Below are 56,056 nucleotides of genomic sequence, written 5' to 3'. Positions count from 1 at the left end.
CTAGTATGCGCCCGCCGATTCCGGCGCCCCGACCCGAGAGAGCATCGCCATGAGCCCGACCCGCGCCGATCCGAAATACAAGCGCGTGCTGGTCAAGGTGTCGGGCGAGGTGCTGATGGGGGACAAGGGCTACGGTCTGGACATCAAGACCGTGGACGCCATCGCCGCCGAGATCGCCGAGGTGGCGCGGACCGGGGTGCAGCTGTGCCTGGTGATCGGCGGCGGCAACATCTTCCGCGGCCTGTCGGGCGCGGCCAGCGGCATGGAGCGCGCCAGCGCCGACTACATGGGCATGCTGGCCACGGTGATGAACGCCCTGGCCATGCAGAACGCCCTCGAGCGGCTGGACGTGGACACCCGCGTGCAGTCGGCGATCCAGATGGACACCATCTGCGAACCCTATATCCGCCGCCGGGCCCTGCGCCATCTGGAGAAGGGGCGGGTGGTGATCTTCGCCGCGGGGGTGGGCGCGCCGTTCTTCACCACGGACTCGGGGGCCGCCCTGCGCGCCGCCGAGATGGGCTGTGACGCCCTGCTGAAGGGCACCAGCGTGGACGGGGTCTATACGGCCGATCCCAAGAAGGATTCTTCGGCCACGCGCTATGACACCCTGACCTATCACGACGTGCTGGCCAGGGACCTGCGGGTCATGGACGCCTCGGCCATCGCCCTGATGCGCGACAACGGCATCCCCATCGTGGTCTTCTCGATCCGCGAACACGGCGCCCTGAAGGCTGTGCTCGAGGGCAGGGGAGTCTATACGGTCATCAGCGACAACCCGGCGAACGGGGCCTGAGGTCAAAGGAAACACGGACAAGAGCATGAGCAAACCCGATCTCGCATCCTATCGAAACCGCATGGACAAGGCGGTCGCCGCCCTGAAGGAAGAGTTCAGCGGCCTGCGCACCGGCCGGGCCAACTCCGGCCTGCTGGATCCGGTGCAGGTGGAGGCCTACGGCTCGGTGTCGCCGCTGAACGCGGTGGCGGCCATCAGCGTGCCGGAACCGCGCATGATCACGGTCAATGTCTGGGACAAGGGCATGGTGGTCTCGGTCGAGAAGGCCATCCGCGCCGCCGGCCTGGGCCTGAACCCCATCGTCGACGGCCAGACCCTGCGCATCCCGATCCCGCCCCTGACCGAGGAGCGGCGCAAGGACCTGGTCAAGCTGGCGGGCAAGTACGCCGAGCAGCAGAAGATCGCCGTGCGCAACGTGCGCCGCGACGCCAACGACGACCTGAAGAAGGCCGAGAAGGCGGGCGACGTCAGCCAGGACGAGCAGAAGAAGATGGAGGCCGAGGTCCAGAAGGACACGGACGCCGCCATCAAGCGCATCGACGAGACGCTGAAGACCAAGGAAGCGGAGATCATGCAGGTCTGAGGCGGTTTGACCGCCCGGCCCGGCACACAGGGAATGGCTGACGACATGCGCGCGATGGATGCGCCCACCGACGGCCCTTCCGATCCGGGGCCCCGGCACGTGGCGATCATCATGGACGGCAACGGCCGCTGGGCCGCCGCCAGGGGACTGCCGCGCGCGGCTGGCCACAAGGAAGGCGTGGCCGCCCTGAAGCGCACCGTGCGCGGCTGCGCCGGGCTGGGCGTGCGCTGCCTGACCGTGTTCGGGTTCTCGACCGAGAACTGGCGCCGTCCGGCCGACGAGGTCTCGGACCTGATGGGGCTGGTGCGGTCCTATGTGGCCAGCGACCTGACGGGGCTGGCGAAGGAGGGCGTGCGCATCCGGGTGCTGGGCCGCCGGGAGGGCCTGCCGCCCGACATCGCCGCCATCGTCCGGAAGGCCGAGCGGGACACCGCGCACAATGACCGCTTCCTGCTGCAGGTGGCGTTCAACTACGGCGGCCAGGCCGACATCGTGGACGCGGCGCGGCGGCATGCCGAGCGGGTGCTGGCGGGCGAGGCTCCGGTGGACATCAGCGAGGCGGATTTCGGGGAGCTGCTGTCGACCGCCGGGGCACCGCCGCTGGATCTGATCGTGCGGACCTCGGGCGAGGTGCGGCTGTCGAACTTCCTGCTGTGGGAGGCGGCCTACGCCGAACTGGTTTTTCAGGACATCCTGTGGCCCGACTATGGGCCTGAGGCGTTGAAGGCGGCGATTGACGAGTATCAGGCGCGGGAGCGCCGCTTCGGCGGACGTCCCGCCCAGACGGCGATTACCGCCCAGACGGCGAAGGCGAACTGATGGCGTTTCGGGCGAAAGACATCGGATTGCGGGCGGCCTCGGCCCTGGTGCTGGCGCCCGCCGCCATTCTGGCCACCTGGGGCGGGGGCTGGTGGTTCGCCGCCCTGATCGCCGCCGCCTGCGTCCTGCTGGCCCGCGAGTGGGCCCTGATGAGCGCGCGCGGCGCGCAGCGGCTGGTGTGGGGCGCGGTGGCCGCCGCCCTGGTGGCGGTGGTGCTGATCGCCCATGTGGGCCATGTGCCGGCGGCCCTGATCACCCTGGTGTTCGGCGCGGGACTGGCGGGCGCGTTCGCGCGGCGGCTGGGCCAGCAGGGGCTGGATGCCGCTTACGGGGTTCTGTACCTGGGCTGGCCCGCGATCCTGTTCATCTGGCTGAGGGGACAGCCCGAGGGGCTGGGCTGGACCGTGCTGCTGTTCATGACGGCCTGGTCGGCGGACGTGCTGGCCTATCTGGTCGGCACCCTGCTGAAGGGGCCGCGGCTGTGGCCCCGGTTTTCACCCAACAAGACCTGGTCCGGCTTCATCGGCGGCCTGATCGGCGGCCTGGCCGCGGGCGCGCTGGTGACGGCGTCACCGTGGCCGGATCTGGGGACGCTGAGCGTGGCCTGGGGCGCGGTGCTGGGTCTGGCGGGCGCCATCGCCACCATGGCGGGCGACCTGTGGGAGTCGGCGTTGAAGCGGCGTTACGGCGTCAAGGACGCGGGCGACCTGATCCCCGGCCACGGCGGCCTGATGGACCGGGTCGACGGACTGATGTTCGCGGTGGTGGTGATCGCCGCGGGATTTGTCCTGCTGCAATGGATAGGCGTGGCCTGATGATCCGTCGCCGCGTGACCATCCTGGGCGCCACCGGATCGGTGGGGCGTTCGACCCTGGACCTGATGGATCAGGCCGAGCAGGCGGGCAGCGGCGCGTTCGAGGTGGAGGTCCTGACCGGGGCGGGCAACATCGCCCTGCTGGCGGAACAGGCGCGACGCTGGCGGCCCCGGCTGGTGGTGACGGCCGAGGCGGAGCGGCTGGATGACCTGAAAGCGGCCGTGGCCGGGCTGGATGTGGCCGTGACGGCCGGGCCCGAGGCGGTGGTGGAGGCGGCGACGCGGCCCGTGGACTGGGTCATGGCGGCCATCGTGGGCGCGGCCGGGCTGCGCTCCGCCTGGGCGGCGGCGGGGACCGGGGCGACCCTGGCCCTGGCCAACAAGGAGAGCCTGGTCAGCTGCGGACCGGCCCTGATGTCGCGGGTGCGACAGGCGGGCGGGCGGCTGATCCCCGTGGATTCCGAGCATTCGGCCATTTTTCAGGTGTTTCCCGCCGATGCGCCCGAGCGGGTGGCGCGGGTGGTGCTGACGGCCTCGGGCGGGCCGTTCCGGTCGCTGTCCCGCGCGGAGATGGCGCGGGTGACGCCGGAACAGGCCGTGGCCCATCCCAACTGGAGCATGGGGGCCAAGATCTCGGTGGACAGCGCCACCATGGCCAACAAGGGCCTGGAGATGATCGAGGCGGCCTATCTGTTCGGGCTGGAGGCGGGGCGCATCGACGTGGTGGTGCATCCGGAATCCATCATCCACAGCCTGGTGGAGATGATCGACGGCTCGACCCTGGCGCAGATGGGGCCGCCGGACATGAAGACGCCCATCGCCTGCGCCCTGGCCTGGCCGGACCGAATCGCCTGGCCCGCGCCGCGGCTGGATCTGGCGGCGCTGGGGGCGCTGACCTTCGAGGCGCCCGATGAGACGCGGTTTCCGGCCCTGGCGCTGGCGCGGCAGGCGCTGGAGGCGGGCGGGGCGGCGCCGGCGGTGTTCAACGCCGCAAACGAGGTGGGCGCGCGCGCTTTCCTTGACCGCAAGCTGGGCTTTCTCAATATTGCCGCAGTCGTGGCCGAAACCATGGAGCGACTGGCGCGAGCCGACGAGGCCGCCGACGCTCCGGATGCATGCGATGCCGCTCTGCGCATCGACGCCCTGGCGCGACGGACGGCCCAGCGGATCGTGGCCGATCACGCCCAGGCGGCGTGACCAAGTGTGCGTAAAGAGGGGGAGTCGTCGAATCCCTCGACGGCTTTAGGGAGACGCTTCGCTTCATGTTGGATTTCATCGGCCAGGCGCTGATCTATGTCGTGCCGTTCCTGCTGGTGCTGACGCTGGTGGTGACCATCCACGAGCTGGGGCACTTCTGGGTGGCGCGGGCCTTCGGCGTGAAGGTGGACCGGTTCTCCATCGGCTTCGGCAAGGGCGTGCTCAGCCGCACCGACAAGCACGGCATCGAGTGGCGGCTGGGCTGGATCCCCCTGGGCGGCTATGTGAAATTCTCGGGCGATATAGATGCGTCCAGCGTGCCGGACGCGCGGGGGCTGGACGCCATGCGCGACGAGATCACGGCGACCCGCGGGGCCGGGGCCGAGAAAGACTACTTCCATTTCAAGCCGGTGTGGCAGCGGGCCCTGATCGTGGCGGCGGGTCCGTTCGCCAATTTCGTGCTGGCCATCACCATCTTCGCGTTTCTGTTCAGTCTGATCGGCGTGGAGGTGCGGCCGCCCCGCATCGCGGGCGTGGCGCCGGAGAGCGCGGCCGAGGCGGCGGGCTTCCAGACCGGCGACCTGATCCTGCGCATCAACGGCCGGGCGGTGGAGGATGACGCCACGGTGCGCCGCATGGTGGCGCTGAGCGCCGACGATTCGATGGATTTCGTGGTGCTGCGCGGCGAGACCGAGGTGGCGCTGACGGCCACGCCAGAGCGAATCGAGCGGTCGGACCCCATCGCCGGTCCGGTGCGGATGGGCGTTCTGGGCGTCGAACTGCAGCCCCTGGCCGGCGAACGGCGTCATGTGCGCTATCCGCCCCACGAGGCCGTCTGGCAGGGGGTCAAGGAGACGGGTTCCGTGCTCGAGACGACCGTGACCTATCTGGGGCGCATCATCACGGGGCGGGAATCAGGGGACCAGCTCAGCGGGCCCCTGGGCATCGCCAAGGCCTCGGGCGCCCTGACCAACGCCGCGGCCGACGTCGAGGCGTCCGCCGGAATTCGCCTTGCGAACGTATCCCTGACCCTAATCAGCTTCGCCGCCATACTTTCGATCGGAATTGGCTTTCTAAACCTGTTGCCGATACCGGTTCTGGACGGCGGGCACCTGCTGTTCTACGGCTACGAGGCCGTGGCCCGGCGTCCGCTGGGCGCCGGTGTCCAGGAGATGGGGTATCGCATTGGTCTTGTATTGCTGGTCGGATTAATGTTGTTCGCCACCTGGAACGACCTGCGCAAGCTCAGTCTCTTTCAATTCCTCGGCGGGCTCTCTTCATGAGCAATCGCCGCTCGCCGATGGTTTTCTCCATGATTCAACGACGCCCTGAAGCTTTCCGCACCCATGGCCGCGCCAGCGTTCTGGCGTTGATCATCGCCGCGGGGCTGGGGGGACCGGCCCTGGCGCAGGACGCCGCCGCGCAGCCGGCGCCCGCCGCCGACGAAGTCCAGCTGCCGCAAGCGGAGCAGCCCCCGGTCGTCCAGCAAGCCCAGAGCGGCGTGGCCAACCGGATCCTGGTCCAGGGCAATCAGCGGATCGACCAGACCACGATCCTGTCCTACCTGCCGATCCAGCCGGGCGACACGGTGGAGCCGGTGGTGCTGGATGTGGCGGTCCGCACCCTTTACCGCACCAACCTGTTCGCCGACGTGCAGATGGCGCTCGACGGCACGGACCTGATCATCCAGGTGGTCGAGAACCCCGTGATCAACCAGGTGGTGTTCGAGGGCAACAGCGCCGTCAGTGAGGAGAAGCTGCGTGAGGAGGTCACCATCCGGCCCCGCGGCATCTACACCCCCGCCCGGGTGCAGGAGGACGTGCAGAGCATCGTCGAGCTGTACCGTCTGTCGGGCCGCATCTCGGCCACGGTGACCCCCAAGCTGATCCAGCTGGAGCAGAACCGCGTCGATCTGGTGTTCGAGATCGACGAGGGCGTGTCCACGGGCGTGCGCGGCATCAATTTCCTGGGCAACCGTGCGTTCTCGGACAGCGACCTGCGCGGCGTGATGATCACCAAGACCTCGCGCTGGTGGCGGCTGTTCTCCAGCAACGACAACTACGACCCCAACCGCCTGGACTATGACCAGGAGCAGCTGCGCAGCTTCTACACCAACCGGGGCTATTACGATTTCCGCGTGGTGTCGGCGATCGCCGAACTGTCGCCCAGCCAGGATGACTTCCTGGTCACCCTGACGGTGGACGAGGGCGAGCAGTACAATTTCGGCGACATCACCGTCGAAACCCAGAGCGAACGCCTGAACGCGGAGTTCCTGCGCCGTCTGCTGCCCCTGCAGGAAGGCGATCTGTACGAAAGCGACCGCATCGAGCAATCGGTGGACGCCCTGACCTTCGCGGCGGGGTCGGCCGGCTACGCCTTCGTGGACATCCGTCCCACCTATCAGGCCAATCCCGAGACCCGCACGGTGGACGTGACCTTCAACGTCCGCGAGGGCGAGCGGGTCTATGTCGAGCGCATCGACGTGGTGGGCAACACCCGCACCATCGACCCGGTCATCCGGCGCGAGCTGCTGCTGGTGGAAGGCGACGCCTTCAACCGGACCCTGGTGGAGCGTTCGCGCAACAATCTGCGCGCCCTGGGCTTCTTCGAGGACGTCGAGATCACCGAGGTGCGCGGCAGCGAGCCGGACCGCAGCGTGGTGACGGTCCAGGTGACCGAACAGCCCACCGGCGAACTGTCGGTCGGCGCCGGCTTCAGCTCGGTGGACTCCTTCATCATCAATCTGGGCATCACGGAGCGGAACTTCCGCGGCCGGGGACAGAATGTGGTGGCGCGCCTCGAATGGGGTTCGATCCGTCAGCAGATCGACTTCCGCTTCACCGAGCCCAAATTCCTGGGCCGTGACGTGCGCGCCGGCTGGGACCTGTATCACTCGCGCTACGACTACAGCGAGTTCTCGTCCTACAGCTACGCCTCGACCGGCGGGGGCTTCCGGCTTTCCTGGCCCATCAACGGCTACACCCTGCTGTCGACCCGCTACTCCCTGCGGGCCGACGATGTGACCGTGCCGGGCAATTTCTGCACCGGCGGTGCGGGCTCGCGGGCCCTGTGCGAACAGATCGGGGAGTCCATCAACTCGTCGATCGGCTACACCCTGCTGGTGGATCGCCGCAACGACCCGATCCGCCCCACGCGCGGCTGGACCGGCACCCTGCGTCAGGACTTCGCCGGCGTCGGCGGCGATGTGAACTATGTGCGCAGCGAACTGGACGCGGCCTGGTATCACGGCTTCAGCCCCGAGTGGGTCGTGACCGTGCAGGGCTCGACCGGTTATGTGGCGGGCTGGAGCGGCGACGCCATCCGGATCAACGACCGCTTCTTCAAGGGCGGCAACAGCTTCCGGGGCTTCGAGACCGCGGGCATCGGACCGCGCGACCTGGCCCAGGGGACCAGCAGCCGGGGCAACGCCCTGGGCGGCAATTTCTACGCCATCGGCACGGTCGAGCTGACGGTTCCCAACTATCTGCCGGAGGAATACGGCATCCGCACCTCCCTGTTCGTGGACGTCGGCACGCTGGGGATCCTGGATGACCGCTACAAGTTGCTCGCCGACGGCACCCTCGATACGCAGATCGTCGATGAGTTGGCGCTGCGCGCTTCGGCGGGTCTCAGTGTCCACTGGCGCTCGCCCATGGGGCCGATCCGCCTCGATTTCAGCCAGGTCCTCGCCGAAGAGGACTACGACGTTACGGAAACTTTCCGTTTCTCAACCTCGACCCAGTTCTAAAGGTTCAAAATGAAACGTCTTCTTCTCACCGCCGTCGCGGGCGTCATCGCGCTCTCGGCCCAGGCCGCCGCCGCCCAGACCCAGCTTCAGAACCCGGGTCCCGCCATTCCGGGCATGTGCGTCTATCACAACGAACGCCTGCTGGCGCAGTCGTCGGCCGGTCAGTCCCTGGCCCAGGGCATGCAGCGCCTGATCCAGGAAGTTCAGGGTGAACTGGCGCCTTACGGCACCTCCATCCAGAGCGACGCCACGGCCATCCAGCAACTGCCGGAAGACCAGCAGGGTCCGCGCGTCCAGGCCCTGCAACAGCGCATCCAGGAAGCCCAGCAGCTGGAGCAGACCCGCGACACCGAGCTGCGCTACACCCGCGCCCAGCAGATCAACGCCATCGCCACCGCCGTGGACCCGATCATCGTCGCCGTCTATCAGGAGCGCGGCTGCGGCATGCTGGTGGATCGGGAAAGCGTCTATGTGATGAACCCGGCCATGGACATCACCGACACGGTGATCGAGCGCCTGAACAGCGCCCTGCCGTCGCTGAGCTTCACGCGCCAGTCGCCGCCGCCGCAACAGCAGCAGCAGTAAGTCGCGGGGCGGGTTGATCCGGCATGCCCGACGCCCGCTTTTTCACGACCACTGACCCGCTTAGCGTCGCGGACATCGCCGCCCTGACCGGGGCGGAGGTGGTTCGCGGCGCCGATGCGGTCATCAAGACCGTCGCGCCCCTGTCCCATGCGGACCGGGGCGCGATCGCGTTTCTGGGGGACCGACGTCATCTGGCCGCCCTGGACTCCACCGGCGCGGGGGCCGTGTTCGTCCCCGCCGCCATGGCTGAGCGGGCGCCGGGCGGCGTCGCTGTCCTGACGACCCGTTTTCCCCAGGCGGCGTGGGCCATGACCGCCACGCGGCTGCATCCGGCCATCGAGGCGGACGACACGGCGGGCGTCCACCCGACGGCCGAGCTGGAGGACGGCGTCCGGCTGGGCGCGGGGGTGGTGATCGGCGCGGGGGCCCGGGTGGGCCGGGCAAGCGTGATCGGCGCCAACACCGTGATCGGGCCGGGGGTCGCCATCGGCCGGGCCTGCCGCATCGGCGCCAATGTCTCCGTCGCCTTCGCCCTGATCGGGGACCGGGTGCGCATCGCCTCGGGCGGCGTGATCGGGGAGGCGGGATTCGGCGCGGCGGCCTCCGCCAAAGGGCCGGTGGACATTCCCCAGCTGGGCCGGGTGGTCATTCAGGACGACGTCTCGATCGGCGCGGGGACCTGCATCGATCGCGGCGCCTATGGGGACACGGTGATCGGGGAGGGGAGCAAGCTCGATAATCTGGTCCACATCGCGCACAATGTGGTCCTCGGCCGGTTCTGCCTGATCGCCGCCCAGGTGGGGATTTCCGGCTCTGTGGTCATCGGCGACGGGGTCATGTTCGGCGGCCAGGCGGGCGTGGGAGACCATCAGACCATCGGCGCCGGCGCCCGGATCGCCGGAGCAGCGGCCGTACTTTCGGATGTTCCGCCGGGCGAGACCTGGTCGGGGTATCCCGCCAGACCGCTGCGCCGGTTCTTGCGTGAAACCGTCTGGCTGGCCAAACAAGCGAAGGCGCGCAGCAAGGGAACGAGTGATGAGTGAGGCGGCAACAGGCGAGGCGATCGACTATGCGGAGGTTCTGCGGCGGATCCCGCACCGGTATCCCTTCCTGCTGGTGGACCGGGCCGAGGATTACCGGGCCAATGAATCCATCGTAGGGATCAAGAACGTCACCGCCAACGAGCCGTTCTTCCAGGGCCATTTCCCCAACAATCCGGTGATGCCCGGGGTGCTGATCGTCGAGGCCATGGGCCAGTCGGGGGCCCTGCTGATGTCCAAGACGCTGGACGCCGATGTGTCGGGCAGGACCATCATGTTCATGGCCGTGGACGGAGCGCGGTTCCGCCGACCCGTGCGGCCGGGGGACGTGCTGCGCCTGCATGTGCATGTGACGAAGCACCGGGGCGACCTGTTCAAGTTCCGGGGCGAGGCCTTCGTGGACGGCAAGATGGCGGCGGAATGCGAATTCGCGGCCATGGTCGTCGACAACCCGAAATCCGAGACCCCCGCAACATGACCATTCACCCCACCGCGACGGTCGACGCCTCGGTGACCATGGCCGACGACGTGGTGATCGGGCCGTGGTGCGTGGTGGGGCCGGGCGTGGCCCTGGCCGAGGGGGTGGAGCTGCGCGGCCATGCCGTGGTCGAGCGGGACACCATCGTCGGCCCGCGCACGGTGATCCATCCCTTCGCGGTGGTCGGGGGCGATCCCCAGCACATGGGCTACAAGGGCGAGACGGTGCGCCTGGAGATCGGCGCCGACAACGTCATCCGCGAGCACGCGACCCTGAACCGGGGCACGCCCCAGGGACATGGCGTGACGCGCATCGGATCCAACAACATGCTGATGACCGGCGCGCACGTGGGGCACGACTGCGTGGTCGGGGACAATGTGGTCATGGCCAACAACGCCACCCTGGGCGGGCACACGGTCGTGGGCGACAAGGTGTTCCTGGGCGGGCTGTGCGCCGTGCACCAGAACGGCCGGGTGGGCGAGGGCGCCATGGTGGGCGGGCTGTCGGCGGTGACGCGGGATGTGATCCCGTTCGGCTCGGTGTGGGGCAATCACGCCCGGCTGCACGGTCTGAATCTGGTGGGGCTGAAACGGCGCGGATACGGCAAGGCGGACCTGCGGCGATTACTGGGCGCCTATCGCGAGATGTTCGAGGGCGAGGGCGCGTTCGCGGACCGGCTTGACGCGGCTGCGGACGAATACGCGGACCTGCCGGAGATCATGCGGATCATCGCCTTCATCCGCGAGGATTCGAAACGGCCGCTGTGCCTGCCGGAACGATGAGAAAGCTGGGCATCGTGGCCGGGGGCGGCGACCTGCCCCAGGCGGTGGCGCGGCGGTGCCAGGCGGAGGGCCGGCCGTTTTTCATTGTTCGGATCAAGGGCTTCGCCGACAGCGCTCTTGGGCGATATGAAGGTGCGGACTCCCGGATCGGTGAGTTCGGGCGGACCATCAAGCTGTTGAAGGCCGCGGGCTGCGAGGCCGTCTGTTTCGCGGGCGTCGTTCAGCGTCCTGACTTTCGCGACATGAAGCCGGACCTGAAGGGCGCCGCTGTGTTGCCCGGCATGATCGCTGCGGCCACGAAGGGCGACGACGCCCTGTTGCGCTATGTGCTGGGCGTGTTCGAGGCGGAAGGGTTCGCCATCGAGGGCGCCGATCAGGTGCTGGGGGGCGAGACGGCCCCGGTCGGCGCGCTGGGTCGTCATGCGCCGGATGAAGCGGCGCTGGCGGATCTGCGCAAGGCGCTGGAGGTGGCGCGGGCCACGGGCGAGCTGGACATCGGGCAGGGCGCGGTGGTCTGCGACGGCCTTGTGCTGGCGGTGGAGGCGCAGGAGGGCACCGACGCCATGCTGGCGCGGGTGGCCGGCCTGCCCGAGACGCTCCGCGGGCGGCCGGACGCGCGGCGCGGGGCCCTGGCCAAGGCGCCCAAGCCCATTCAGGACGAACGTGTGGACATGCCGGTGATCGGGGTGCGCACCATCGAGGGCGCGGCGGCGGCGGGGCTGGCCGGAGTGGCGGGCATGGCGGGCAAGCTGATCCTGATCGACCGCGAGGCGATCATTGAAGCCGCCGACCGGCTGGGCCTGTTCGTGTGGGGGGAGGATCACCGATGAGCCGGCCCCTGAAGATCATGCTGGTGGCCGCCGAGGCGTCGGGCGACGGGCTGGGCGCCGGTCTGGCGCGGGCTCTGAAGGACCGGCTGGGCGTGGCGGTGACCTTTGTGGGCGTGGGCGGGCCGCGGATGGCGGCGGAGGGAGTGGAGAGCCCCTTCGACATCGGCGAGCTGTCCATTCTGGGCTTTATCGAGGGCATCCGCGCCTATGGCCGGGTCAAGCGCCGGGTGGCCGTGACGGCGGCCCTGGCGGCGCGCGAGGCGCCCGACGCCGTGGTGCTGATCGACAGCTGGGGCTTCACCATCCGGGTGGCCAAGGCGATCCGGGCGGCGTCGCCCGACACGCCCCTGATCAAATATGTGGGGCCGCAGGTGTGGGCCTCGCGGCCGGGGCGGGCGAAGACCCTGGCGCGGGCGGTGGATCATCTGCTGGCGCTGTACGGGTTCGATGCGCCGTGGTTCGAGCGCGAAGGCTTGCCGGTCACGGTGGTGGGATCAGCGGCCCTGCATGTGGACATGGCGCGCGCCGACGGGGCGGCCTTCCGGGCGCGGCGGGGGATTGCGCTGGACGCGCCGCTGCTGCTGGTGCTGCCGGGCAGCCGGCCCGGCGAGATCGCGCGCATGACGCCGGTCTATGAGGCGACGGTGAAGCGGTTGAAGGGCGAGATCCCGGGGCTTGAGGTGGGCGTGGCGGCGGCGGGCACAGTGGCCACGGACGTGACGTCGCGGGTGGCCGCCTGGCCGTTCCGGGCGCATCTGGTGGACGAGACCGAGAAATACGACGCCATGGCCGCCGCCGACGCGGCCCTGGCCACCAGCGGCACGGTGTCCACCGAGGTGGCGCTGGCGCGCGCGCCCATGGTCATCGCCTATCGCATGGACGGTCTCAGCTGGGCCGTGATCAAGCGCATCGCCACCACGAAGTACGTCACTCTGCTCAATGTGGCGGCGGATGAGGCCATCGCACCGGAGTTTCTTCAGGACGACGCCACGCCCGAGAAGCTGGCCGCCGCCGTGGGGCGGTTGCTGACCGACCGCGAGGCCGCCGCCGATCAGGCGCGGCGCCAGACCGAGGCGCTGGACCTGATGGGCCGGGGCGGACCGGACCCGTCAGAACTGGCGGCGGACGCGGTGCTGCGGGTGATCGTGGAGAAGGCGGGGGGTCAGGACGCCGGCGCCTCCAGCCCGCGCTCGCGGTAGGAGGGCAGGACCGGGGCGTCCTCCGGCGGCGGGGCGGCCTCAAGTCGGGCGATGTGGCGCTCCATCTCCGCGATCTCGCGCACCTGGGCCTCAATGATCTCGTCGGCCAGGCGCCGCACCTCGGGGTCCTGAATATTCGCGCGCTCGCTGGTCATGATGGCGATGGAGTGGTGCGGGATCATGGCCTTCATGTAGCTGACGTCGCCCACCGTCGCCTGGCTGCGCACGAGGGTCAGGGAGACCGCGAACACGGCGACCGCGCCGACCACGATGGCGATGTTGACGCGGGTGTTCTTGTACATGCCCCACATGAAGCCGAGCATGACCACGGCCATGGTCGCGCCCATGACCAGCGCCATCCATGCCCGCGTCTGGCTGAAGGCCACGTGCTCGATGGCGTATGTGTTCAGATACATCAGGCCGAACATGATCACCGTCGAGGTGGCGATCATGGCGGCGAACCGGCGATAGCTCATGGCGTCCTCCTTTGGGGAGGGAACACGTGAGGGCGGGCGGGGTTCTACGAAAAACGCCGGGGCGACGGGCCCCGGCGTTCTGTGTTTCAGCGATGTCGGCGGGATCAGCCGCGCTGGTCGATGGTGATGTAGTCCCGCTCGGTGGGGCCCGTGTAGAGCTGGCGGGGGCGGCCGATCTTCTGCGACGGGTCCTCCATCATCTCCTGCCACTGGGCGATCCAGCCGACGGTGCGGGCCAGGGCGAACAGGACGGTGAACATGGTGGTGGGGAAGCCCATGGCCGACAGGGTGATGCCGGAATAGAAGTCCACGTTCGGGAACAGCTTGCGCTCGGCGAAGTAGTCGTCCTTGAGCGCCACGGCCTCCAATTCCTTGGCGACCTGGAACAGCGGGTCGTTCTCGCGGCCGGTGGCGGCCAGCACTTCGTAGGCCGACTGCTGCATGACCTTCGCGCGAGGGTCGTAGTTCTTGTACACGCGGTGGCCGAAGCCCATCAGCTTGTACTTTTTGTCCTTCACGCCGGCGATGAACTCCGGGATCTTGTCCGGGGTGCCGATCTCCTGGAGCATGTTCAGCGCCTCCTCGTTGGCGCCGCCGTGCGACGGGCCCCAGAGGCAGGCGATGCCCGCGGCGATGCAGGCGAACGGATTGGCGCCCGACGAGCCGGCCAGACGGACGGTGGAGGTGGAGGCGTTCTGCTCATGGTCGGCGTGCAGGATGAAGATGCGGTCCATGGCCCGCACCAGCGCCGGGTCGACCTGATAATCCTCGGCCGGAACGGCGAAGCACATGCGCAGGAAGTTCTCGGCGTAGCTGAGGTCGTTGCGCGGCGACACGAAGGGCTGGCCGATGTGGTACTTGTAGGCCCGCGCGGCGATGGTCGGCATCTTGGCGATCAGACGAATGGCCGAGATGTTGCGCTGGACCGGATCATGGATGTCCAGGCTGTCGTGATAGAAGGCTGACAGGGCGCCGACGGTGCCGACCATGATGGCCATGGGGTGCGCGTCGCGGCGGAAGCCCTCGAAGAAGCGGTCGAACTGCGAATGCAGCATGGTGTGCCGGGTGACGCTGTCTTCGAACGCCTCGTACTGCGCCGCCGTGGGCAGTTCACCGCGCAGCAGCAGATGGCAGACCTCGACGAAGTTCGACTTTTCCGCCAGCTGGTCGATGGGATAGCCGCGGTGCAGCAGCACGCCTTCGTCACCGTCGATGTAGGTCAGGCTGGATTCACAGGACGCCGTGGAGGTGAAGCCCGGGTCGTAGGTGAAGGCGCCCGTGGCGCCGTACAGCTTTCTGATGTCCACCACATTCGGCCCGGTGGAGCCGCCCAGAACCGGCAGTTCGACGGACTTGTCGCCGATGGTCATGGTCGCCGTGCCGGCGGGTTTGGCTTGTTCGGTCATAGGCACCCCTTGGTTTTTTGGACGCCCTCGCGGGGAGGCGACGGCGCGGGTCGTTTGTTGTGCGCGTTCACTTAAGGCCTGAAAGCGCATCCTCCAAGCGTCCGAGGCTTTCTTCTCGCCCCAGAGACGACAAAGTTCGGGCCAGATCAGGCGAACTTGACCCTGCGGTAAGAGCGCCACGCAGGGGCGGGCCGATCTTGCCGAAGCCGACGCCCTCGTCCTCGGCGAAGGCCTTGAGTTCGGACTCAAGGGCGAAGACGTCCCAGCTCTGGAACAGGCGCAGGCGCTCCAGCAGGCGGCCCATGCGCTCGCCGGTCTCGCCCTCGAGCATGGCTTTCGCCTTGTCGTTGAGCTCAAGCGGGCGACGCTGGAGCACGAAGGCGCTCTGGGCGGCCAGTTCGATGATGGTTTTGGCCCGGTCCTTCACGAAGGGCATGGCCTGGACCAGACGCTGTTCGTCGCCCTCGGCCAGGACGTGGCCGTTCCTGAGGTGCTGGTCCAGTACCAGCTTGGCCAGGCGCTCGTCGTCGGCCAGGCGGATCCAGTGGGCGTTGACGTGGGCCAGCTTGTCGAAGTCCAGGCGGGCGGGGGCCTTGTTGACCGCGTCGAGGTCGAACCAGGCGATGGCCTGTTCGTCGCTGAACAGTTCGTCGTCGCCGTGGCTCCAGCCCAGCCGGGCCAGATAGTTGCGCATGGCCTCGGGCAGATAGCCCATCTCGGCGTACTCGTGCACGGCCTGGGCGCCGTGACGCTTGGACAGCTTGGCGCCGTCGGGGCCGTGGATCAGGGAGATGTGGGCGAACACCGGGCGGGGCCAGCCGAGGGCGTCATATATCAATGATTGACGAGCGGCGTTGTTCAGGTGGTCGTCGCCGCGAATGACGTGGGTGACGCCCATGTCGTGGTCGTCGGCCACCACGGCCAGATTGTACGTCGGCGCGCCGTCCGAGCGCAGCAGCACCAGATCGTCCAGCGAGGACGATTCCCAGCGCACCCGGCCCTGCACGGCGTCGTCCACGAACACCGCCGTATCGGCGGGGCGGCGGAAGCGCACGGTGTGGGGTTTGGACAGGTCATCCACTGTGGGTTCGCGGTCGCGCCAGGGGGATTCGAAGGCGCGGCCCTCGGCCTTGGCCTGATCGCGCAGGGCGCCGGTCTCCTCGGCGGTCAGGTAGTCGCGGTAGGCGTGGCCGCTTTCCAGCAGCAGGTCGACCACCTCGCGGTGACGGTCGGCGCGGGCGTGCTGGAACACCGGCTCCTCGTCGGCGAACAGCTCCAGCCAGGCCATGCCGTCGAAGATGGCCTTCACCGCGTCGTCGGTGGAGCGCTCGCGGTCGGTGTCCTCGACGCGCACCAGGAATTTGCCGCCATGATGACGGGCGAACAGCCAGTTGAATAACGCTGTTCTCGCCCCGCCGATATGCAGGTAGCCTGTGGGCGAAGGGGCGAAGCGGGTGACGACGGGTGAGGGTTCAGTCATGTCCGGGGCGGTGTCCGATGGGGCCGCCCTTATAACGCCGGAAGCGGCCAAGCCCATACGCGCGCGCATCATTGATTGGCTGGCAGGGAGCGTTTCGGCCCAGCGCGACCGCTGGCGGTTGTGGGCGCCGGTGGCCTTCGGCGGAGGATGCGCGGTCTATTTCGGGCTGCCGGGCGAGCCGCCGATGTGGCCTCTGGCGCTGTTTGCTGTGGTGGCTTCTGCGGTGTGGGTCGTGGCGCGGCGGCGGGGCGCGGGACGGGCGATGACCGTGCCCCTGATGCTGATCGCCTGTCTGGCGCTGGGGCTGGCGGCGGCCAAGTCGCGGACCGAGCGGGTGGCGGCGCCCATCGCTCCGGCGCTGGCCGAACCGACGGTGATCGAGGGCTGGGTGGTGGATGTGGACAGCCCGGGGACGCGGGGATCGCGGGTGGTGCTGGCGCCCGTGCGCATCCGGGGGCTGACGCCGGAAGAGACGCCGCTGCGGCTGCGCGCGACCTTGCGGGGGGCGGCGCCCGCGCCGGGGACGCCGGTGCGGATATTCGCCATCGTCAATCCGCCGCCGCCGCCCGCCAGCCCGGGCAGCTATGACTTCGGCAGGAACGCCTTTTTCCTCGGCATGGGCGGGGTGGCGTTCGGGCTGGGCGAGACCCGGGCGGCGAGCCTGCCGGAGCCGCCCCAGGGCCTGCAGCGGCTCATGTGGCTGAACGGGGTGCGCTTCGAGCTGGCCTCGCGAATCGTGGACCGGCTGGGCGAGCGGACGGGCGGCATCGCGGCGGCCATGACCACGGGGCATGAGGCGTGGCTGATCCAGGAAGACATGGACGCCATGCGGGACTCGGGGCTGTTCCACATCCTGTCCATCTCGGGCCTGCACATGGCCATCGTGGGCGGGTTCGTGTTCTTCGGGGTGCGGCTGCTGGTGGCGGCGTGGCCGTGGCTGGCGCTGCGGGTGTCGGGCAAGAAGGTGGCGGCGTGGGCCGGTCTGGCGGCGGTGGGGGCCTATCTGCTGATCTCGGGCGGGCCGCCCCCGGCCGAGCGGGCGGCGACCACGGCGGCCATCGCCTTTCTGGCCATCCTGCTGGACCGGCGGGCCATCAGCATGAACGCCCTGGCGGTGGCGGCCTTCGTGGTGCTGATCTTCCGGCCCGAGTCCATCGTGCAGCCGGGGTTCCAGATGTCGTTCGCGGCCACGGCCGCCCTGGTGGCGCTGGCCGAGAACTGGCCGGTGCGGACGCGGGAGATCTCGGTGCCGTGGATCATCGTCACGGCGCAGCGGTTCGGGGGGTGGCTGTTCGCCGCCTGCGCCGCCAGCCTGGTGGCGGGCATGGCCACGGGGCCGTTCGCCATGCAGCATTTCAACCGCACCGCCGTGTTCGGCCTGATCGCCAATGTCTCGACCGCCCCGATCTCGAGCTTTGTGATGATGCCCGCCCTGGCGCTGGGCGCGGCGCTGGAGCCGCTGGGGCTGGGCGGGCCGTTCCTGGCGGTGGCGGGGTGGGGCGTGGACCTGATGCTGGCCATCGGCCACTGGACCGCGAACCTGCCCGGGGCGGTGCGGACCATCCCCAGCGCGCCGGACATCGCCCTGCCCATCGCCTTTCTGGGCGTGCTGTGGCTGTGCCTGTGGAAGGGGCGAGGGCGCTGGGTCGGGGTTCCCTTCGCTCTGGCGGTGCTGCTCTGGCCGCGCCCGCCGGCGCCGGACCTGTGGATCGGGGACGGCGCCACCACGGCGGGCGTCCGGATGGAGCGGCAGGCGATCCAGCTGCGGCCCGGGGTGCGGCAGTTTCCCATTGATCTGTGGTCCCAGCGGCGGGGGCTGGCCCTCGTGGCGCCGGGCGAGGACTGGACCGCCGACCGGTTCTCGCGCCGCCCTGCGGAGACAGGACCGCTGGCCCTGTGGTGGGGCACGCGGGCGCCGGACGCGGAGCAGATGGCGGTGCTTTGCACATCGGCCGAGGTGGTGGCGGTGCGGGCCGGGCTGGACCGCCTGCCGGACGCCTGCGACGACCGGCTGGTGCTGGACGACCAGGATTTCCGGCGCGGCGGGGCGGTGGAGCTGTGGCGTGAAGAGGGGGTCTGGCGCGGGGTGTGGACGCTGGACGTGCGCGGCGACCGGCCGTGGTCGCCCCGGGCCTGACCCTCTCCCGTCGGGAGAGGGCTGCACGCAGCGGGATGCGAAGCAGACCGCTTCTTCGCGCGCAGGGTGAGGGTTCAGCGGTTCCGGGCGCCCGACCCTCATCCCCCGCGCAAGGACCTCCGCGCTGACGCGCTCCGGTGCGCGGGTTCCCCCTTCTCCCATCGGGAGAAGGTTATGCCTTGCGCAGGCTCATGATGGCGGACTCGATGGTGGAGCCGAGGAACACCGCCGCGATCACCACGGCCAGGCCGAAACTGACGCCCGGAAACAGCGGGGGCAGGGCGGCGGCGAGGATGATCAGGCCCGGATAGATGGCGGCCCAGACCGCTGAACTGGGCGCTTCAGCGATCACCAGCGGACCCTTCTTCATCTTCATGAAGCGGGGCACGAAGGGCTGAAGAACAAGGAAAACCACCGTCACCACCGCCGCCGTGGCCACATAGCGCCAGGGCGGATCGGCAGGGCCGAAGATGGTGGCGCTCATGACCAGCAGGGCCACAGCGAACAGGGTGGTTATGGCCAGGAGGACGTTGGGATCGATACGCTTCAAGATTTCACCTTCACATAGGCGCCGGGCGCCGGCTCGATGGGCTTCAGGGCGCCCTTTTTCGGATCGCGGGCGTCAACCCAGTCGCCGGACCGCTCATGCAGCCATGCGGCCCAGTGCGGCCACCAGGAGCCCGGGTGCTGCTCGGCGCCCGCCTGCCATTCCGCAAGGGTGTCGGGCAGGTCCGGATTGGTCCAGTGCTGGTACTTCACCGCCGCCGGGTGGTTGACCACGCCCGCGATGTGGCCGGAGCCGGCCAGGGTGTAGGTCACCGGCCCGCCGAACAGCTTCGTCGAGCGATAGACCGAGTTCATGGGCGCGATGTGGTCCTCGCGGCTGGCCTGGGCGTAGATGGGCGTCCTGACCTTCGACAGGTCCACGCGGACGCCGCCGATCTCGAAGTCGCCCCGGGCCAGGGCGTTCTGGCCGTACATCTTGCGCAGATAGGCCATGTGCAGGGCCTTGGGCATGCGGGTCTGGTCGGCGTTCCAGAACAGCAGGTCAAAGGACGGCGGATCCTTGCCCATCAGATAGTTGGAAACGAAGAACGACCAGATCAGGTCGTTGGCCCGGAGCGCGTTGAAGGTGTCGGCCATGGCGCTGCCCGGCAGGACGCCGCCGGCCTCGTCCATCATGCCCTCGATCTCGGCCAGCCAGTGGTCGTCCGTGAACAGCAGGAGGTCGCCGGCCTCCTCGAAATCATGCTGGGCGGCGAAGAAGGTGCAGGCGTTGATCCGCTCGTCGCCCTTCGCCGCCATATGGGCCATGGCCGCGCCCATCAGGGTGCCGCCGATGCAGTAGCCGACGGTGTTGAGCCGATCCGTGCCGCACTGCTCCATGACCCTGGAGGTGGCGCGGTAGATGCCCTTTTCCAGATAGTCGTCGAAGCCGAAGGCGGCCTTGTCGGCGTCGGGATTGACCCACGAACAGACGAAGACGGTGAAGCCTTGCTCCGACAGCCAGCGGATCATCGAGTTCGCGGGCTGCAGGTCCAGGATGTAGAATTTGTTGATCCACGGCGGGAAGATCAGCAGCGGAATGGCGCGCTGTTTGTCGGTGGCGGCGTCGTACTGGATCAGCTCGAACAGTTCGTCACGCCAGACCACCTGGCCGGGGCTGGTGGCCACGTTCTCGCCCACGCGGAACTTGCCGTAGTCCGCCTGGCTGATGGCCAGCTTGCCGCCGCCACGCTCAAGGTCGGCGGCGAAGTTCTGCATGCCCTTCACCAGGCTCTCGCCGCTGGTCTCGGCCAGAGCTTTGAGCGCCGCGGGGTTGGAGGCCAGAAAATTGGACGGGGAGAAGGCGTCTGTCAGCAGCTTTGTGAAGAACTCGGCCCGGCGGCGGGTGCGCGGGTCCACATCGTCTGCGCTGGAGATCAGAGTGTTCATCCAGTCGGCGGTGACCAGGTAGGACTGGCGCATCACATCGAACATGGGATTCTCGGCCCAGGCCGGGTCCTTGAACCGCTTGTCGGGGGCGGCGGTGACCGGGACGTCCTCGCCCGCCGCGCGCCGGGCGGTGTCGGTCCACAGGGTCATGTAGCGGCCGAACAGATCGGCCTGGGCCTGGAACAGACGTTCGGGACGGGAGGCCAGGCTGGTCATGACCGAGGTCATGGCGGGGCCGACATTGAGCGGATCGGCCGACAGGGCCGCAGGGCGGTCGGCCCGGCTGAGGGCCGCCTCGGCCAAGGCTGACTGGGCCGTCATGGCCGCCCGGGCGATGTTCAGGGACAGGGTCTCGATCATGCGGCGTTGTTCGGCGCCGATGGCGAAGGGGGCGAAGGCGTCCGGCTGGGACGGGGGCGGGGTAGCCGCAGCGGCGGCGGCCTCAGGCTCCGGCGCAGGCTTTGCGGTCTTCGGTTTTGCGGTCTTCGGCTTGGCCGCTGCGCGCGGCGCGGCCTTCTTCGGCGCGGCCTTTTTGGCGGTGCGTGTCGCGGGCTTTTTCGGCGGCGTGGCCATGAACGGCTCCTGCTGGATCGATGCAAGGCGGCGTCGCCCTTCCTCGTCGCCCCATGATGGCATATGACCGGGCTCAAGATGAACGCATCGGCGATGAAAAATGCAGCCCGGGCCGCCGTGATGGGCGGATTGCTTCTGAGCGGGGCGTGCGCAGCGCCGTTCCAGACCGCGATGGATCCGCAGGCGCCGTTGTCCGATCGCATCCAGCATCTGGTGGACGCCAACCGCGAGTATCCGCGCTGGGCTGATTTTCCGGCCGCGCCGACCGACGTGCCGGCGCCCGGCGTGATCGCCACGCGGGTTGCCGGGCTGGACCAGACCGGACAGGCGGTCAGCCAGAGCGCCGCCGCCATAGACTGGACCTTTGTCGATGATCCCGACGCCTGGGCCGCCTCGGTGCGCGGCCGGGTCGCGGGCGCGCGCATGAGCCTCGCGACGGCCCGTACAGCGGCCGAGATCGAAGCCTTCGCCCAGTCCCTGCGCGAACGCGCCGAACCGCCGCCGCCCATTGATCCGCGGCAATAGGATCGGTTCACGCCTGCGACCGAATCCGACGACCCTGCGGGCCAGACTGGCATGGATGATGAGGTACAAGGGCGCATGGCGGACGGCGGCGTGGCGACAGCGGTGAATTTCCTGGGCGTGTCGTGCTCCCTGTCCGGCCGCGCCTGGCTTCAGCGCCCGGCCGAGGCGGAGACGGTGCGCGCCCACATGCAGGGGCTGGGCCTGGCCGAGCCGCTGGCCCGGGCGCTGGCGGCGCGGGGCGTGACGGCGGACCAGGGCGAGGATTTTCTGAGCCCGACCCTGCGGGCGCTGTTTCCCGATCCGTCCAGCTTTCTCGACATGGACAAGGCCGCCGAGGTCATTCTGGACGCCCTGACGGCGGGCCGGAGCATCCATGTGTTCGCCGACTATGACGTGGACGGGGCCTCCAGCGCGGCGCTGCTGGTGCGGTGGTTCCGGGCCATGGGGGCGGACCTGCCCATCTATGTGCCCGACCGCCTGACCGAGGGGTATGGCCCCAGCCCGAAGGCGTTCGAGACGCTGAAGGCGAGCGGGGCGGACCTGGTCATCACCGTGGACTGCGGGGCGGCGGCGGTGGAGGCGGTGGCCCACGCCGCGGCCATCGGCCTGAAAGTGGTGGTGGTGGATCACCACCTGATGCGCGAACAGCCCCCCGCCTGCGAGGCGGTGGTCAATCCCAACCGGCCGGGCTGCAACTCGGGCCAGGGCAATCTGGCGGCGGCGGGGGTGGTGTTCGTGCTGCTGGCCGCCCTGAACCGGGCGGCGCGGGCGCGGGGCCTGTTCGCCGCGCGGGCCGAGCCGGACCTGCGCCAGTGGCTGGATCTGGCGGCGCTGGGGGCCATCTGTGACGTCACGGCGCTGAACGGCTTCAACCGGGCGCTGGCGGCGCTGGGGCTGAAGGTCATGTCGGACTGGCGCAATCCGGGGCTGGCGGCGCTTCTGGCCGTGGCGGGCATGGAGCCGGGGCCGGCCAAGGCCAGCCATGCCGGATTCATCCTCGGGCCGCGAATCAATGCGGGCGGGCGCATCGGCCGGGCCGATCTGGGCGCGCGCCTGCTGTCCACGGACGATCCGGCCGAGGCCGCGCGCATCGCCGCCGAGCTGGACGCCCTGAACACGTCCCGCCGCGAGGTGGAGCGCGAGGTGACCGAGGCGGCGGTGCGCCAGGTCGAGAGCCGGGGCCCCGACGCGCTGGACCGCGCCATCATCGTGGTGGAGGGCGAGGGGTGGCATCCGGGCGTGGTGGGCATTGTGGCCGGGCGGCTGCGCGAACGCTGGCGCAAGCCGGTGATCGTGATCGGGGTCGATCCCGCCACGGGCGTGGGCAAGGGCTCTGGCCGGTCGCAGCCGGGGGTGAACCTGGGCCGGGCGGTGCAGGCTGCGTGGGAAGCGGGGCACCTGATGGCGGGCGGCGGCCACGCCATGGCCGCGGGCCTGACCGTGGCGGGGGACCGCATCGAGGCCGCGCGCGCCTTTCTGGAAGAGGCGCTGGCCGACCAGCAGGCGGCGGCCGAGGTTCTGGACGTGGTGGATGTCGATGCGATTCTCGATTGTCGCGCGGCCAGCCGGAGTCTGTTCGAGGATTTCGAGCGCCTGGCGCCGTTTGGCCCGTCCAATCCCGAGCCGCTGTTCGCCCTGGACCGGGTCACGGCGCGCGAGCCCGTGGCCATGACCGGCGGCCATGTGCGCTGCCGGCTGACGGCGGCGGACGGCGCCTCGGTCAAGGCCATCGCCTGGCGTTGCGCTGACCTGCCGCTGGGGCGGGCGCTGCTGTCGGGCGCGACGGGGCTCAGCGTGGTCGGTCGGCTGAAGGCGGATGACTGGAACGGCCGCCGGGGTGTGCAGTTCGAGGTCGAGGACGCCCACGACCCGCGTCGCGAAACCAGCGATTTTTAGTCCGACCCCGCTTGCAACGCCGGAAACAGGCCGCTATATCGCCGGCTCTCGCGCAGCGGTCCCTTCGTCTATCGGTTAGGACGTCAGGTTTTCAACCTGAAAAGAGGGGTTCGATTCCCCTAGGGACTGCCACGCGGGGTTTCCCCGAAATCCTGGTTTCTTTGCCCGCGAGCCGCGGCGAATCATGACGCGTGGCGCGGATTTTTTCTCGCGTTTTGCGCGAAATTTTGCTTTCTGGCTCTCCCGCGTTCACCGAACCGTGTTAAGCATAATCCGTCTGCAAGGGGTTTGTCGCAGGCGGGGGACTTATGTCAGCGTACGAATTGGATGAGGACGTCACGGCCGAAACGGTCCGCATGTCCGGTCACGTCAAATGGTTCGACCCCGCCAAGGGGTATGGCTTCATCGTGCCTGAGGATTCTTCCCTCACAGGCATGAAGGATGTGCTGCTGCATGTCTCCAGCCTGCGCGACCACGGCTGCGAGACCGCCGCCGAGGGCGCCGCCATCACCTGCGACGCCGTGCGCCGCCCAAAGGGCTGGCAGGCCACCCAGATACTGGATCTGGCGGAGCCCGATCCGAACCAGGCTTCGGGCTATGACGGCCTGCGGCGGTCCAGCAGCAATCTGGACGCCTTCACTCGCCGCCCCACGCGCCCGCCGGTGCAGGCGGACGGTCCCATGGAGCCCGCGACGGTGAAATGGTTCAACCGCGCCAAGGGCTATGGTTTCGTGGTGCGGGACGGCGACCAGGACGACATTTTCATCCACATCGAGACCTTGCGCCGCTGCGGCCTGGATGACCTGCTGCCGGGTCATACCGTGCGGGTGCGTTTCGCCCGGGGTCCCAAGGGACTGGTGGTCGCCGAGATCGAACCCGGGGAATAGACCGCATTTCCGGTTTATTTCCGCGCGCGGCTGAGGCGTAATGCCGCCCGTTGATCGCGCCATCCGGGATACGCCCATGCACCGCCGCCTGTTGCTGACCGCCGCCCTGGCCCTGGCCCTGTCGGGAGCCGCCTGCGCCCAGTCCACGCCCATGGACGAGGCGGGCAATCCGCTGGAGGCCCTGACCGTGGTCACCGACAGCGGCGAACACGCCTTCTGGGTCGAGATCGCCGACACCGAGGAAGAGCGCGCCCGGGGCCTGATGTTCCGCGAACCCCTGGCCGACGACCGGGGCATGCTGTTCCAGTTTCCGGATATGGCCGAGCGCGGCTTCTGGATGGAGAACACGCCCAGCTCGCTGGACATCGTCTATATCGACGATCAGGGACGCATCGTCTCCATCGCCCGACACACCACGCCGTATTCACGCCAGAACCTGCCGTCCTACGGCGCCGCCAAGGGGGTGCTGGAGGTCCGCGCCGGCCGCACGGAGGAGATCGGCGCCGAACCGGGCGACGTGGTCCGCCATCCCTTCTTCAACAACGCCGACTGAGGTTCGCAGACAGCCGCGCAGACGGGCGATTGCGGCCGGCGCCCGGCCATGCCTATAAGCCCCGCCTGATCGGAGCGTAGCGCAGCCTGGTAGCGCATCTGCTTTGGGAGCAGAGGGTCGCAGGTTCGAATCCTGCCGCTCCGACCAGGGGCTCCTGTCCGGGAAGGCTCTTTCCAGACCTTCGGAACGCCCGTTATGCGGTGCGGGCCATGTCCTCGACAGGGCGGGCCCAGGAGACCGGGGGGAGGGCCTCGACCGCGGGTTTGGCGAGCAGATAACCCTGCATCAGCGAGACGCCGAGATCCTGCAGGGCGTTGTGCTCATCAAAGGTCTCGATCCCTTCGCAGACGGGGTCGATGCCGAGATCGCGCAGCATATTCAGGGTGTTGGCGACAATGGCGCGCTTGACCCGGTCTGTGTCGATGCCGCGAATGAGCGCCATGTCCAGTTTGACGATGTCGGGCTGGAATTTGCAGAGCAGCCCCAGCCCGGCAAAGCCGGCGCCGAAGTCGTCGATCGCCGTCTTGAACCCCATGGCCCGATAGGAGCGGAGGATGTTGAGGATATGGTCGGTGTCCATCGACTCATCCTCGGTGAACTCGAAGATGATCCGGCTCACCGGAAAGCTGGTGCGCATGGCGGCGGCCAGGGTCGCCCGGATGCAGGCCCGCGGCTCATACACGGCGTTGGGCAGGAAGTTGATGGACAGGCTCGCGCCGTCGGCCGCCAAGTCTAGCTTCGAGGCCCACTCGATGGCGGTCGTCCGGCAGAGCTGATCGAAGGCGTAGCGATTTTCGGCCGACACCTGCGCCAGCACGCTGCCCGCCCCGCCGCCGTCCTGGCCGCGAACCAGGGCCTCATAGGCGAACACGGTCCCGGTCCGCACATCGACAATGGGCTGGAACGCCATGGTGATCGGCAGCTCAAACCCGGCGCCGTCCCTGCAAGCCACACAACTCATCACAGAACTCCCTTTGAGCCCCATAATCATCTGAACGGGTTAAAAAATGCCGGATGCGTGCGCTGGAGGCGGTGTCCGTCAGGCCATCCAACCCATGTGCTCGGCCAGGATGAAGGCGCCGATGCCGATGAGGGCGAGGCCGCCCAGGAGTTCGGCGTGCTTGCCGATGCGGGCGCCGACGCGGGCGCCGATGAGCATGCCCAGGGTGGTCAGGGTGAAGGTGGTCAGGCCGATGCTGAGCGCGATGATCCAGATGTTCACCCCGATGAAGGCCAGGCCCACGCCGACGGCGGCCGCGTCGATGCTTGTGCCCACGGCGGTGGCGATCAGGGGCATCAACCCCCGGCGGACGGGGGGCTGCTCCTCGCGTTGGGGCCGAACCCCGTGCCAGACCATGTGCGCCCCGACGCCCGCCAGCAGCACGAAGGCGATCCAGTGGTCGATCTGCTGCACCACCCCGGCGGCGATCAGGCCCAGGCTCCAGCCGATCACCGGCGTGGCCGCTTCGATCGACCCGAAGATCAGCCCGGCGCGCAGGGCCTGGGCCAGCGACGGGCGGTGCGCCGCGCCGCGCCCCACGGACGCGGCGAAGGCGTCGGTGGACATGCTGAGCGACAGGATGGCGACGGCGCCGGGGGTCATGAGCTCACTCCGCCGGACGACGAGACGCGCATCCCACGCCGCCGGCGAGACGGTGGGACGCGCTGGTCTCGCCAGGCGGATGACCTCCGCTGACCGCGCCACGCGCCGAAGCGCGAATATGTTGACGTGGTCCCGGCCTTCAAGGCGGCCGGCGGCTACTCCCCAACGGGAGCGCCTGACTAGCGGCTGAGTCACGCGCGTTCAAGCGGCGGGACGCCGCATGGGGTGTTGCCTTCACGCGATTCGTCCGGTCCTTAAGAAACCCATGAACCCCATCGACTACGCCTTCCTCGCGGTCGCGGTGCTGCTGTTGTCCACGGTGCTGGCGGGCAGCCTGTCCAGCCGGTTCGGCCTGCCGGCCATGATCGGGTTCCTGGCCCTGGGCATGATCGCGGGGTCGGACGGGCCGTTCGGGATCGTGTTCTCCGACTACGCCTTCGCCCAGGTCATCGGGGTGGCGTGTCTGGTGTTCATCCTGTTTTCCGGCGGGCTGGACACGGACTGGAAGCTGGTGCGGCCGTCGGCGGGCCCGGCGCTGATGCTGTCCACCGTGGGGGTCATGATCAGCGCGGGAATCGTCAGCCTGGCTGCGGTCTACCTGCTGGGGTTCACGGTGACCCAGGGGTTCCTGCTGGGGGCGGTTGTGGCGTCCACTGACGCGGCGGCGGTGTTCGCCATCATGCGGGGGCAGGGGGGCGGCGACCTGCGCGAGGATCTGACCGGGCTGATCGAGCTGGAGTCCGGCTCCAACGACCCCATGGCGATCTTCCTCGTGGGGGCGGCGCTGGTGCTGGTGGCGACGCCGGACGCGTCCCTGTTGCCCTTCGTGCCCCAGTTCATCACCCAGATGGGGCTGGGCGCGGTGCTTGGCGTGGTGATCGGCTATGCCCTTCCGTCGCTGATCAAGCGGATGCGGCTGCGGACCAGCGGCATGTCGCTGGTCGTGTCCATCGGGGCGGCGCTGCTCAGCTACGGACTGACCGCCGTGCTGGGCGGCAACGGGTTTCTGGCGGCATACATCGCGGGGATCGTGGCGGGGAACCGCGAGTATCAGGCGCGGCGCACCATCGGCGTGTTCCAGGACGGCCTGGCCTGGCTGGCGCAGGTGGTGATGTTCCTGACGCTGGGTCTTCTGGTGTTCCCCAGCCAGCTGGGCGGGGTCGCGGCGCCAGGTCTGGCGGTGACGGCGGTGCTGATGCTGGTGGCGCGGCCGATCAGCGTTTTCATCTGCCTGGCGCCGTTCAGGCGGTTCGACTGGCGGGCCAAGCTGTTCGTGTCGTGGGCGGGGCTGCGCGGCGCGGTGCCCATCGTGCTGGCGACCTTTCCCATCGTGGCGGGCGTGCCCGGGTCACAGACCATCTTCAACATCGTGTTCTTCGTGGTGATCGTGTCCAGCCTGGTGCAGGGGCCGACCCTGGGCTGGGTGGCGCGCAAGCTGGGCGTCAACGCCTCGAGGCCGGTCGCCGCGTGAGCGCGCTGGACCGGGGCGGCGGCGCGCGCTATCTGGGCCGCTTCTGACATTCAGATTCTTCAGGGCCCGCCATGCTCGCGCGCATCTATCGTCCCGCCAAGACCGCCATGCAGTCCGGCCGCGCCAAGACCCGCGACTGGATTCTGGAGTTCGAGCCGGCGACGGCGCGCACCAACGACCCGCTGATGGGCTGGACATCGTCCACGGACATGAACGGCCAGGTGCGCCTGACCTTCGATACGGCCGAGGAAGCGGTGACCTATGCGGAACGGCACGGCATCCCGTTCAGGCTGCAGGAGCCGCAGGCCGCGCCGGTGATCCTGAAAGCCTACGCCGACAATTTCGCCCCGGGCCGCAAGCAGCCCTGGACGCATTGATTTGTTTGCGGCTACCGCGCCTTGCGCTACTTGAGCCGCGATTTTTCGTTTCGGCTACCGCGCCTTGCGCTACTTGAGCCGAGATTTTTCGTTGCGGCCGCCGCGCTTCGCGCTACTTCACCGCATGCCTGACGGCGCCCGTAGCTCAACCGGATAGAGCATCCGCCTTCTAAGCGGACGGTTGCAGGTTCGAGTCCTGCCGGGCGCGCCAGGGGCTAGCGGTCAGGCGGCCGCTTCGCCGCCCTCCAGCTCCTGCAGCTTGGCCCGGAAATTGGCGCGCTGCGGATCCATCTCGACCGCCCGCCGGAAGCAGGCGAAGGCGGATGTCAGGTCTCCACGTCGGCTGTGAATCTGCCCCAGGGCGAAATTGGCGCGCCCGCCGATGATGGGGTGGTCGGCGATCTGGGTGTAGGCGGCGACGGCTTCGTCCAGCCTGCCCATCCGCTCGATGGCGCGCGCGAGCTGGAGTCTGGCAGGAGTCAGTCCGCTGTTCAGCGCCACGGCGGCGGCCAGGGCGGTCTCGGCGTGGCTGAACTTGCCCAGATGAAGCATGCCCTTGCCGTGCAGGTAATTGGCGTAATCCGAGCGCGGGTAATAGTTCATCGCGCGTTTCGCCAGGCGCGCCGAGTCGCCCCAGCGGCGTTCGATGTCGGCGCGGTGAGCGTCATAGAGTGTCTCGGCGAACTGCTCATCCAGTCCCCAGCCGCCCTCGGGCATGCGCGGCAAATGCTGGTTGTCCAGGAAGGCGTCGATCATCGGGGCGAGGCGGCCCTTGCGGTGCAGATAGCTGACGACGCCGTGCTGCACGCGCCTCAGGGAGTCCGCGAAGACGTTCGGCAGGTCGGCGAGATTGAACGCCGAATAGAGATCAACGGGATCGCTTTCACCGGCGTAGAGGAAAATCGGCGCCCGGGCCTTTTCCACCATGGGCCTCAGGTCGGGAACGGGCGGCGTGAACCCCTTCTCCATCAACCGCTGCACATTGCCGCCGACCAGGTCCATCTGTGTCTCGCACGAGAAGGCCAGGACGCGGGCGCCGAGAGGGACGCCGTGCAGGAAGGCCCCGGTTCCGCCCATTGCGGCGCCGACGGTGTACAGGCTTTGGGCGTCGAGATGCTTCGCCCACTGGCGGAATGACCGGGTCACCTCGGTGCGGTCGCCTCCCAGGCCGTCGATCCCGGCCTGATACCACTGGTTCGGGCCGTTGCTGACGACAATGGCGCTGGCGTCGATGCGCAGGGCCGTATCAAGCCACTCGAAAGAATGATCGGCCGTGTTGGAGCCCGAGAAGAAAATAGCGAGCTTCTCCGACTTGCGGGGAAAGACGCGAAAGCGCGGGTGATCCAGGGGCGTGGGAGAGTCTGGCAAGCTGGTCTCGAAACTGGGGATGAGGTCAGGGCTCGAAATTCGGCGACGCTCCGGCAAGGAGACCGTCGTCGGCTCAGAACGGATGGAGGGTTGCCGGGTTCAGCCCGTGGTGCAGTGGGCCGCCTTGAAGGTCTTGACGATCCTGGAGACGATCCAGTTGTCCACGTGGCGGCCGTCGTCCTCGCGCCAGCTGAAGGGCGAATTGGCCATGACCAGTTCATAGGACGGGAAATAGGTCACGGCGTCGAAGTCGCGGGCGATGGCCCCGATGGCGGCGCGCAGGATGCTCTTGCCCTCGGTGTTGGCCGCGACGATGTCATTGTCCGAGAAGGTGCGGGCCAGCGGCACCGGCGAGACCGTGAAGACGATACGGGCGTCCGGACGCACCTGGGTGATGATCTCCACGATGCGCCTGAGGTTGGCGTAGTTTTCCTCGTACGAGGACATGTGGAACTCGGTCTGCTCCTCGCCGCCGCCCTTGGCGTAGCCGGGCTTCTGACAGGCGATCTTGCCGCTCTGCTTGTTCCTGAAGACCTCGGCCATGCCCATGGTCATGAAGAAGACGTCGGCCTCGCGGATGCCCCGATCGATGGCCGCGTCGGTATGGCGGACCGCCTCTTGCAAGTCCTCAGGCGTGCGGCCGAAGGTGGCGCGGCGATAGGGGTCCTGATAGGCGACCTCGCCCTCCCACATGGGGTCCTTGATGGTCCAGTAATCGTCGGGGGCCTGGGTCCATTCGCCGATGTGGCGCTCGAACTCCTGCCGGATGGTGAAGGTGTTGTAGTAGTCCAGATGCGGATAGCGGGGCAGCCGGTCGATATTGTAGCGGTTCGGGGCCATCGGAATGTGGTCCGTGGGCGGGCCGACCTTGAAGCCCTCGGCCGTGAGAAACGAGCGGATGCGCTCGGCGAAGCAGCTGCCGATGGTGAAGATCTGATCCTCGGGACCGAAAAGCGGCTTCCGGGCCACCGTGATCATCTTGTTCTTGAAGTGGGAACTCCAGCGCGGATTGGCTGATTCCTTGACCACATATTTCTGGAGGGGGGCCTCCGCCGGGATCAGTTCGCCGCTGTTGTCGTCCGCCATGATGGTCTCCTCTGGCTGCGCGCCACACTAGTGCAGCTATGGAACGGGGCCAAGGCGGCTCTCGCGTCAGGCGGCGCCGTCTTGCTCCTTTTCCGGCTTGCGCATAGAGCTTGCCGCCTGATCTTTCGGTACAGGGAAAGCCCATGGCCTTCGGCGACAGGATTCTGGTTCAGGCGCGCAACTATTCCGTCCAGGTCGAGGGGCTGGCCGCAGCGGAGCTGAACCGTAATCTCGGTGAGTACCTGCCGCCCAACTATGCGGTGCGGAAGATGGCCGACGCCTATGGCGGCTACGCCCGCAAGCGCACCAACACCAACGACGAATACCTGCTGCTGCGCCAGACCTTCACCGAGACCCGGTCCAAGAGCCACCAGGTGTTCAGCTCTGTGATCGCCGACCACGTCCCGTCCGAGAAATATGTCCTGTCCCGCAGCATGTTCCAGATCGAGGACCAGGCGACCACCATCCGCGGCGCGGTGCGCTCGCTGCAGAAGACCGGCATGTGGAAGGCGAAATTCTCCATCCCGCCGGCCCTGGTCGAGAGCCTGCGCGACAAGGTGCTGACGCGGATGGAATCGATCCACGGCGACAAGCTGACCAAGATCCTGGAGGGGTCGCCCGAGGCGCCGCCCCAGATCAAGTCCAACTTCTCGTGGATCACCAGCTTCAGCGAGATGTACGAGGTGGCCGCCGATCCGCTGCTGCTGACCATCGTGCATCAGTACATGGGCGTGCCGCCGATCTTCGACGTGCCGGTGGCCTTCGTGAACTCCAACGTGCCGGTCAGCGCCAAGGACCTGTCGGACACGGCGCAGCTTTATCACCACGACATGTACCGGCTCGGGTTCGTGAAGCTGTTCATGTACCTGACCGACGTGGGCCCCAAGGACGGCCCCCACGCCATGATCCCGGGCACGCACCGCGAGCGTCCCGACGCCCTGTGGGCCGACGGCCGCCATACGGACGAGAAGGTGGCCCAGCATGGCCTGATGGATCAGGAAGCGCGCATCACCGGGCCGTCGGGAACGCTGTTCCTGGTGGACACCAGCGCGCTGCACAAAGGCGTCCATCCGGAAGAGAACTATCGCGTTCTGGCCCAGGTGCAGTACGCCAACTCCCTGTTCGGCCACCCGATCGCCGACGCGGAGCGTCCCTTCACCGCCGCGCGCAAATCCGAGAACCCGGATGTGCAGGCCGCCGGGGATCTGGTGAAGACCTACGCCGAAAAGGTCGGCGTGCGGTTCATGCAGGGTATGATCTAGAGCGCCACCCCGTCAGGGCCTGGTCCAGATCGGCCATCAGGTCGGCGGGGTCCTCCAGCCCGATGTGCAGGCGGATCAGCGGCCCCTTGAGCGCGGGCGCATGGCGGCGCAGGGTCATCTGGCTGGTTTCATGGGTCGCCAGACTTTCGAAACCGCCCCAGGAATAGCCGAGGCCGAACAGGGTGAGGGCGTCCAGAAGGGCTTCGGCATCCGCCTCGCTTCCGCCGTTGAAGACCACGCCCATCAGCCCCGCCGCGCCGGCATAGTCGCGCGCCCAGAGGTCGTGGCCGACCGAGCCGGGGAGGGGCGGGTAGAGCACGCGGGCGACCTCGGGGCGGTCCTGCAGCCACGCCGCCACCTGCAAGGCTGATCGTGCGTGTTCGTTCATGCGCAGCGGCAGGGTGCGCAGGCCGCGCAGGGCCAGCCAGGCCTCGTCGGGCGCGGTGTGCCAGCCCATGTCCTCGATGGTGTTGAAGATGGCCTTGCCGATGCGCGCGTCGGAGACGGCGACGGCGCCCATCAGCAGGTCGGAGTGGCCCGCCGCATATTTGCTGATCGCCTGGACGCTGACGTCCACGCCGTGCGCGAGGGGCCGGAAGGCGAGACCGGCGGCCCAGGTGTTGTCCATGACCGTCAGGACGCCCTTCTCACGCGCCGCGGCGGCGACGGCCGGGACGTCGATCATCTCGAAGGTCAGGGAGGCGGGGGATTCGATCAGCAGCAGCTTGGCCCCGTCCATGGCGCCGATGATCTGGTCCGTGGTGGCGTCGGCGGGATGATAGCGCGTGGTCACACCGCGGGCGGCCATGTGCCGGTCCAGAAAGCGGCGGCTGGGCCCGTAGGCGGCGTCGGTGGCGACCACCGTGTCGCCCGGGCGCGTCAGGGCCAGAAGGGGAATGGTGACGGCGGCCAGGCCCGTGGGCGTGAGCCAGGCGTCGATCGCGCCCTCCATCTCGGCGATCAGGGCGCGCAACTCATGCTGAACCGTCATGCCGTCGATGCCGTAGACCGGGCCCAGCGACGGATCTCGCAGGGTCGAGGCGCTGGGGTTCAGAAGGGTCGAGGCCCGCTCGATGGGCGGATTGACCGGGCGGCGGCCCTCCGTCGGCTTGCGGGTCGCCGAACGGATCAGGCGGGTGCGGTCGGAAGGGGATCGGCTCATGAATGCGCCCGTCTGGCTGTGAAAGGCGCCTCGCGGGTTGCGGAGGCATGCCAAAGGCTTCTAACACCTGATGCACGGTTCAGACGAAGGCGAGGATGATGATCGCGCGCGCAATCCGGGCGGGGCTGATGACGGGGCTGCTCATGCTGGCGGCCTGCGGCGACGGCGAGCCCGAGCGTGAGGCGGACCGCGCCCCCGACGCGCCCCTTCCGGCAGAAGAGGCCGCCGAGCCCAGCGAAACCCTGGCGGCGGTGCGCGCGCGCGGACGGTTGAACTGCGGCGTGCACGAGGGCCTGGTGGGCTTCGCCTACACCGACAATCGCGGGCAGTGGCGCGGGTTCGACGTGGATTTCTGCCGCGCCACGGCGGCGGCGGTGCTGGGCGATCCGGACGCGGTGCGGTTCGTGCCCCTGGCCATCGGGGACCGGTTCGAGGCCCTGGCGGACGGCCGCATCGACGTGCTGTGGCGCAACACCTCATGGACCATGGGCCGAGACGCGGGCGAGCGGATGGAGTTCGTGGGGGTCAATTATTATGACGGCCAGGGCTTCCTGGTGCGGCGCTCCCTGGCCCTGACCAGCGCGGCGGAGCTTGATGGAGCCCGCATATGCGTTCAGTCCAACTCCACGACCGCCCTGAATCTTCAGGACTATTTCGCGGTCCGGAACCTGCGCTATGAGCCCGTCATGGCCGCCAGCGAAGAGGAGGCGCGCGAAGCCTATGTGGCCGAGGACTGCGACGCCTTCACCGGCGACGTGTCGGCCCTGGCGGCGGCGCGGACCATGCTGGGCAATCCCCAGGCCCACGCCATCCTGCCGGACGTGATCTCCAAGGAGCCGCTGGGCCCCGTGGTTCGGCGTGGCGACGACCAGTGGGCCGACATCGTGCGCTGGACCCTGAACGCCCTGATCCTGGCCGAGGAACTGGGCGTGACGCAGGAGAATGTGGACCAACTGGCCGAGAACTCGCCGGACCCCAGGATCCAGCGGCTGCTGGGCGTCCAGGACGGGTTCGGATCCATGATGGGTCTGTCGGACGCCTGGGCTCATGACGCCATCGCGGGGGTCGGGAACTATGGCGAGATCTTCGACCGCAATCTGGGCGCCCGCTCGTCCGTGAATCTGGCCCGGGGGCTGAATGCGCAGTGGAACGCCAGTCCGCGCGGTCTGATGTACGGGCTTCCGATCCGCTAGACGGCAGGCGGCGGTCTATTCTGCGTGAACGGGCACATCCGGCCGGGCGCCCCATTCGGCCCACGAACCGTCGTAGACCGCGCTGTCGCGTCCCAGCACCGCCAGCGCCAGGGTCAGGATCGCCGCCGTGACGCCTGATCCGCAGGTGGTGATGACCGACTGTCCGGGCGCCAGGCCCGCGCGGTGGAAGATGGCGGCGAGTTCGGCGGGCGTCCGCAGCGTGCCGTCGGGGCTCAAAACCTCGACGAAGGGAAGGTTGACCGCCTTCGGCATGTGACCGCTGCGAAGGCCCGGGCGCGGTTCGTCGGCCTCTCCACGAAAACGCGCCGCCGGGCGGGCGTCGATCACCTGTGTGGCGGGATCGTCCATGGCGCGCCGGACCTGCATCAGGCCGGCGACCCGGGCGGCCTGAAAGTCTGTGTTGAACACGGCGTGCGGCGTCGGGGTCCCGGGCCCGGTCTCGACCGGCCGCCCCTCGGCCATCCATTTCGGCAGGCCGCCGTCCAGAACCTGGACCCGCCGGGCGCCCATGGTCCGGAAGGTCCACCAGACCCGCGCCGCCGAGAACAGGCCGCGCTCATCATAGACGACGATGTGGTCTTGCTGATCGATGCCCATGGCGCCGACCGCCGCCGCGAACGCCTCGGACGAGGGCAGCATGTGGGGCAAGGGACTGGCGGTGTCCGCCACAGCGTCGAGGTCGAAGCGCACGGCGCCGGGGATGCGGGGTTCGTCGTCGCCCGGACGGCTCCCGTCCATGCGCCAGCTGGCGTCGATGATGCGAACATCGGGGGCATCCAGAAGAGCGGCCAGTTCGTCTGTAGAGAGGAGCGGATGATGGACCATGGGGGCAGATTAGCATGACGGCGGCGGTTGGGACGGGGGCCTTGCGGCTGGTGCTGGGGGATCAGCTCAGCGACGGGCTGGCGGGCCTGCGCGATCTGGATGCCGTCCGCGACGTGGTGCTGATGGCCGAGGTCGAGGGCGAGACCGGCTATGTGCGCCATCACAAGCAGAAGATCGCCCTGGTGCTGGCCGGAATGCGCGCCTTCGCCGCGCGGCTGGGCGAGCGGGGCGTGACGGTCCGCTATGTGCGGCTGGACGATCCGGACAACCGCCAATCAATCGTTGATGAACTGGCGCGGGCCGTCGAGGATCTGGACCCTGAGCGGGTCATTCTGACCGAGCCGGGGGAGTGGCGGCTGGCCGAGGCTTTTCGCGCCTTCGCCGCAGAGTGCGTCGCCCCGGTCGAGGTGCGCGAGGATGACCGCTTCATCTGCGGCCACGCGATGTTCCAGCGCTGGGCCGAGGGGCGGCGCCAGCTGCGGATGGAGTTCTTCTATCGGGAGATACGGCGGCGCACCGGCCTGCTGATGGACGGCGACCAGCCCGAGGGCGGCCGCTGGAACTTCGACGCCGAGAACCGCAAGCGCCTGCCCGCCTCCATCGACACGCCCTCGCGGCTGCGTTGTCCGCCGGACGAGGCCACGCGCGCGGTGATCGCCATGGTTCAGGCCCGGTTCGAGGACCATTTTGGTGACCTGGACGGCTTCGGCTGGCCCGTCACCCACGATCAGGCCGAGGCGGTGCTGGCGGATTTCCTGAAGCACATCCTGCCCGGCTTCGGCGACTGGCAGGACGCCATGGCGGAGGACGAGCCGTTTCTGTGGCATGGGCTGATCTCCACGGCCCTGAACATGGGCCTGCTCGACCCGCTGGCCGTCTGCCGCCGGGCCGAGGCCGAGTACCGTGCCGGGCGCGCGCCCCTGAACGCGGTGGAGGGATTCATCCGGCAGATCCTGGGGTGGCGGGAGTTCGTGCGGGGGATCTACTGGCTGAAGGCGCCGGAGTATCTGCGCCGCAACCATCTGGACGCGGACCGGGCGCTGCCGTGGTTCTTCTGGTCGGGCGAGACCGACATGGCCTGCGTAGCAGACGCGGTGACACAGGCGCGGAGCCACGCGTACGCCCACCACATCCAGCGTCTGATGGTCACCGGCAATCTGGCCATGCTGCTGGGGGTGCACCCGGACGCGGTGGACGACTGGTACATGGTGGTCTTCGCCGACGCCTATGAATGGGTCGAGATGCCCAACACGCGCGGCATGGCCACCTTCGCCGACGGCGGCATCGTGGGGTCAAAGCCCTATGCGGCCTCGGGGGCCTACATCGACCGCATGAGCGACTACTGCGGCGGCTGCGCCTTTGATGTGAAGGCCAGGTCCGGGCCGGGCGCCTGTCCGTTCAACCGGCTGTACTGGGGATTTCTGGAGCGGAACCGGGAGCGTCTGCGCGACAATCCCCGGCTGGCCATGCCGTACCGGACCCTGGACCGCTGGTCAGAGGATCAGCGCGCGGCGCTGGTGCGCGAAGCCGAGGAGGCGCGGGCTGAACTGGGGGCGGTGAAACCGGGCTGAGCGCTCAGTTCCGATTCAGGGCCAGCTGGATCACATTGATGCGGTCGGCGCGGAAGCCGGCCTCGCAATAGGCCAGGTAGAACCGCCAAAGCCGACGGAAGCGGTCATCGAAGCCCATGCGCTGGATCTGGTCCCACGCGCTCATGAACCGCTCATCCCAGCGCTTCAGGGTGTCGGCGTAGGAATGGCCGAACCGCTCGATCCCGCTCCACGCCAGACCCGCGCGCTCCACGATGGGCTGCAGCACCGCCTCGCTGGGCAGCATGCCGCCGGGGAAGACGTATTTCTGGATGAAGTCGGTGCGCTTGTCGTAGCCCGCGAACAGGGCGTCATCGATTGTGATGATCTGCAGGGCGGCCCGGCCTCCGGGCACCAGCACATCGTGGATCTTGCTGAAATAGGTCGGCCAGTACTCCTGGCCCACCGCCTCGAACATCTCGATGGAGGCGACCCGGTCGAACCGGCCCTGGACGTCGCGGTAGTCGATCAGCTGGATGTCGGCGCGCTCGGACAGCCCGGCTTCGGCCAGGCGGCGGGTCGCGTAGGCGTGTTGTTCCGTGGAGATGGTGATGCCGGTGACGTGGGCGCCGACTTCCCTGGCCGCGTACTCCGCGAAACCGCCCCAGCCGCAGCCGATCTCCAGCACCCGATGGCCCGCCTTCAGGTTCATGGCCTGCGCCAGGCGCGCGTATTTGCGGGTCTGGGCGGTCTCCAGAGTCTCGCCCGGCGTCTCGAAGACCGCCGAGGAGTAGGTCATGGTCCGGTCCAGCCAGGTCTCATAGAAGGCGTTGCCCAGGTCATAGTGGGCGTGGATGTTCTTGCGCGCGCCCTCGCGGCTGTTGCGGTTCAGCTTGTGTCTCGTCCAGTGCAGGGCCTGCATGATCACATTGCCGTCGAACAGCCGCTGGATGCCCTCGTAATTGCGCACGAGCACCTCGAGCAAGCCCGCCAGATGCGGGGTGTCCCACTCGTCCGCCATGTAACCCTCGGCGAATCCGATATCGCCGGAGGCCAGGACGCGTTTGGCGAAGCTGTAGTCCTTGACCACCAGGGTCGCCGAGGGCCCGGGCTTCTTGCCCTTCAGTTCATGCACCGCGCCGTTGGGCAATCGAACCGTCAGCCGCCCGATGGCCCAGTTGGCGGCCAGAACCTTCAGAAGGATGCCGAACCCGGTCGGCGTGCGCGCGGCGGTCGCGGCGATATCCGGCGTCACTGCGGTCATCAGAACCTCCCCTCAGGCCTTGTCCCGTGCGGACTTGACGTCCTCCAGAGCGTCCAGGGCGCGTTGTCGCGCCATGGCATGGTCCACGATCGGAGCCGGATAGTCACGCCCCAGCCGGATTCCCGCCGCGGCCAGCACCTCTTTCGGCGCGGTCCATGGCGCATGGATCCAGCGGTCGGAAAGCCCGGCCAATTCAGGAATCCAGCGTCGCACATAGCGTCCGTCCCCGTCGAATTTCTCGCCCTGGGTCACGGGATTGAAGATGCGGAAATAAGGCGCGGCGTCCGCACCCGATCCGGCGACCCATTGCCAGTTCTGAATGTTGTTTCCCATGTCGGCGTCCACAAGCGTGTCCCAGAACCAGGCCTCGCCCTCGCGCCAGTCGATCAGGAGGTCCTTGATCAGGAAGGAGGCGACGATCATCCGCACACGGTTGTGCATCCAGCCGGTGGCCCACAGCTGGCGCATGCCGGCGTCCACGATGGGATAACCGGTCATGCCGCGCTTCCAGGCCTCCAGACCCTCGGCGTCGTCGCGCCAGACCATGGAGTCGAACTCGGGCCGGAAGGCGCGCTCGGCCATGTAGGGGAACTGGTGCAGAAGATGAGTTGAGAACTCGCGCCAGCCGATTTCGCTGACGAATTTCTCGGCCTGTTTGGCCGGAACCCGGCCGTCCTCGGCCGCCTGACGCGCGGCGTGCACGGCCCGCCATGGGCTGATCTCGCCGAAATGCAGGTGAGGGGACAGGCGGCTGGTCCCGTCCTTCCCCGGAACGTCGCGACCGTCGCCGTAGGCCTTGAGCGGGCCGGCCAGAAAGCGGGACAGGGCCTCGCGCGCGCCGGCCTCGCCGGGGGTCCAGTCGAAGTCTTCCGACCAGTCCGGCCGGGTCGGGTGCAGGCTCCAGTCGTCGACGGGTTCGGTTTTAAGGCCCTCGATCCCGTCCAGCGTGCGCGGTCCGTCGCGGGGGGCGGGCTCTTCGACGACCTGAAGCAGCGCCTTCAGGAAGGGGGTGAACACCTTGTAGGGCGCGTCCTGGCCCGTGCGCACCGACCCCGGCCGGGCCAGCATGGTCCCGTTGAAGCCGCGACAGGTCACGCCGTCCGCCTTCAGCCCCTGGGCGATCTCCGCATCCCGCTCCCAGGCGGCCGGCTCGAACAGGCGATTCATGTAGACGGTCTGCGCACCCGTCTCCTCGATCACCGACCGCAAGACCGACTCGGCGTCGCCGGACCGCAGCACGAGCGGGGCGCCGCGATCTTTCAGATCGGCGGCGAGGGCGCGCAGGGACTTGTCCAGCCACCATCTGGACGCCGCGCCCAGGGGGCGGCCGTCCAGTTGCTCATCGTGGATATACAGAGGGATCACCGGCGCCCCGGACTCCGCCGCCTCGGTCAGGGCGGAATTGTCGGCGATCCTCAGGTCGCGCCGAAACCAGACGATGACGGGGGCGGGCGTGTCGTTGGCCACTCAGGCGGTCTCCGTGGTAATCTTGCGTTTCGGTGGCGAGTGGGCCACCTGAACGCCGCATAGATACGTCGTGACCGGCGCTCGGACGCCGCGCCGACTGAAAACATACAAGGATTTGTCTTCGTGAAGCCCAACGCCGTGATCGAACTTTCGCAAGGCCTGTCGCGTCCGGTGCGCATAGGCGGGGGCGGGCGCATCGTCTTTATCGCCGGGCCTTGTCAGCTGGAAAGCCGTCAGCACGCCCTGGAGATGGCCTCAGCGCTGAAGGAGATCGGCGAGCGGCTGGATGTAGGGATCATCTACAAGACCAGTTTCGACAAGGCGAACCGCACCTCGGCCGATGCCGCGCGGGGCTTCGGGCTGGAAGGCTCGCTGCCCATCTTCGCCGAAATCCGCGAGACCCTGGGTCTGCCGGTGCTGACCGATGTTCATACCGAGGAGCATTGCCGCATCGCCGGCGAGGTGGTGGACGTGCTGCAGATTCCGGCGTTCCTGTCGCGCCAGACCGATCTGCTGATCGCCGCGGCGCAGACCGGCAAGGCCATCAACATCAAGAAGGGCCAGTTCCTGGCCCCGTGGGACATGAAGAACGTCATCGCCAAGGTGGTCGGTGCGGGCAATCCCAACGTGATGGCCTGCGAACGGGGCGCCAGCTTCGGCTACAACACCCTGGTGTCGGACATGCGCGCCCTGCCGATCCTGCGCGAGATCGGCTGTCCGGTGGTGTTCGACGCCACCCACAGCGTGCAGCAGCCGGGCGGGCAGGGCACTTCTTCGGGCGGCCAGCGCGAGTTCGTGCCGGTGCTGGCCCGGGCCGCCGTGGCGGTGGGCGTGGACGCGGTATTCATGGAGACGCACCAGGATCCCGACAACGCGCCGTCGGACGGCCCCAACATGGTGCCGCTGGACCAGTTCGAGGCGCTGGCCGCCGACCTGATCGCCTTCGACGACCTGGCCAAGCGCCAGGCGGCGCGCAGGGCGGCGTAGGCCGTCTTGGGCCAGCGCGCGTCCGGCTTGCTGATCCGCCGCATTATCGGCGGCGTGCTGATCGGGTTGGTGGCCCTGATCGTGGTCGCCATCCTGGTCTGGCGCGGCGACATCCTGCGGTCCGGCCTGGACCCGGAAGTGCCGTTCCAGACCTATGATCCGCCGCCCGCGCCGGACTATGCCGAGCGCTCGGCCTGGGCCCTGCTGGAGGAGACCGCGACGGGCGAGGCCGCGGTCTTCTTCGTGCATTCCACCACCTATGACGGCGGTGATCACTGGAACGCGCCCATCGACGAGCCTGGGGCTGAAGGATGGCTGAGGCGTTCGGTTCTGCCCAATCACGCCGCGCTGTTCGCCCGATCGGGGGCGGTGAGCGTTCCACTCTATCGTCAGGCCAGCCTCTACACCCGCCTGACCATCCGCGAGGACGCACGGGAGGCCCGGGCCTTCGCCTATCAGGACGTGCTCGCGGCTTTCGACGCCTGGCTGACCCGCAATCCGGACGGCCCAATCATCATCGCCGGCGTGGAGCAGGGCGGCGAACTGGCCGCCCGGCTGCTGCGCGAGCGGGTCGCTCCCCACGCAGGCCTGCGCGCGCGTCTGGTGGCGGCCTATCTGATGGACGCGGTGGTTCCCGCCGATGAATACGGACCGGACGCGGTTCTGCCCGCCTGCCGCGACCGGGCCGAGACAGGCTGCGTCTTCGCCTGGGTGCAGGTGCGCGAGATGGACGAGGAAGCCCTGAGGCGGCTGGATCGGCGCGCCATGGGCTGGACCGAGCAGGGGACGCTGGAGTTGTTGGGACACCGGCCTTACCTGTGCGTCAATCCGGTGCTGGGGGCGCCGACGGAGCGCCACGCCGAACAGCGCGAGCATCTGGGCGGCGCCAACGCCACGGACCTGGAGTGGGGGGTTCGCCCCGCCTTCCTGAACCGGCAGGTGTCGGCCCAGTGCCAGGGCGGCGTGCTGCGATACTCCCGTCCGGACTCCGACGCGTTCCGTCAGACGGGCTCATGGGCGGATCGCAGAAAAGCGGCGTCCTACAATCTGTTCTATGCCGATCTTGAGGCTGACGTGGAGCGTCGTCTGCGGGCCTGGGATCAGTCCGCCGCCGGTCGGTCGGCCCGCCAGTCGAACAGCGACTCCAGCACCTGAACCGCCCGGCCGCGCTCACCGGTCAGGTCCGGGTCGCGGTGCAGGATCAGGCGGGCGTCGTCGGACGCCGCCAGGATCAGGTCGCGGTGACGCATGGGATCGGCGAAGCGATAGGCGGGAAAGCCGCTCTGTTTCAGGCCCAGCGGATCGCCGCCGCCGCGCAGGCGGAAATCCTCCTCGGCGATCTCGAATCCGTCCTCGGAGCGGCGCAGCACGTCCAGCCGCTCGCGCGCCACCTCGCCCAGATCGCCGTACAGCAGGATGCAGGCGCTCTGTTTCGAGCCGCGCCCCACGCGTCCGCGAAGCTGGTGAAGCTGGGCCAGACCGAAGCGGTCGGCGTGTTCGATGACCATGATGGTGGCGTTCGGCACGTCGACGCCCACCTCCACCACCGTGGTGGCCACCAGCACCGGCACATGGCCTTCGGAAAAGGCGGTCATGACGCTTTCGCGGTCGGCGCCGTTCATCTGGCCGTGGGCGAGGCCCACGTTCAGGCCCAGATGGGCGCGCAGCTCCACGGCGCGGGCCTCGGCCGCCGCCAGATCGATAGCCTCGGATTCGGCCACCAGCGGACAGATCCAGTAGGCTTGGGCCCCCTCCGCCACCGCCGCCTTGAGCCGGTTCGCCACCTCGTCGATGCGCGCCAGCGGCAGGACAGCGGTTGTGACCGGCGTGCGGCCGGGGGGCTTCTCGCGCAGGCGCGACACGTCCAGATCACCGTACTGGGTCAGTTCCAGCGTGCGTGGAATGGGAGTGGCGGACATGGTCAGCAGGTGAACGCCGTCGCGGCCCTTGGCCTGCAGCCGCTGGCGTTCGTTGACCCCGAAGCGGTGCTGTTCGTCGATGACGGCCAGGGCCAGGTCGTGGAACTGGACCGCGTCCTGAAACAGGGCGTGGGTGCCGATGGCCACCGTGGCCTCGCCCGAGGCCAGTGCCGCCAGCTTGGGCCGCCGCTCCGCCGCCGTGTCGCGCCCGGTCAGCAGGACGGCGCGCACCCCGGCGTTCTCCAGCATGGGGGCCAGCCGCTGGTGATGCTGGCGGGCGAGGATTTCCGTGGGCGCCATCAGGGCGGACTGTCGGCCACTGGAGGCCGCGTCGGCCATGGCGATGGCGGCCACGGCCGTCTTGCCCGAGCCCACGTCGCCTTGCAGCAGCCGCCCCATCTGTTCGCCCGAGGCCAGGTCGGCGCGGATCTCCACGACCGCCTGCTTCTGGGCGCCGGTCAGCTCGAAGGGCAGGGCGGCCAGCACCTGTTCGGACGCCGGACCGGGCGTGATGACCGGGGCGCTCACCGTCTGTCGCGACTGGCGCCGCCGGGCCAGGGCCAGCTGGTGCGCCAGCAGCTCGTCATAGGCCAGGCGAAGGCGTGGCGGGGCGTCCGGCGACAGGTCGGCCTCGGTCTGGGGATTGTGCAGGGTCTCCAGCGCCGCGCGCCAGCCGGGCCAGCGCTTGCGCGCGATCCAGGCGGGGTCCTGCCACTCGGGCAGATCCGGCGCGGTCTTCAGCGCCTCCAGAGCCAGACGGCGCACAATGCGGCGCGCCAGCCCCTCGGTGGAGGGATAGACCGTTTCGGCGAGGGGGATGTCGCCCGCGGCCTCCGCCTTGACGACGTCCGGGTGGAGGATCTGGATCTCGTTGTTGAAAATCTCCACCTTGCCGCTGACGACGCGCCGCTCGCCGGAGGGGACAAGCCGTTCCAGATGCGGTCCGCCCCGGAACCAGATCAGGTGCACGAAGCCAGTCGGGTCCGAGGCCCGCACCTTCCACGGGGCGCCGATCTTGTGCGGGCGGATATGGCGGTCGATGACCACGTCCAGAATGGCCACCTCGCCCTCCATGGCCTGATCCGCCGTGGTGGCGCGGCGATGGATGAGGCCGGTGGGCGCCAGGAACAGCAGGTCGCGCACCAGCGGACCGGCCACCTTGCGGATCTGGGGCGCGACCTTGGCGCCCACGCCCTTCAGGGTGGTGACCTCGGCGAACAGGGGAAAGAGAATCTCGGGCCGCATTTCTGCAGCATAGCCGGTGGCGCAGGGTCATGTGGAACGCAAAACCAAGATCGTCCCAAGTCTGCGACTTGGACGTGAATCTTGGTTTCTTGAATGCAGAGGGCCTGATTCACGCATCCGCGGAAGCGCGCAGCGCTTCCACTCAATGCGATCAGGCCCTATGTGAACGCCCTTGTTTGTTTTGACGGAACGGAATGACCCCGTGGCCGAGGAAATCGCACGCCCGCAACCGCGTGAAGAGCGTCTGAAACGCCTGAGCTTCCGCGCCTGGCGGCGGGGCTTCCGTGAGGCGGACATGGTGCTGGGCCCGTTCGTGGACCGGATCGCCGTCGACTATTCGGATGCGCAGCTGGATGTGCTGGAGGCCCTGATGGCCAATGAGGATCAGCCGCTCTACGGCTGGATCATCGAGCGCGAGCCGCCCCCCCCCGAGTTCGATACGCCGGTTCTGACGGACATTCGCGCCTTCATGGCCGAACATGTGGCCGTGGCGGTCCAGAAGGGCATCGGTTGATGGACGGTTCGATCATCGCCGTCGACGACCGCGAGCTGTCAGGCACGCCCGAAGGACTGGACGCGCGCCTGCTGGCCGAGCATCTGGCCGAGGCCGGCGGTGCGGCCCTGTTCGTGGCGCGGGACTATGCGCGGGCGGGCGCCTTTGTTCAGGCATTCCGCTTTTTCGCTCATGACGTTGAGGTTCTTGAGTATCCGGCGTGGGACTGCCTGCCTTACGACCGCATGAGCCCGACGCCTGCGGTCTCGGCCCAGCGGATGGCGGCCCTGACGCGACTGGCGCGGCGTGACCCCGGGGACAGGACGCCGCTGCTGATCGTCGCCACGGTCGGGTCGGTGACCCAGCGCACCCCGCCGCGCGAAGCCACCACGGCCGCCGCCTTCGAGACCCGGGTGGGCCGCGACCTGGATACGGCGGCGCTGGAAGCCTATTTCGCCGTCAACGGCTATGTGCGCGCCTCCACGGTGTCGGAGCGGGGCGAGTACGCCATCCGCGGCGGCGTCATCGACGTGTTCCCGCCCGGCTTCGACGAGCCCGTTCGTCTGGACATGTTCGGGCAGGAGCTGGAGTCCATCCGCTCGTTCGATCCGGGGACGCAGCGCTCGACGCAGCAACTGAAGTCGGTCGAGCTGTCGCCCGTGTCCGAGGTGCTGATGGACGCAGAGGCCGTGTCGCGGTTCCGCCAAGGCTATCTGAACCTGTTCGGCGCGGCGGGGGACGATCCGCTGTACGCCGCCGTCAGCGCGGGCGCACGGCGTCAGGGCGCCGAGCATTTCCTGCCGCTGTTCTATGAGCGGATGGAGACCTTTTTCGATTATCTGCCCGAAGGTTCGACCGTTTTTCTTGACCACCATGTGGAGGATGCACGGGGCGAGCGTCTGACGCTTGCGCGCGACGCCTATGAATCGCGGCGCGAGGCGTCGCAGGGGCGGGGCGGCTCTGCCTATCGCGCCCTGCCACTGGACAGGCTGTATCTGGAAGACGAGGACTGGCGGGCCGTTCTGGCCCCCCGGCCGGTGCGGCGGTTCAGCCCGTTCCAGCGCGACGGCGAGGAAGCGGGCGGCCGTCTGGGCCGCAACTTCGCAGCTGAGCGGGCGCAGGACAGCGTCAATCTGTTCGCCGCCGTGGCCGACCACGCCAAACGCCTGAAAGGGCAGGGCCAGCGCGTCCTGTTCGCCTCGTGGACCGAGGGGTCGTCGGACCGCCTGTCCGCCATGCTGACCGACCACGGGCTGGATCACATCGTCGCCGTGCGGGACTGGCGCGACGTGAAGGCGGCGCCCGAGGGGCTGTATCTGCGCGCGGTGCTGCCGGTGGACACCGGCTTCATCACCGACGATCTGGCGGTGATTTCCGAGACCGACATCCTGGGCGACCGGCTGGCGCGGCCGCGCCGCAAGCGTCGGGCGTCCAACTTCCTGGCGGAAGCCTCGGCCCTGACCACCGGCGATCTGGTGGTGCACCTGGATCACGGCATCGGCCGTTATGAGGGCCTGAAGACCCTCGAGATCCAGGACGCGCCGCACGACTGTCTGGAACTGCTCTATGCGGGCGAGTCGAAGCTGTATTTGCCGGTCGAGAACATCGACCTGCTGACCCGCTACGGGACCGATTCCGACGGGGTGCAGCTGGACCGGCTGGGCGGCGCCGGATGGCAGGCGCGCAAGGCCAAGGCCAAGGAACGCCTGCGCGACATGGCCGAGGGGCTGATCGCCCTGGCCGCCAAGCGCGCCCTGCGCACCACCGACGCTGTGACCCCGCCGCAGGGCCTGTTCGACGAGTTCTGCGCCCGCTTCCCCTATGAGGAGACGGACGATCAGCTGAACGCCATCGGCGACGTGCTTGAGGACCTGGGCAAGGGCCAGCCCATGGACCGGTTGATCTGCGGCGACGTGGGCTTCGGCAAGACCGAGGTGGCCCTGCGCGCCGCCTTCGTGGCGGCCATGAGCGGCCTGCAGGTGGCCGTGGTCTGTCCCACGACCCTGCTGTCGCGCCAGCACTACAAGACCTTCACCGACCGCTTCGCCGGCTGGCCGGTCACGGTGCGCCAGCTGTCGCGCATGGTGCCGGGCAAGGAGGCCAACGAGACGCGCGCGGGTCTGAAGGACGGCTCGGTCGAGATCATCGTGGGCACCCATGCGGTGCTGTCCGAACAGGTCGGGTTCAAGAACCTGGGTCTGGTGATCGTGGACGAGGAGCAGCACTTCGGCGTCAAGCATAAGGAGAAGCTCAAGAACCTGCGCGCGGACGTGCACCTGCTGACCCTGACCGCCACGCCCATTCCGCGCACCCTGCAGATGGCCCTGACCGGCATTCGCGAGATGTCGATCATCGCCACCCCGCCCGTCGACCGTCTGGCGGTGCGGACCTATGTGGCGCCGTGGGACCCGGTGATGGTGCGCGAGGCCCTGCTGCGCGAGAAATATCGCGGCGGTCAGGCCTATTACATCGCGCCGCGCCTGTCAGACCTGCCCGACATCGAGAAATTCCTGCGCGAGCACGTTCCCGAGGTGAAGTTCGTGGTGGGCCACGGCCAGCTGGCGCCGACCCAGCTTGAGGAGGTCATGGGCGCCTTCTACGACGGGTCCTATGATGTGCTGGTCTCCACCACCATCGTGGAATCGGGCCTCGACATTCCCACGGCCAACACCCTGATCGTGCACCGTGCCGACATGTTCGGCCTGGCCCAGCTGTACCAGATCCGGGGCCGGGTGGGCCGGGCCAAGGCGCGCGCCTTCGCCTATCTGACCACCGATCCGAAGAAGCCCATGAGCCTGTCGGCCGAGCGGCGGCTGCAGGTGCTGCAGTCGCTGGATAATCTGGGGGCAGGCTTCCAGCTGGCCAGCCACGATCTGGACCAGCGCGGCGGCGGCAATCTGCTGGGTGACGAACAGTCGGGCCACATCCGCGAGGTGGGCGTCGAGCTGTACCAGCAGATGCTGGAGGACGCGGTCGCCGAGCTGCGGGAGAAGGGCGAGCAGGCCCCCGACCGCGGCTGGTCGCCCCAGATCAATGTGGGCGCCGCCGTCCTTATTCCAGAGAGTTACGTGCCGGACCTGAACGTCCGTCTCAGCCTGTATCGCCGCCTGTCGGACGCCGAACAGTCCACGGACCGCGAAGCCCTGGCCGCCGAACTGATCGACCGGTTCGGCCCGCTGCCGGATGAGGCGGCGCAGCTGCTGCGGATCGTGGAGATCAAGGCCAACTGCCGCACGGCCAACATCGCCAAGATCGACATGGGCCCGCTGGGCGCCGTGCTGACCCTGCGCAACGACACCTTCCCCAATCCCATGGGTCTGGTGGGCGTCATCCAGAAGAACCCGGCCGCGTGGAAGATCCGCCCCGACCAGAAGATTGTGGTCAAGGGCGACTGGCCGTCGGCCGAAGACCGGCTGAAGGCCGCCGAGCGCATGACGGCGGCCCTGGCCAAGGTGGCGGGCGGTGAAGCCGTCAAATGACGATCAGCTTGGCTCAGCCCGGCTTCTGGTGAACCATCCCTGAGCCAATGCTCCGCCGAGGTCTTGGCAGGTGCCGACCCCGCGATGAATGCTGACGCTCTCGGGAGTTCGCATTTCGGCCTCTTCAACTCGCGCGAGCACAACGTCTGGGATGCTGGTTTCTAAGCACGTGATCTTGTTCATGAAGCCGTGATACTGAACTGGCAGGGCGTCATTTGTGATCATCGCTTGAATGTTCAAGTCGTAGGATACGCTGTCCTCGATAGATTCATCACGCGTGTCGAAAATGACCACCTCAACGTTTGATGCACTGCCCTGAGCCAAGATCGCGCTGCAGCCTAGAAACTGAGCTTCAGCTTCGTCATGCGTCATTAGCGTGGTGGAGACGTCCTGCTGGCCCAGTCGCGTCCGATCTTCCGGATCCAGACACGCATTGTCGGGAAGCGCGTGCACAAAAGCTACTGCCACGCCGTCGCGAAAACAGGTGCGCCCACCTCGCTGCCGCGTCACCTCAAACAATTCGAGCGTGTCGGGAAGGGAGGCGAATTCAAGCTGGCAAAAATCGGTGGGTCCTGAACTTGAACCCAATTCTGAGTCCAAGATTGAGGCCTCGGTCCTACCAGTCGTCTGGGGAGCATCACAGCCCGATAGCCAAGCCGTAAGCAGGACGAATGGTACAGTACGACGCAAATCCATGCGTGACCCTTCCGGCCCAGATTGACCGAAGCCTACACAGGGGTCAGGCATTTCTCAATTCGGCCACGAGACTCGTTCCAGACTAAATCCGTAAGGCGTCCCAGGGGCCGGTGATGGCGAGGGTCGCGCCGGGGGAATACAGGTTCACGAACATGACCCGGCCGTCCGGCGACCAGCAGGCGCCCGCGAACTCGGTGTTCGATCCGCCGGGCTCCTCGATGTCCAGGGCGTTGCGCGCGATCGCATAGATGCGGCCGTCGGGCGTCACGCCCTTCACATGCTGGATGCCGCTCTGCTTGTCCTCGCAGCCGATGACGTGGCCGTTGGGGGCGACGGTGATGTTGTCCACATAGTCCAGCACCGCCCGGTCGCCGGATTCCACGAACAGGGTCAGATGGCCGGGCTCGTCCGCCTCGCCGGACTGACCCTCGAAGCGGCTGGGGTCATAGCGCATGATCTGGCCGCATTCGGCCGGACCGCCTGAGGTGCAGGTGAAATAGAGGTGATCCTCGGCCCAGTGCAGGCCCTCGCCGCGCGCGAACACGGCCGCGCCCGCCGCATGGCCGCGCAGGTGCAGGTCGGCGTCGGGGCTCTCCACTTGGTCCATGTCGATCCAACGTACGGCCTTGCGTTCGCCCTGGGCCCAGTAGTGGCCATGCCAGTTGCGGGTGTCGCCGCGCTCGGCGTCGATCAGCACCAGGGCCTGCAGCCGTCCGCCCCGGTGCAGGTTGCGCCGGTCGTTGGGCAGGTAGCGGTAGAACAGGCTGTCGCGCACGTCCTCGGTCAGATAGGCCACCCCAGTGCGGGGATCGATGCACACCGCCTCGTGCCGGAACCGGCCCATGGCGCGGATGGGCAGGGGCTCCACGGCGCCGCGCTCTGCCGCCGGCACCTCGAACACCCAGCCGTGGTCCTGGGGCAGGCCGTCGGCGACGCCGTCCGTGGTCTCCTCGCACGACAGCCACGAGCCCCACGGCGTGACGCCGCCGGCGCAGTTGTTGTTGGTGCCTGCCAGGCTCAGGTGCTGGCGTTCGGTCTGGCCGGTGCGCAGGTTGTAGACGACGGTGGACGTGCCGCCCGCCACCGGGGCGCCGTCGGCCTGACGGCCGTAGATGCGGTCCCAGTTGAAGTCGTCGTCCTGATCGGGGCGGGCGAAGGCGCCGAGGTCGGCCTCCTCGTGGTCCAGTTCATGGTTGCGGACCAGGGCGACCCGGTCGTTGTCGAGCGCGAAACAGCCCATGCCGTCGAACTTGTCCGGGGTCACCAGACCGTCGTCCATGCGCTGGCCCACGCGCGAGATCACGCGATAGGAGAAGCCCTCCGGCAAATCCAGCAGGCCTTCCGGGTCCGGACGCATGGGGCCGTAACCGAACACTTCGTTGCGGGACGGCCCGTCGACGAATCCTCGAGCGGCGGGAACCTGCCCCTGGGCCACGGCCTGCGCGCGGGCGGCGTAGGCGGACAGGGCGGCGGCGGTGGCGGAGGCCATGAAGGCGCGGCGAGACTGGATCATGCCCGGCTCCTAGCAACCCCGGGTCACGGTTTCATGTCAGCGGGCGGACGAACGCCACAGCCGCATCGCCACGGCGACGATGACGGTCATGAACGCGGTCTCCAGCATGCGCTGGGCTGCACCGTGCCACGGGAATTCGGGGGCGATCAGGGGAAGGCTCAGGGCGGCGACCCCGGCGCAGATCATGACCAGCGGGAACAGCCGCGACCAGCCGTCCAGACCGCGCAGGCCCAGCGCCAGCATGAACAGGCCCAACACGCCGCTCAGATAGCCGAGACCGCCAAACAGATCGTGCAGTTGCTGGGCCACGCTGGGGTCGTTGCGCGCACACTCGAAGTCACACGCATAGACGCCGGCTCCCAGAAGCCCGAGCCCATTGATGGCCAGCAGGATTACGCCTGCCGTGCGCATCGCCGAGAAGGGCAGGGCCCTCAGAAACAGCAGCCAGAAAGCGATCAGCAGCACGCTGGTGGCGATGAACAGCGCACTGATCGTCGGCCCGTGTGGCGCGCCCGTCGCGCCCATCTCGCTGATGTGCTGGTGGAGGGAACTGTAGCCCGGGTAGCCGAGGGGGCCGATCAGGATGACGCCCGCCATCACCGCCACATAGGCGATCCCCAGCATTGCGGTCAGACGGTTCATCGCTCTGTCTCCGGTGCTCGTGCAGGCCGAATCCCTAGCACAAGGCCGAGCCAGCCGATGCGTCGGGCGACCTCATAGGTGAGCCAGCAGCCCAGCACCGTGATCCCGATGATGAGGCCGGCCTCGGCGATCAAGGGCAGGCCCAGTTTGGCCAGATGATGCCCGGCCACGACAATGATCGTCTGGTGCGCGATGTAGAATGGGAACACGCCGATGGTCAGATAGCGCAACAGAGGCCCGCCGCGCGTCAGGTATCGCGCGCCATAGCCAAGGATGGCGGCGATGAAGCTCCATTGCTGGATTGCATAGACTATCCGCATGATCCGGCGCAGGGCGTCGGTGGGAACCGTCGCAGAGGCTTCGGGGAAGCTGAGCACATAGGCGGTCCACCCGATCCAGCCGATCAGGCCCAGGATCAAGGCCGGCAGACGAATGCGGATGAAGCCCTGCTTCAGTGTCTCGGACCGCGCGATCAGGAAGCCGAACAGGAAGGCCGAGAAGGACAGGGCGTGGTTGTACCAGTCGTCGGTCAGGGCGTGGGTGATCGGGAAGATCGGGGCCAGCCACCAACGGATCGCCGCCAGGAACAGGATCGGCCAGATCAGCAGGCCCCAGCCGGACAGCGCCTTCTCCAGGACGCCGCCCAGCCGCTTGAGGGCGCCGCGCGTCACCGCCAGCAACCCGGCCAGGATCAGCGAATAGACCAGCAGATAGGCCACGAACCACATGTGGTTCCAGGTGGGCGTGATCAGGCAGCCGTCGCCGTCGCACCAGTTCCCCGAGGCGGTCGCATACCGGATCCAGAAGTCGGCGGTATAGGCATTGTGATAGGGGTCGGCGCCGGGAAGATAGCCGCGCACGGCTTCCACGATCTCGTAATAGCTCTGGGGCGGCACCACCACGAACATGGCGAAGACCAACGGTGGCAGAAGGCGCAGGACGCGCGAGCCCGCCAGCCGCCCCGGCGCGGCGCCCTTCCGCTCCAGCCCATCGAACAGGAACCGCGTCGCCGCGCCGGACACCAGAAACAGCAGGGTCAGCCGCCAGGGATTGGTCAGCAGCATGGCGGGGATCAGCCCGTCCACTTGGTGACTGCTCTTCACGTGCCAGCCCCAGGGCACGTAGAACATCCCGACGTGATACAGAATCAACAGCAGGAAGGCGCCGACCCGGATCCAGTCCAGGTCGTGCCGGCGAGAGGGTGTCGATGCGAGGTCGGCGGTCATGTTGAGGTCCGTTCGTGGTGATCGCGCCGCCGGTGTGGCGCGGGCCGGCGCGCCGCCTCAAGCGGCCGGTGACGCGCGGCTGGGCGGCGGTGACGGACGGACGGGCGCGGTGACGAACGGCGGGTCTGGCGTGACAGGCGGCGAGGCCCGGACAGCCTTCTGGGGCGCGGCCGCCGTCATTGCAGCGGTCGGCCTGGCCGTTGCCGTGGTCAACGCCCTGACCGTCAACGCCGACCGGCCCGATTTCGCGACCTGGGAGCCGTGGAGCTGGGAGCTGACCAGCATCGCCATGGCCCTGTCGCTGATGTGGCTGCCCTGGCTGGCCGTGCGTCGCGCGTGGCCCGGCGGGACGCCGTGGCCTCGTCTGATCCTGATCCACGGGGCGGGGGCGGTGATCTATTCCGCCTTGCATGTGACGGGCTTCGTGATGATGCGCGAGGCGATCTATGCGCTGCACGGATGGACCTACGATTTCGGCCCGATCGCCGAGGGGTTTCCGTATGAACTGCGCAAGGACGTCCTGACCTATCTGGGTTTCGCCGCCACCTTCTGGATATCCCTGCGGCTGCAGCAGCCCCAGGCGCCTGATCAGTCATCGCTGGTGTTCGACATCCGCGACGGCGCGCGCATCATCCGGGCCAAGGCTCATGAGGTCGTTGCGGTGACGGCTGCAGGCAACTATGCCGAGTTCATCCTGACCGACGGCCGTCGTCCGCTGATGCGCACGACCCTGGCCAAGCTGGAGGCCGAGCTCGCGCCGCTGGGACTGATCCGCACGCACCGCTCATGGCTGATCAATCCGGCGCATCTGACGGCGTTGGAGCCGGACGGCTCCGGCGACTGGACCGTCGAGCTGGGGGCGATCCGCGCACCGCTCTCACGGCGCTATCCGGCGGCTCTGGAACGACTGAGGGGCTGATGTCGCAATCCCCCGTTCGGGCGTATGGTGGAGGAAGTGTGCGTCCTCTTCCCTGAAGCCGAGCGGCACGACTGAACGTCGGCCGCAATCCGGAGCGCCGACATGATCCTCTACCTTCTCGCCTTCCTGATCGGGGTCGTTGCCGGGCTTCGCACCATGACCGCGGCGGCGGCGGTCAGTTGGGCCGCCTGGACGGGCGCCTTGCCGCTGGCCGGGACGCCGCTGGCGTTTCTGGGAGCGACGGTGACGCCGTGGATCCTCACTGTTATGGCGCTGGGCGAACTGGTGGTCGACCAGCTGCCGAAGACCTCCAACCGCAAGATTCCGATCCAGTTCGGGGCGCGCCTGCTGATCGGCGGGGTCGCGGGCGCCGCCATCGGGGCGGCCATGGACAATATGCTGACCGGTGCGGGGCTGGGCCTGATGGGCGCCCTGATCGGCACCTATTGCGGCGCCGAGGCGCGGGCGCGCTTGGCCGCCGCCTTCGGGAGGGACCGGCCCGCCGCCCTGATCGAGGACGCCGTGGCCGTGACGGGGGCGGTCCTCATCGTGGCGGCCCTGCCATGAGCGAGACGTTCGACGCCATCATCATCGGGGCGGGGCAGGCGGGGCCGCCGCTGGCGGGGCGTCTGACCGGGGCCGGCCTGTCGGTCGCGGTCATCGAGCGCCACCTGATCGGCGGCACCTGCGTCAACACCGGCTGCATTCCCACCAAGACTCTGGTGGCCAGCGCCCGCACCGCCCATGTGGTCCGCCGTGCAGCCGACTTCGGCGTGACGACCGGCCCGATCGGCGTCGACATGGGCGCGGTCAAGGCGCGCAAGGATGCGGTCAGCGGTGAGTCGCGTTCGGGCGTGGAGTCGTGGCTGGACGGCATGGTGGGCTGCACCGTCATTCGCGGGCACGCCCGGTTTGTCGGCCCCCATGAAGTCGAGGTGGACGGTCGCCGCCTGGCCGCGCCGCGCATCTTCATCAATGTGGGCGGCCGCGCCCTGATCCCCGACATGCCGGGGGTGAAGGACGTGCCGGTTCTGACCAACACCGGCATCCTGGGGCTGGACAGCGTGCCCGAGCATCTGGTGGTGGTGGGCGGCAGCTATATCGGGCTCGAGTTCGCCCAGATGTATCGCCGCTTCGGGGCCCGGGTGATCGTGGTCGAGAAGGGGCCCCGCCTGATCGCCCGCGAGGACGAGGACGTCAGCGCCGCCGTGCGCGAGATTCTGGAGGACGAGGGGATCGCCGTGCGGGTGGGCGCCGAATGCATTCGCTTCGCGCCGCACGCCGACGGCGTCGCCGTCGGGATCAGTTGTGAGGAGGGCGCGCCCGAAGTGGTCGGCTCCCACGTCCTGTTGGCCGTCGGGCGACGGCCCAACACCGACGACCTGGGGCTGGAGGTCGCCGGGATCGAGATGGACGCGCGGGGCTACATCCGCGTGGATGATCAGCTGCGCACCAGCGTCGACGGTGTCTGGGCCATGGGGGACTGCAACGGGCGCGGGGCCTTCACCCACACGGCCTACAACGACTTCGAGATCGTGGCGGCGAACCTGCTGGACGGCGTGGACCGCAAGGTGACCGACCGTATCGACACTTACGCCCTGTTCATCGATCCGCCGCTGGGCCGGGTGGGCATGGGCGAGGCCCAGGCGCGGGAGAAGGGGCATCGAGTCCGGGTCGGCAAACGGCCCATGAGCCGCGTCGGACGTGCGCGGGAGAAAGGCGAGACGGCGGGCTTCATGAAGATGGTTGTGGATGCTGACACCGACGCGGTGCTGGGCGCGGCCATTCTGGGCGTGGGGGGTGACGAGGCGGTGCACGCCGTGCTGGACCTGATGCACATGGGCGGTACGGCGGCGGACATGCGCCGCGTCATGCACATTCACCCCACAGTGGCGGAGCTGATCCCCACCGTGATGGGCGAGCTCGGGGGCTGAGCCGCGCTTGCCACCATCCGGCCCATGGCCTACCCCTCGCGCCCGGAATCACACGGAGACATGTCATGACCGCAGGACCCCTTCTGGCCCTTCTTTTCCCCGGTCAGGGCAGCCAGAGCGTGGGCATGGGCGCGCAGCTGGCCGACGCCTTTCCTGCCGCCCGCGAGGTGTTCCAGGAAGTTGACGACGCCCTGGGCCAGAAGCTCAGCATGATCATGCGCGAGGGCCCCGAGGACCAGTTGACCCTGACCGAGAACGCCCAGCCGGCCCTCATGGCCGTGTCGCTGGCGGTGATCCGGGCGCTGAAGGTGGAATTCGGGGTGGACGTGTCGCGCGCGGCCTTCGTGGCCGGGCATTCGCTGGGCGAGTATTCGGCCCTGGCGGCGGCGGGCGCCCTGTCGGTGGCCGACACCGCGCGTCTGCTGAAGCTGCGCGGCCAGTCGATGCAGAAGGCCGTGCCGGTGGGCAAGGGCGCCATGGCCTCGCTGATCGGGCCGAAGTCGGATCTGGCCCTGGCGGAAGAAGCGGCCAAGGCCGGTTCGGCGCTGGGTGTATGCGTGGTGGCCAACGACAACAACAACGGCAATGTGGTGATTTCCGGCGAAAAAGCCGCCGTGGACCGGGCCATCGAGAAGGCCAAGGAGCTGGGCGCGCGCGCCATTCCGCTGAACGTCTCGGCGCCGTTCCACTGCCCCCTGATGCAGCCGGCCGCCGAGGCCATGGCCGACGCCCTGGCCGATGCCAGGATCATCGACCCCTCCGTGCCGGTGGTCGCCAACGTCACCGCCAGCCCCGAAACCGACCCGGAAGTCATCCGCCGTCTTCTGGTGGAGCAGGTCACCGGCCGCGTGCGCTGGCGCGAATCCATGGAGTGGATGGCCGGCGAAGGCGGCGTGCTGCGGTTCGCCGAGGTCGGGTCGGGCAAGGTCCTGACCGGCATGGCCAAGCGCATCGCGCCGGACGCCGAGAGCGTCGCCCTGAACGGGCCGGAAGAGCTGGAAGCGTTCGCCCGGTCCCTGTGAAGAGCCTCAACTGATCAGGGTCAACCACGCATCCTCGGTCAGAACCGTCACGCCGTGCTTCTCGGCGTCCTTGAGCTTTGAGCCCGCGCCGGGGCCTGCGACCACATAGTCGGTCTTCTTCGACACGGAGCCTGAGACCTTGGCGCCGAGGCTTTCGGCCCGGGCCTTGGCCTCGTCGCGGGTGAAGCGTTCCAGCGATCCGGTGAAGACCACCGTCTTGCCCGAGACGGGGGAGTCCTGGGTCGGGCGTTCGACCGGTTCGATCTCGGTCAGCTCGGCTTCCAGCGCCGCGACCACGGCGAGGTTGTGCGGCTCGTGGAAGAAGCGGGCCAGTTCGCGTGCGGCGACGGGGCCGACACCGGAGACGCCCGCGATCTGGTTGAGGATATCGGAGGGGCCCTGCTCGCGAGCGACGCGGGCCCATTCGACGACGGCGGGCCACTCACTGGCCAGTTCGGCCAGGCCGCGGCGGGCGGGCGCCGCCATGCCGGGGAAGGCGAGGGCGATCTTCTGGTCCAGCGGCGCGTCGGGCCAGGGATCGTCGGCGGGGGGCCGCGCCTCGGCCATCAGGGTCAGAACCCGGGGCGAGATGGCGTGGGTTTCGGACAGGCGGG

The 56,056-nt window shown here is 68.5% G+C and carries 50 protein-coding genes, 3 tRNA genes and 1 riboswitch (1 of these 54 cut by a window edge); of the genes, 34 read left to right on the top strand and 19 right to left on the bottom strand.

Annotated elements, in window-relative coordinates; translation table 11 throughout:
- Window positions 1-49: 49 nt before the first annotated feature.
- The 13 genes from pyrH (at window position 50) to lpxB (ending at window position 12,871) form a co-directional block, all read left to right on the top strand.
- On the top strand, window positions 50-796 hold the full coding sequence (gene pyrH / locus IWC96_RS11455) for a UMP kinase (protein WP_196838959.1): 747 nt from the start codon (window positions 50-52) through the stop codon (window positions 794-796).
- A 25-nt stretch (window positions 797-821) separates the two neighbouring features.
- Window positions 822-1,379 (top strand): ribosome recycling factor, encoded by a 558-nt coding sequence (gene frr, locus IWC96_RS11450; RefSeq protein WP_196838958.1) that lies wholly within the window; start codon window positions 822-824, stop codon window positions 1,377-1,379.
- 33 nt (window positions 1,380-1,412) lie between these two features.
- On the top strand, window positions 1,413-2,198 hold the full coding sequence (gene uppS / locus IWC96_RS11445; RefSeq protein ID WP_196838957.1) for a polyprenyl diphosphate synthase: 786 nt from the start codon (window positions 1,413-1,415) through the stop codon (window positions 2,196-2,198).
- Window positions 2,198-3,013 (top strand): phosphatidate cytidylyltransferase, encoded by an 816-nt coding sequence (locus IWC96_RS11440; RefSeq protein ID WP_196838956.1) that lies wholly within the window; start codon window positions 2,198-2,200, stop codon window positions 3,011-3,013. The genes uppS and IWC96_RS11440 overlap by 1 nt, the downstream gene beginning before the upstream one ends.
- A complete protein-coding gene (gene dxr / locus IWC96_RS11435; protein WP_196838955.1) occupies window positions 3,013-4,209 on the top strand; it encodes a 1-deoxy-D-xylulose-5-phosphate reductoisomerase in 1,197 nt (398 codons plus the stop codon). The genes IWC96_RS11440 and dxr overlap by 1 nt, the downstream gene beginning before the upstream one ends.
- Window positions 4,210-4,274: 65 nt before the next feature.
- Window positions 4,275-5,492 (top strand): RIP metalloprotease, encoded by a 1,218-nt coding sequence (locus IWC96_RS11430; RefSeq protein WP_196838954.1) that lies wholly within the window; start codon window positions 4,275-4,277, stop codon window positions 5,490-5,492.
- A gap of 29 nt (window positions 5,493-5,521) precedes the next feature.
- Window positions 5,522-7,957 (top strand): outer membrane protein assembly factor BamA, encoded by a 2,436-nt coding sequence (bamA, locus tag IWC96_RS11425; protein ID WP_196838953.1) that lies wholly within the window; start codon window positions 5,522-5,524, stop codon window positions 7,955-7,957.
- 9 nt (window positions 7,958-7,966) lie between these two features.
- Entirely contained in the window at window positions 7,967-8,542 is a 576-nt protein-coding gene (locus tag IWC96_RS11420; protein ID WP_196838952.1) for an OmpH family outer membrane protein, read from the top strand.
- 23 nt (window positions 8,543-8,565) lie between these two features.
- Window positions 8,566-9,585 (top strand): UDP-3-O-(3-hydroxymyristoyl)glucosamine N-acyltransferase, encoded by a 1,020-nt coding sequence (gene lpxD / locus IWC96_RS11415; protein WP_196838951.1) that lies wholly within the window; start codon window positions 8,566-8,568, stop codon window positions 9,583-9,585.
- Complete coding sequence (gene fabZ / locus IWC96_RS11410) at window positions 9,578-10,060, top strand: 3-hydroxyacyl-ACP dehydratase FabZ (protein ID WP_196838950.1); 483 nt, start codon at window positions 9,578-9,580, stop codon at window positions 10,058-10,060. Before lpxD ends, fabZ begins: the two co-directional genes overlap by 8 nt.
- Entirely contained in the window at window positions 10,057-10,842 is a 786-nt protein-coding gene (gene lpxA / locus IWC96_RS11405; RefSeq protein ID WP_196838949.1) for an acyl-ACP--UDP-N-acetylglucosamine O-acyltransferase, read from the top strand. The genes fabZ and lpxA overlap by 4 nt, the downstream gene beginning before the upstream one ends.
- A complete protein-coding gene (locus tag IWC96_RS11400; RefSeq protein WP_196838948.1) occupies window positions 10,839-11,672 on the top strand; it encodes an LpxI family protein in 834 nt (277 codons plus the stop codon). Before lpxA ends, IWC96_RS11400 begins: the two co-directional genes overlap by 4 nt.
- Window positions 11,669-12,871, top strand: a complete 1,203-nt coding sequence (gene lpxB / locus IWC96_RS11395) for a lipid-A-disaccharide synthase (protein ID WP_196838947.1) — start codon at window positions 11,669-11,671, stop codon at window positions 12,869-12,871. The genes IWC96_RS11400 and lpxB overlap by 4 nt, the downstream gene beginning before the upstream one ends.
- Here the strand turns inward: lpxB and IWC96_RS11390 are convergent.
- The 3 genes from IWC96_RS11390 to gltX all read right to left on the bottom strand — a co-directional run bounded on the left by IWC96_RS11390 (window position 12,835) and on the right by gltX (window position 16,233).
- A complete protein-coding gene (locus IWC96_RS11390) occupies window positions 12,835-13,347 on the bottom strand; it encodes a DUF305 domain-containing protein (protein WP_196838946.1) in 513 nt (170 codons plus the stop codon). The genes lpxB and IWC96_RS11390 overlap by 37 nt on opposite strands.
- A gap of 104 nt (window positions 13,348-13,451) precedes the next feature.
- Complete coding sequence (gene gltA, locus IWC96_RS11385; RefSeq protein ID WP_196838945.1) at window positions 13,452-14,753, bottom strand: citrate synthase; 1,302 nt, start codon at window positions 14,751-14,753, stop codon at window positions 13,452-13,454.
- Window positions 14,754-14,820: 67 nt separating this feature from the next.
- Window positions 14,821-16,233 (bottom strand): glutamate--tRNA ligase, encoded by a 1,413-nt coding sequence (gltX, locus tag IWC96_RS11380; RefSeq protein ID WP_196838944.1) that lies wholly within the window; start codon window positions 16,231-16,233, stop codon window positions 14,821-14,823.
- Here gltX and IWC96_RS11375 point away from each other — a divergent pair.
- The gene (locus IWC96_RS11375; RefSeq protein ID WP_196838943.1) at window positions 16,232-18,370 is read left to right on the top strand and encodes a ComEC/Rec2 family competence protein; all 2,139 of its coding nucleotides are present in this window, start codon (window positions 16,232-16,234) and stop codon (window positions 18,368-18,370) included. The genes gltX and IWC96_RS11375 overlap by 2 nt on opposite strands.
- A 172-nt stretch (window positions 18,371-18,542) precedes the next feature.
- Here IWC96_RS11375 and IWC96_RS11370 read toward each other — a convergent pair whose 3' ends face one another.
- Window positions 18,543-18,920: a hypothetical protein gene (locus IWC96_RS11370; RefSeq protein WP_021696007.1), complete on the bottom strand. Its 378-nt coding sequence runs from the start codon at window positions 18,918-18,920 to the stop codon at window positions 18,543-18,545.
- On the bottom strand, window positions 18,917-20,878 hold the full coding sequence (gene phaC, locus IWC96_RS11365; RefSeq protein WP_196838982.1) for a class I poly(R)-hydroxyalkanoic acid synthase: 1,962 nt from the start codon (window positions 20,876-20,878) through the stop codon (window positions 18,917-18,919). The genes IWC96_RS11370 and phaC overlap by 4 nt, the downstream gene beginning before the upstream one ends.
- 93 nt (window positions 20,879-20,971) lie before the next feature.
- Between phaC and IWC96_RS11360 the strand changes: the two genes are divergently transcribed.
- The 6 genes from IWC96_RS11360 to IWC96_RS11335 all read left to right on the top strand — a co-directional run bounded on the left by IWC96_RS11360 (window position 20,972) and on the right by IWC96_RS11335 (window position 24,886).
- Window positions 20,972-21,403 carry a hypothetical protein gene (locus tag IWC96_RS11360; protein ID WP_231379017.1) on the top strand — a complete coding sequence of 144 codons (432 nt, stop codon included), beginning with the start codon at window positions 20,972-20,974 and terminating at the stop codon, window positions 21,401-21,403.
- Window positions 21,404-21,478: 75 nt separating this feature from the next.
- The gene (recJ, locus tag IWC96_RS11355) at window positions 21,479-23,299 is read left to right on the top strand and encodes a single-stranded-DNA-specific exonuclease RecJ (RefSeq protein ID WP_196838981.1); all 1,821 of its coding nucleotides are present in this window, start codon (window positions 21,479-21,481) and stop codon (window positions 23,297-23,299) included.
- Between the two features lie 57 nt (window positions 23,300-23,356).
- Window positions 23,357-23,431, top strand: a tRNA-Glu gene (locus IWC96_RS11350).
- A gap of 224 nt (window positions 23,432-23,655) precedes the next feature.
- Entirely contained in the window at window positions 23,656-24,186 is a 531-nt protein-coding gene (locus tag IWC96_RS11345) for a cold-shock protein (protein ID WP_370541135.1), read from the top strand.
- Between the two features lie 40 nt (window positions 24,187-24,226).
- Window positions 24,227-24,739 carry a DUF192 domain-containing protein gene (locus tag IWC96_RS11340; RefSeq protein ID WP_231379016.1) on the top strand — a complete coding sequence of 171 codons (513 nt, stop codon included), beginning with the start codon at window positions 24,227-24,229 and terminating at the stop codon, window positions 24,737-24,739.
- 70 nt (window positions 24,740-24,809) lie between these two features.
- Window positions 24,810-24,886, top strand: a tRNA-Pro gene (locus tag IWC96_RS11335).
- Between the two features lie 46 nt (window positions 24,887-24,932).
- Here the strand turns inward: IWC96_RS11335 and IWC96_RS11330 are convergent.
- Window positions 24,933-25,700, bottom strand: a complete 768-nt coding sequence (locus IWC96_RS11330; RefSeq protein WP_021696014.1) for an EAL domain-containing protein — start codon at window positions 25,698-25,700, stop codon at window positions 24,933-24,935.
- Between the two features lie 78 nt (window positions 25,701-25,778).
- Window positions 25,779-26,342: a manganese efflux pump MntP family protein gene (locus tag IWC96_RS11325; RefSeq protein WP_021696015.1), complete on the bottom strand. Its 564-nt coding sequence runs from the start codon at window positions 26,340-26,342 to the stop codon at window positions 25,779-25,781.
- 4 nt (window positions 26,343-26,346) lie between these two features.
- Window positions 26,347-26,508: riboswitch (yybP-ykoY riboswitch) on the bottom strand.
- Between the two features lie 99 nt (window positions 26,509-26,607).
- Here IWC96_RS11325 and IWC96_RS11320 point away from each other — a divergent pair.
- From IWC96_RS11320 to IWC96_RS11310, 3 genes are all read left to right on the top strand, one after another.
- The gene (locus tag IWC96_RS11320) at window positions 26,608-27,813 is read left to right on the top strand and encodes a potassium/proton antiporter (protein WP_021696016.1); all 1,206 of its coding nucleotides are present in this window, start codon (window positions 26,608-26,610) and stop codon (window positions 27,811-27,813) included.
- Between the two features lie 71 nt (window positions 27,814-27,884).
- Complete coding sequence (locus IWC96_RS11315) at window positions 27,885-28,190, top strand: ETC complex I subunit (RefSeq protein WP_021696017.1); 306 nt, start codon at window positions 27,885-27,887, stop codon at window positions 28,188-28,190.
- Between the two features lie 134 nt (window positions 28,191-28,324).
- A tRNA-Arg gene (locus IWC96_RS11310) sits at window positions 28,325-28,401 on the top strand.
- A gap of 11 nt (window positions 28,402-28,412) precedes the next feature.
- Here the strand turns inward: IWC96_RS11310 and IWC96_RS11305 are convergent.
- The gene (locus IWC96_RS11305) at window positions 28,413-29,558 is read right to left on the bottom strand and encodes a tetratricopeptide repeat protein (protein ID WP_196838941.1); all 1,146 of its coding nucleotides are present in this window, start codon (window positions 29,556-29,558) and stop codon (window positions 28,413-28,415) included.
- A gap of 99 nt (window positions 29,559-29,657) precedes the next feature.
- Window positions 29,658-30,644, bottom strand: coding sequence for a GSCFA domain-containing protein (locus tag IWC96_RS11300; RefSeq protein WP_196838940.1), 987 nt, complete (start codon window positions 30,642-30,644; stop codon window positions 29,658-29,660).
- A gap of 143 nt (window positions 30,645-30,787) precedes the next feature.
- Here IWC96_RS11300 and IWC96_RS11295 point away from each other — a divergent pair, with 143 nt between their 5' ends.
- Complete coding sequence (locus IWC96_RS11295) at window positions 30,788-31,906, top strand: phytanoyl-CoA dioxygenase family protein (protein ID WP_021696020.1); 1,119 nt, start codon at window positions 30,788-30,790, stop codon at window positions 31,904-31,906.
- Here the strand turns inward: IWC96_RS11295 and metC are convergent.
- Window positions 31,887-33,068: a cystathionine beta-lyase gene (gene metC / locus IWC96_RS11290; protein WP_021696021.1), complete on the bottom strand. Its 1,182-nt coding sequence runs from the start codon at window positions 33,066-33,068 to the stop codon at window positions 31,887-31,889. The genes IWC96_RS11295 and metC overlap by 20 nt on opposite strands.
- Window positions 33,069-33,166: 98 nt before the next feature.
- On the opposite strand from metC, the gene IWC96_RS11285 reads away from it, so the two are divergent.
- Complete coding sequence (locus IWC96_RS11285) at window positions 33,167-34,261, top strand: amino acid ABC transporter substrate-binding protein (RefSeq protein WP_231379015.1); 1,095 nt, start codon at window positions 33,167-33,169, stop codon at window positions 34,259-34,261.
- Window positions 34,262-34,276: 15 nt separating this feature from the next.
- Here the strand turns inward: IWC96_RS11285 and sseA are convergent, their stop codons facing one another.
- Window positions 34,277-35,107, bottom strand: a complete 831-nt coding sequence (gene sseA, locus IWC96_RS11280) for a 3-mercaptopyruvate sulfurtransferase (RefSeq protein ID WP_021696023.1) — start codon at window positions 35,105-35,107, stop codon at window positions 34,277-34,279.
- A 14-nt stretch (window positions 35,108-35,121) separates the two neighbouring features.
- Here sseA and IWC96_RS11275 point away from each other — a divergent pair, with 14 nt between their 5' ends.
- Window positions 35,122-36,678: a cryptochrome/photolyase family protein gene (locus IWC96_RS11275; protein ID WP_021696024.1), complete on the top strand. Its 1,557-nt coding sequence runs from the start codon at window positions 35,122-35,124 to the stop codon at window positions 36,676-36,678.
- Window positions 36,679-36,682: 4 nt separating this feature from the next.
- On the opposite strand, the gene IWC96_RS11270 is transcribed toward IWC96_RS11275, so the two are convergent.
- Together IWC96_RS11270 and IWC96_RS11265 are read right to left on the bottom strand one after the other, a co-directional pair.
- Window positions 36,683-37,900, bottom strand: a complete 1,218-nt coding sequence (locus tag IWC96_RS11270) for a cyclopropane-fatty-acyl-phospholipid synthase family protein (RefSeq protein ID WP_021696025.1) — start codon at window positions 37,898-37,900, stop codon at window positions 36,683-36,685.
- Between the two features lie 12 nt (window positions 37,901-37,912).
- On the bottom strand, window positions 37,913-39,367 hold the full coding sequence (locus IWC96_RS11265; protein WP_196838939.1) for a deoxyribodipyrimidine photo-lyase: 1,455 nt from the start codon (window positions 39,365-39,367) through the stop codon (window positions 37,913-37,915).
- 123 nt (window positions 39,368-39,490) lie between these two features.
- On the opposite strand from IWC96_RS11265, the gene kdsA reads away from it, so the two are divergent.
- Window positions 39,491-40,354 (top strand): 3-deoxy-8-phosphooctulonate synthase, encoded by an 864-nt coding sequence (gene kdsA / locus IWC96_RS11260; RefSeq protein WP_021696027.1) that lies wholly within the window; start codon window positions 39,491-39,493, stop codon window positions 40,352-40,354.
- Window positions 40,355-40,360: 6 nt separating this feature from the next.
- Window positions 40,361-41,509, top strand: coding sequence for a DUF3089 domain-containing protein (locus IWC96_RS11255; RefSeq protein ID WP_052516695.1), 1,149 nt, complete (start codon window positions 40,361-40,363; stop codon window positions 41,507-41,509).
- On the opposite strand, the gene recG is transcribed toward IWC96_RS11255, so the two are convergent.
- Window positions 41,455-43,518 (bottom strand): ATP-dependent DNA helicase RecG, encoded by a 2,064-nt coding sequence (recG, locus tag IWC96_RS11250; RefSeq protein ID WP_021696028.1) that lies wholly within the window; start codon window positions 43,516-43,518, stop codon window positions 41,455-41,457. The two genes, IWC96_RS11255 and recG, sit on opposite strands and share 55 nt — an antisense overlap.
- Window positions 43,519-43,720: 202 nt before the next feature.
- Here recG and IWC96_RS11245 point away from each other — a divergent pair, with 202 nt between their 5' ends.
- Together IWC96_RS11245 and mfd are read left to right on the top strand one after the other, a co-directional pair.
- Window positions 43,721-44,032: a succinate dehydrogenase assembly factor 2 gene (locus IWC96_RS11245; RefSeq protein WP_196838938.1), complete on the top strand. Its 312-nt coding sequence runs from the start codon at window positions 43,721-43,723 to the stop codon at window positions 44,030-44,032.
- The gene (gene mfd, locus IWC96_RS11240) at window positions 44,032-47,490 is read left to right on the top strand and encodes a transcription-repair coupling factor (RefSeq protein ID WP_045318624.1); all 3,459 of its coding nucleotides are present in this window, start codon (window positions 44,032-44,034) and stop codon (window positions 47,488-47,490) included. Before IWC96_RS11245 ends, mfd begins: the two co-directional genes overlap by 1 nt.
- A 3-nt stretch (window positions 47,491-47,493) precedes the next feature.
- Here mfd and IWC96_RS11235 read toward each other — a convergent pair whose 3' ends face one another.
- From IWC96_RS11235 to IWC96_RS11220, 4 genes are all read right to left on the bottom strand, one after another.
- On the bottom strand, window positions 47,494-48,090 hold the full coding sequence (locus tag IWC96_RS11235) for a hypothetical protein (RefSeq protein WP_148291386.1): 597 nt from the start codon (window positions 48,088-48,090) through the stop codon (window positions 47,494-47,496).
- A 178-nt stretch (window positions 48,091-48,268) separates the two neighbouring features.
- The gene (locus tag IWC96_RS11230; protein ID WP_196838937.1) at window positions 48,269-49,699 is read right to left on the bottom strand and encodes an alkaline phosphatase PhoX; all 1,431 of its coding nucleotides are present in this window, start codon (window positions 49,697-49,699) and stop codon (window positions 48,269-48,271) included.
- Between the two features lie 36 nt (window positions 49,700-49,735).
- A complete protein-coding gene (locus IWC96_RS11225; RefSeq protein ID WP_021696032.1) occupies window positions 49,736-50,341 on the bottom strand; it encodes a DUF998 domain-containing protein in 606 nt (201 codons plus the stop codon).
- On the bottom strand, window positions 50,338-51,567 hold the full coding sequence (locus IWC96_RS11220) for an acyltransferase (protein WP_021696033.1): 1,230 nt from the start codon (window positions 51,565-51,567) through the stop codon (window positions 50,338-50,340). Before IWC96_RS11220 ends, IWC96_RS11225 begins: the two co-directional genes overlap by 4 nt.
- Here IWC96_RS11220 and IWC96_RS11215 point away from each other — a divergent pair.
- From IWC96_RS11215 to fabD, 4 genes are all read left to right on the top strand, one after another.
- The gene (locus IWC96_RS11215; protein ID WP_021696034.1) at window positions 51,566-52,486 is read left to right on the top strand and encodes a LytTR family DNA-binding domain-containing protein; all 921 of its coding nucleotides are present in this window, start codon (window positions 51,566-51,568) and stop codon (window positions 52,484-52,486) included. The genes IWC96_RS11220 and IWC96_RS11215 overlap by 2 nt on opposite strands.
- Window positions 52,487-52,588: 102 nt before the next feature.
- Window positions 52,589-53,053, top strand: coding sequence for a hypothetical protein (locus IWC96_RS11210; protein WP_021696035.1), 465 nt, complete (start codon window positions 52,589-52,591; stop codon window positions 53,051-53,053).
- Window positions 53,050-54,420, top strand: coding sequence for an FAD-containing oxidoreductase (locus tag IWC96_RS11205; protein WP_196838936.1), 1,371 nt, complete (start codon window positions 53,050-53,052; stop codon window positions 54,418-54,420). The genes IWC96_RS11210 and IWC96_RS11205 overlap by 4 nt, the downstream gene beginning before the upstream one ends.
- Before the next feature lie 65 nt (window positions 54,421-54,485).
- Window positions 54,486-55,442 carry an ACP S-malonyltransferase gene (gene fabD, locus IWC96_RS11200; protein WP_021696037.1) on the top strand — a complete coding sequence of 319 codons (957 nt, stop codon included), beginning with the start codon at window positions 54,486-54,488 and terminating at the stop codon, window positions 55,440-55,442.
- Between the two features lie 6 nt (window positions 55,443-55,448).
- Here the strand turns inward: fabD and ligA are convergent, their stop codons facing one another.
- Window positions 55,449-56,056, bottom strand: the 3' portion of a protein-coding gene (gene ligA, locus IWC96_RS11195) for an NAD-dependent DNA ligase LigA (protein WP_021696038.1). Its footprint extends 1,711 nt past the window's final position; the window shows 608 of its 2,319 coding nt (coding positions 1,712-2,319); its start codon lies off the right edge, out of view; the stop codon is at window positions 55,449-55,451.

It is taken from the genome of Brevundimonas sp. BAL450 (assembly GCF_015767455.1).
Lineage (GTDB): Bacteria > Pseudomonadota > Alphaproteobacteria > Caulobacterales > Caulobacteraceae > Brevundimonas > Brevundimonas abyssalis.
This window is presented reverse-complemented; position numbering and strand designations above follow the sequence as displayed.

Bases quoted from the DNA above. Each gene is read 5' to 3' on its own strand.
- IWC96_RS11225 (WP_021696032.1), bottom strand. From the start codon at position 50,341: ATGAACCGTCTGACCGCAATGCTGGGGATCGCCTATGTGGCGGTGATG.
- IWC96_RS11375 (WP_196838943.1), top strand. From the start codon at position 16,232: ATGTCCGGGGCGGTGTCCGATGGGGCCGCCCTTATAACGCCGGAAGCG.
- pyrH (WP_196838959.1), top strand. From the start codon at position 50: ATGAGCCCGACCCGCGCCGATCCGAAATACAAGCGCGTGCTGGTCAAG.
- IWC96_RS11210 (WP_021696035.1), top strand. From the start codon at position 52,589: ATGATCCTCTACCTTCTCGCCTTCCTGATCGGGGTCGTTGCCGGGCTT.
- recJ (WP_196838981.1), top strand. From the start codon at position 21,479: ATGGCGGACGGCGGCGTGGCGACAGCGGTGAATTTCCTGGGCGTGTCG.
- IWC96_RS11340 (WP_231379016.1), top strand. From the start codon at position 24,227: ATGCCGCCCGTTGATCGCGCCATCCGGGATACGCCCATGCACCGCCGC.
- IWC96_RS11360 (WP_231379017.1), top strand. From the start codon at position 20,972: ATGAAAAATGCAGCCCGGGCCGCCGTGATGGGCGGATTGCTTCTGAGC.
- IWC96_RS11270 (WP_021696025.1), bottom strand. From the start codon at position 37,900: ATGACCGCAGTGACGCCGGATATCGCCGCGACCGCCGCGCGCACGCCG.
- gltX (WP_196838944.1), bottom strand. From the start codon at position 16,233: ATGACTGAACCCTCACCCGTCGTCACCCGCTTCGCCCCTTCGCCCACA.
- IWC96_RS11325 (WP_021696015.1), bottom strand. From the start codon at position 26,342: ATGACCCCCGGCGCCGTCGCCATCCTGTCGCTCAGCATGTCCACCGAC.
- IWC96_RS11320 (WP_021696016.1), top strand. From the start codon at position 26,608: ATGAACCCCATCGACTACGCCTTCCTCGCGGTCGCGGTGCTGCTGTTG.
- IWC96_RS11440 (WP_196838956.1), top strand. From the start codon at position 2,198: ATGGCGTTTCGGGCGAAAGACATCGGATTGCGGGCGGCCTCGGCCCTG.
- fabD (WP_021696037.1), top strand. From the start codon at position 54,486: ATGACCGCAGGACCCCTTCTGGCCCTTCTTTTCCCCGGTCAGGGCAGC.
- recG (WP_021696028.1), bottom strand. From the start codon at position 43,518: ATGCGGCCCGAGATTCTCTTTCCCCTGTTCGCCGAGGTCACCACCCTG.
- IWC96_RS11390 (WP_196838946.1), bottom strand. From the start codon at position 13,347: ATGAGCTATCGCCGGTTCGCCGCCATGATCGCCACCTCGACGGTGATC.
- bamA (WP_196838953.1), top strand. From the start codon at position 5,522: ATGATTCAACGACGCCCTGAAGCTTTCCGCACCCATGGCCGCGCCAGC.
- lpxB (WP_196838947.1), top strand. From the start codon at position 11,669: ATGAGCCGGCCCCTGAAGATCATGCTGGTGGCCGCCGAGGCGTCGGGC.
- IWC96_RS11345 (WP_370541135.1), top strand. From the start codon at position 23,656: ATGTCCGGTCACGTCAAATGGTTCGACCCCGCCAAGGGGTATGGCTTC.
- lpxA (WP_196838949.1), top strand. From the start codon at position 10,057: ATGACCATTCACCCCACCGCGACGGTCGACGCCTCGGTGACCATGGCC.
- IWC96_RS11315 (WP_021696017.1), top strand. From the start codon at position 27,885: ATGCTCGCGCGCATCTATCGTCCCGCCAAGACCGCCATGCAGTCCGGC.
- dxr (WP_196838955.1), top strand. From the start codon at position 3,013: ATGATCCGTCGCCGCGTGACCATCCTGGGCGCCACCGGATCGGTGGGG.
- phaC (WP_196838982.1), bottom strand. From the start codon at position 20,878: ATGGCCACGCCGCCGAAAAAGCCCGCGACACGCACCGCCAAAAAGGCC.
- metC (WP_021696021.1), bottom strand. From the start codon at position 33,068: ATGAGCCGATCCCCTTCCGACCGCACCCGCCTGATCCGTTCGGCGACC.
- IWC96_RS11220 (WP_021696033.1), bottom strand. From the start codon at position 51,567: ATGACCGCCGACCTCGCATCGACACCCTCTCGCCGGCACGACCTGGAC.
- fabZ (WP_196838950.1), top strand. From the start codon at position 9,578: ATGAGTGAGGCGGCAACAGGCGAGGCGATCGACTATGCGGAGGTTCTG.
- mfd (WP_045318624.1), top strand. From the start codon at position 44,032: ATGGACGGTTCGATCATCGCCGTCGACGACCGCGAGCTGTCAGGCACG.
- IWC96_RS11430 (WP_196838954.1), top strand. From the start codon at position 4,275: ATGTTGGATTTCATCGGCCAGGCGCTGATCTATGTCGTGCCGTTCCTG.
- IWC96_RS11215 (WP_021696034.1), top strand. From the start codon at position 51,566: ATGTTGAGGTCCGTTCGTGGTGATCGCGCCGCCGGTGTGGCGCGGGCC.
- IWC96_RS11295 (WP_021696020.1), top strand. From the start codon at position 30,788: ATGGCCTTCGGCGACAGGATTCTGGTTCAGGCGCGCAACTATTCCGTC.
- IWC96_RS11300 (WP_196838940.1), bottom strand. From the start codon at position 30,644: ATGGCGGACGACAACAGCGGCGAACTGATCCCGGCGGAGGCCCCCCTC.
- IWC96_RS11205 (WP_196838936.1), top strand. From the start codon at position 53,050: ATGAGCGAGACGTTCGACGCCATCATCATCGGGGCGGGGCAGGCGGGG.
- IWC96_RS11230 (WP_196838937.1), bottom strand. From the start codon at position 49,699: ATGATCCAGTCTCGCCGCGCCTTCATGGCCTCCGCCACCGCCGCCGCC.
- IWC96_RS11275 (WP_021696024.1), top strand. From the start codon at position 35,122: ATGACGGCGGCGGTTGGGACGGGGGCCTTGCGGCTGGTGCTGGGGGAT.
- sseA (WP_021696023.1), bottom strand. From the start codon at position 35,107: ATGGTCCATCATCCGCTCCTCTCTACAGACGAACTGGCCGCTCTTCTG.
- gltA (WP_196838945.1), bottom strand. From the start codon at position 14,753: ATGACCGAACAAGCCAAACCCGCCGGCACGGCGACCATGACCATCGGC.
- frr (WP_196838958.1), top strand. From the start codon at position 822: ATGAGCAAACCCGATCTCGCATCCTATCGAAACCGCATGGACAAGGCG.
- uppS (WP_196838957.1), top strand. From the start codon at position 1,413: ATGGCTGACGACATGCGCGCGATGGATGCGCCCACCGACGGCCCTTCC.
- IWC96_RS11400 (WP_196838948.1), top strand. From the start codon at position 10,839: ATGAGAAAGCTGGGCATCGTGGCCGGGGGCGGCGACCTGCCCCAGGCG.
- lpxD (WP_196838951.1), top strand. From the start codon at position 8,566: ATGCCCGACGCCCGCTTTTTCACGACCACTGACCCGCTTAGCGTCGCG.
- IWC96_RS11330 (WP_021696014.1), bottom strand. From the start codon at position 25,700: ATGAGTTGTGTGGCTTGCAGGGACGGCGCCGGGTTTGAGCTGCCGATC.
- IWC96_RS11420 (WP_196838952.1), top strand. From the start codon at position 7,967: ATGAAACGTCTTCTTCTCACCGCCGTCGCGGGCGTCATCGCGCTCTCG.
- IWC96_RS11285 (WP_231379015.1), top strand. From the start codon at position 33,167: ATGATCGCGCGCGCAATCCGGGCGGGGCTGATGACGGGGCTGCTCATG.